General features: G+C 63.0%; 44 protein-coding genes, 1 tRNA gene and 1 pseudogene (1 of these 46 running past the window's edge). 16 read left to right on the top strand and 30 right to left on the bottom strand.

Annotation, left to right across the window (positions count from 1 at the left end):
* The 4 genes in view from ACR81A_RS01795 to ACR81A_RS01780 are tightly spaced (at most 54 nt apart) and all read left to right on the top strand, a layout consistent with a single transcriptional unit that may run on beyond the window.
* On the top strand, nt 1-252 hold the 3' end of the coding sequence (locus tag ACR81A_RS01795) for a SulP family inorganic anion transporter (protein ID WP_440312391.1). 1392 nt of this gene lie to the left of the window's left edge; the window shows 252 of its 1644 coding nt (coding positions 1393-1644); the start codon falls outside the window, past its left edge; the stop codon is at nt 250-252.
* Between the two features lie 52 nt (nt 253-304).
* Nucleotides 305-1582 (top strand): heparan-alpha-glucosaminide N-acetyltransferase domain-containing protein, encoded by a 1278-nt coding sequence (locus ACR81A_RS01790; RefSeq protein ID WP_440312390.1) that lies wholly within the window; start codon nt 305-307, stop codon nt 1580-1582.
* A gap of 54 nt (nt 1583-1636) precedes the next feature.
* Entirely contained in the window at nt 1637-2923 is a 1287-nt protein-coding gene (locus ACR81A_RS01785) for a MalY/PatB family protein (protein WP_202382376.1), read from the top strand.
* Nucleotides 2920-4335, top strand: coding sequence for an O-acetylhomoserine aminocarboxypropyltransferase/cysteine synthase family protein (locus tag ACR81A_RS01780; RefSeq protein ID WP_440312389.1), 1416 nt, complete (start codon nt 2920-2922; stop codon nt 4333-4335). The genes ACR81A_RS01785 and ACR81A_RS01780 overlap by 4 nt, the downstream gene beginning before the upstream one ends.
* A 58-nt stretch (nt 4336-4393) precedes the next feature.
* Here ACR81A_RS01780 and ACR81A_RS01775 read toward each other — a convergent pair whose 3' ends face one another.
* Nucleotides 4394-5728 carry an MFS transporter gene (locus ACR81A_RS01775; RefSeq protein ID WP_440312388.1) on the bottom strand — a complete coding sequence of 445 codons (1335 nt, stop codon included), beginning with the start codon at nt 5726-5728 and terminating at the stop codon, nt 4394-4396.
* 25 nt (nt 5729-5753) lie between these two features.
* A complete protein-coding gene (speB, locus tag ACR81A_RS01770; protein WP_202382379.1) occupies nt 5754-6719 on the bottom strand; it encodes an agmatinase in 966 nt (321 codons plus the stop codon).
* Between the two features lie 129 nt (nt 6720-6848).
* Between speB and ACR81A_RS01765 the strand changes: the two genes are divergently transcribed.
* Complete coding sequence (locus ACR81A_RS01765) at nt 6849-8198, top strand: PucR family transcriptional regulator (RefSeq protein WP_440312387.1); 1350 nt, start codon at nt 6849-6851, stop codon at nt 8196-8198.
* A gap of 94 nt (nt 8199-8292) precedes the next feature.
* Here the strand turns inward: ACR81A_RS01765 and panB are convergent, their stop codons facing one another.
* From panB to ACR81A_RS01730, 7 genes are all read right to left on the bottom strand, one after another.
* A complete protein-coding gene (gene panB, locus ACR81A_RS01760; protein ID WP_440312386.1) occupies nt 8293-9144 on the bottom strand; it encodes a 3-methyl-2-oxobutanoate hydroxymethyltransferase in 852 nt (283 codons plus the stop codon).
* A 4-nt stretch (nt 9145-9148) separates the two neighbouring features.
* A complete protein-coding gene (gene panC, locus ACR81A_RS01755; protein WP_440312385.1) occupies nt 9149-10027 on the bottom strand; it encodes a pantoate--beta-alanine ligase in 879 nt (292 codons plus the stop codon).
* Complete coding sequence (locus ACR81A_RS01750) at nt 10024-10770, bottom strand: DUF2520 domain-containing protein (protein ID WP_440312384.1); 747 nt, start codon at nt 10768-10770, stop codon at nt 10024-10026. Before ACR81A_RS01750 ends, panC begins: the two co-directional genes overlap by 4 nt.
* An 8-nt stretch (nt 10771-10778) precedes the next feature.
* Nucleotides 10779-11921 (bottom strand): UDP-N-acetylmuramate dehydrogenase, encoded by a 1143-nt coding sequence (locus ACR81A_RS01745; protein ID WP_202382606.1) that lies wholly within the window; start codon nt 11919-11921, stop codon nt 10779-10781.
* A 65-nt stretch (nt 11922-11986) separates the two neighbouring features.
* Nucleotides 11987-12415: a MaoC/PaaZ C-terminal domain-containing protein gene (locus ACR81A_RS01740; protein WP_202382384.1), complete on the bottom strand. Its 429-nt coding sequence runs from the start codon at nt 12413-12415 to the stop codon at nt 11987-11989.
* Nucleotides 12412-12894: a MaoC family dehydratase N-terminal domain-containing protein gene (locus ACR81A_RS01735; RefSeq protein ID WP_337248966.1), complete on the bottom strand. Its 483-nt coding sequence runs from the start codon at nt 12892-12894 to the stop codon at nt 12412-12414. The genes ACR81A_RS01740 and ACR81A_RS01735 overlap by 4 nt, the downstream gene beginning before the upstream one ends.
* Nucleotides 12895-12950: 56 nt before the next feature.
* Entirely contained in the window at nt 12951-13577 is a 627-nt protein-coding gene (locus ACR81A_RS01730; RefSeq protein WP_202382385.1) for a DUF937 domain-containing protein, read from the bottom strand.
* 234 nt (nt 13578-13811) lie between these two features.
* On the opposite strand from ACR81A_RS01730, the gene ACR81A_RS01725 reads away from it, so the two are divergent.
* Complete coding sequence (locus ACR81A_RS01725; protein WP_440312383.1) at nt 13812-15578, top strand: acetyl/propionyl/methylcrotonyl-CoA carboxylase subunit alpha; 1767 nt, start codon at nt 13812-13814, stop codon at nt 15576-15578.
* 194 nt (nt 15579-15772) lie between these two features.
* On the opposite strand, the gene ACR81A_RS01720 is transcribed toward ACR81A_RS01725, so the two are convergent.
* Nucleotides 15773-17041: a GNAT family N-acetyltransferase gene (locus ACR81A_RS01720; RefSeq protein ID WP_202382387.1), complete on the bottom strand. Its 1269-nt coding sequence runs from the start codon at nt 17039-17041 to the stop codon at nt 15773-15775.
* Between the two features lie 130 nt (nt 17042-17171).
* Between ACR81A_RS01720 and ACR81A_RS01715 the strand changes: the two genes are divergently transcribed.
* A complete protein-coding gene (locus tag ACR81A_RS01715) occupies nt 17172-18542 on the top strand; it encodes an MFS transporter (RefSeq protein ID WP_440312382.1) in 1371 nt (456 codons plus the stop codon).
* Between the two features lie 101 nt (nt 18543-18643).
* Nucleotides 18644-19633, top strand: a complete 990-nt coding sequence (locus ACR81A_RS01710) for an LLM class flavin-dependent oxidoreductase (RefSeq protein ID WP_202382389.1) — start codon at nt 18644-18646, stop codon at nt 19631-19633.
* 105 nt (nt 19634-19738) lie between these two features.
* Here ACR81A_RS01710 and ACR81A_RS01705 read toward each other — a convergent pair whose 3' ends face one another.
* The 7 genes from ACR81A_RS01705 to ACR81A_RS01675 form a co-directional block, all read right to left on the bottom strand.
* Complete coding sequence (locus tag ACR81A_RS01705) at nt 19739-22405, bottom strand: MucBP domain-containing protein (RefSeq protein WP_440312381.1); 2667 nt, start codon at nt 22403-22405, stop codon at nt 19739-19741.
* 1056 nt (nt 22406-23461) lie between these two features.
* On the bottom strand, nt 23462-23986 hold the full coding sequence (locus tag ACR81A_RS01700; RefSeq protein ID WP_440312380.1) for a hypothetical protein: 525 nt from the start codon (nt 23984-23986) through the stop codon (nt 23462-23464).
* 7 nt (nt 23987-23993) lie between these two features.
* Complete coding sequence (locus ACR81A_RS01695) at nt 23994-24953, bottom strand: class C sortase (RefSeq protein WP_440312379.1); 960 nt, start codon at nt 24951-24953, stop codon at nt 23994-23996.
* Nucleotides 24954-25052: 99 nt separating this feature from the next.
* Nucleotides 25053-26600 (bottom strand): SpaH/EbpB family LPXTG-anchored major pilin, encoded by a 1548-nt coding sequence (locus ACR81A_RS01690; protein ID WP_440312378.1) that lies wholly within the window; start codon nt 26598-26600, stop codon nt 25053-25055.
* Nucleotides 26601-26691: 91 nt separating this feature from the next.
* The gene (locus ACR81A_RS01685) at nt 26692-30546 is read right to left on the bottom strand and encodes an MSCRAMM family protein (protein ID WP_440312377.1); all 3855 of its coding nucleotides are present in this window, start codon (nt 30544-30546) and stop codon (nt 26692-26694) included.
* Nucleotides 30547-30633: 87 nt separating this feature from the next.
* Nucleotides 30634-32397, bottom strand: a complete 1764-nt coding sequence (locus tag ACR81A_RS01680) for a sigma factor-like helix-turn-helix DNA-binding protein (protein WP_440312376.1) — start codon at nt 32395-32397, stop codon at nt 30634-30636.
* Nucleotides 32398-32522: 125 nt separating this feature from the next.
* Nucleotides 32523-32596: transfer RNA gene (locus tag ACR81A_RS01675), tRNA-Met, on the bottom strand.
* A 441-nt stretch (nt 32597-33037) separates the two neighbouring features.
* Between ACR81A_RS01675 and ACR81A_RS01670 the strand changes: the two genes are divergently transcribed.
* The gene (locus tag ACR81A_RS01670; RefSeq protein WP_440312375.1) at nt 33038-33976 is read left to right on the top strand and encodes a 5'-nucleotidase; all 939 of its coding nucleotides are present in this window, start codon (nt 33038-33040) and stop codon (nt 33974-33976) included.
* 348 nt (nt 33977-34324) lie between these two features.
* Here ACR81A_RS01670 and ACR81A_RS01665 read toward each other — a convergent pair whose 3' ends face one another.
* From ACR81A_RS01665 to ACR81A_RS01640, 6 genes are all read right to left on the bottom strand, one after another.
* Nucleotides 34325-34816, bottom strand: a complete 492-nt coding sequence (locus ACR81A_RS01665) for a Panacea domain-containing protein (RefSeq protein WP_440312374.1) — start codon at nt 34814-34816, stop codon at nt 34325-34327.
* Between the two features lie 47 nt (nt 34817-34863).
* The gene (locus tag ACR81A_RS01660) at nt 34864-35748 is read right to left on the bottom strand and encodes a hypothetical protein (RefSeq protein WP_440312373.1); all 885 of its coding nucleotides are present in this window, start codon (nt 35746-35748) and stop codon (nt 34864-34866) included.
* A 165-nt stretch (nt 35749-35913) separates the two neighbouring features.
* On the bottom strand, nt 35914-36975 hold the full coding sequence (locus ACR81A_RS01655; RefSeq protein WP_440312372.1) for a tyrosine-type recombinase/integrase: 1062 nt from the start codon (nt 36973-36975) through the stop codon (nt 35914-35916).
* The gene (locus tag ACR81A_RS01650; RefSeq protein WP_440312371.1) at nt 36972-37202 is read right to left on the bottom strand and encodes a hypothetical protein; all 231 of its coding nucleotides are present in this window, start codon (nt 37200-37202) and stop codon (nt 36972-36974) included. Before ACR81A_RS01650 ends, ACR81A_RS01655 begins: the two co-directional genes overlap by 4 nt.
* Before the next feature lie 373 nt (nt 37203-37575).
* A complete protein-coding gene (locus ACR81A_RS01645) occupies nt 37576-38187 on the bottom strand; it encodes a recombinase family protein (RefSeq protein WP_440312370.1) in 612 nt (203 codons plus the stop codon).
* A 616-nt stretch (nt 38188-38803) separates the two neighbouring features.
* Nucleotides 38804-42697, bottom strand: coding sequence for a DUF7507 domain-containing protein (locus ACR81A_RS01640; protein ID WP_440312369.1), 3894 nt, complete (start codon nt 42695-42697; stop codon nt 38804-38806).
* Between the two features lie 840 nt (nt 42698-43537).
* Between ACR81A_RS01640 and ACR81A_RS01635 the strand changes: the two genes are divergently transcribed.
* The gene (locus tag ACR81A_RS01635; protein WP_440312368.1) at nt 43538-44800 is read left to right on the top strand and encodes a helix-turn-helix domain-containing protein; all 1263 of its coding nucleotides are present in this window, start codon (nt 43538-43540) and stop codon (nt 44798-44800) included.
* Between the two features lie 109 nt (nt 44801-44909).
* Here the strand turns inward: ACR81A_RS01635 and ACR81A_RS01630 are convergent, their stop codons facing one another.
* Entirely contained in the window at nt 44910-45530 is a 621-nt protein-coding gene (locus tag ACR81A_RS01630) for a recombinase family protein (protein WP_440312367.1), read from the bottom strand.
* A gap of 539 nt (nt 45531-46069) precedes the next feature.
* Complete coding sequence (locus ACR81A_RS01625) at nt 46070-46327, bottom strand: helix-turn-helix domain-containing protein (protein ID WP_119284855.1); 258 nt, start codon at nt 46325-46327, stop codon at nt 46070-46072.
* Between the two features lie 200 nt (nt 46328-46527).
* Between ACR81A_RS01625 and ACR81A_RS01620 the strand changes: the two genes are divergently transcribed.
* The 6 genes and pseudogenes from ACR81A_RS01620 to ACR81A_RS01595 all read left to right on the top strand — a co-directional run bounded on the left by ACR81A_RS01620 (nt 46528) and on the right by ACR81A_RS01595 (nt 50255).
* Nucleotides 46528-47400: a hypothetical protein gene (locus ACR81A_RS01620; RefSeq protein WP_440312366.1), complete on the top strand. Its 873-nt coding sequence runs from the start codon at nt 46528-46530 to the stop codon at nt 47398-47400.
* Between the two features lie 61 nt (nt 47401-47461).
* Nucleotides 47462-47572 (top strand): annotated as a pseudogene (locus ACR81A_RS01615) (DUF2510 domain-containing protein); the annotation flags it as partial.
* A gap of 126 nt (nt 47573-47698) precedes the next feature.
* Nucleotides 47699-48097: a DUF4282 domain-containing protein gene (locus ACR81A_RS01610; RefSeq protein ID WP_440313119.1), complete on the top strand. Its 399-nt coding sequence runs from the start codon at nt 47699-47701 to the stop codon at nt 48095-48097.
* Nucleotides 48094-48357 carry a DUF2510 domain-containing protein gene (locus ACR81A_RS01605; RefSeq protein ID WP_440312365.1) on the top strand — a complete coding sequence of 88 codons (264 nt, stop codon included), beginning with the start codon at nt 48094-48096 and terminating at the stop codon, nt 48355-48357. Before ACR81A_RS01610 ends, ACR81A_RS01605 begins: the two co-directional genes overlap by 4 nt.
* A 200-nt stretch (nt 48358-48557) precedes the next feature.
* Nucleotides 48558-49058: a hypothetical protein gene (locus tag ACR81A_RS01600; RefSeq protein WP_440312364.1), complete on the top strand. Its 501-nt coding sequence runs from the start codon at nt 48558-48560 to the stop codon at nt 49056-49058.
* A gap of 168 nt (nt 49059-49226) precedes the next feature.
* Complete coding sequence (locus tag ACR81A_RS01595; protein WP_440312363.1) at nt 49227-50255, top strand: hypothetical protein; 1029 nt, start codon at nt 49227-49229, stop codon at nt 50253-50255.
* Nucleotides 50256-51387: 1132 nt separating this feature from the next.
* Here ACR81A_RS01595 and ACR81A_RS01590 read toward each other — a convergent pair.
* The 5 genes from ACR81A_RS01590 to ACR81A_RS01570 all read right to left on the bottom strand — a co-directional run bounded on the left by ACR81A_RS01590 (nt 51388) and on the right by ACR81A_RS01570 (nt 57251).
* The gene (locus ACR81A_RS01590) at nt 51388-52701 is read right to left on the bottom strand and encodes a DNA methyltransferase (protein ID WP_440312362.1); all 1314 of its coding nucleotides are present in this window, start codon (nt 52699-52701) and stop codon (nt 51388-51390) included.
* The gene (locus ACR81A_RS01585; RefSeq protein ID WP_440312361.1) at nt 52686-53774 is read right to left on the bottom strand and encodes a hypothetical protein; all 1089 of its coding nucleotides are present in this window, start codon (nt 53772-53774) and stop codon (nt 52686-52688) included. The genes ACR81A_RS01590 and ACR81A_RS01585 overlap by 16 nt, the downstream gene beginning before the upstream one ends.
* An 88-nt stretch (nt 53775-53862) precedes the next feature.
* Entirely contained in the window at nt 53863-54492 is a 630-nt protein-coding gene (locus ACR81A_RS01580) for a recombinase family protein (RefSeq protein WP_440312360.1), read from the bottom strand.
* A 224-nt stretch (nt 54493-54716) separates the two neighbouring features.
* A complete protein-coding gene (locus ACR81A_RS01575) occupies nt 54717-56027 on the bottom strand; it encodes a DUF4041 domain-containing protein (RefSeq protein WP_440312359.1) in 1311 nt (436 codons plus the stop codon).
* Nucleotides 56028-56030: 3 nt separating this feature from the next.
* Nucleotides 56031-57251, bottom strand: coding sequence for a hypothetical protein (locus tag ACR81A_RS01570; protein WP_052492763.1), 1221 nt, complete (start codon nt 57249-57251; stop codon nt 56031-56033).
* Between the last annotated feature and the right edge of the window lie 420 nt (nt 57252-57671).

The raw sequence follows: 57671 nt of genomic DNA, 5'->3' as shown, positions 1-57671 counted from the left end.
GTGGTGATCCTGCGCCTGTCGGACGTGCAGATCATTGATGAGACGGGCGCACACGCGCTCGCCGAGCTCGTGTCGGCGCTCGAGCGTCGCGGCGCCACCGTGCTCATCAAGGGCATACGTCCCGAGCACCGTGTGTTGCTCGAGCGACTCGGTGTGGTCCGCTCGCTGCGCCACCCCAATCACCTGTTCCAGGAGCTCGACCCGGCACTCGCGCACGCGCGCGATCACATCCGGCGCGGCGCACCGAGCTGACGCGCCGCTGCCGCGCCGGGAGTTTCATAGGCGCAGCCGCGAGACTTGGGGCATGAGTCGCCCCGCCCTCCCCGCAGCCCGCATGATCGGCGTGGACATCGCGCGCTTCCTCGCGATCGTTGGCATGATCGCCGCGCACCTCGTGTCCATCGGCGGCATGCTCGCGGCACCCGGCAGTTTCGATGAGGTGGCCGGGGAGGTTGCCGACACGCTCACCGCGGGCATCGCGGCACCTCTCTTCGCGGTGCTGGGTGGCGTGAGCACCGTGTTTGCCACGCGAAAGCTGCTGCGCGCCGGCCGCGCGGGAGCCGCGATGGGGGCGGTCGCGGTGCGTGGTGTCCTCCTGATCCTGATCGGCCTCACACTCGGCATCATCGAAACCCCCGTCGCGATCGTGCTCGCCTACTACGGCCTCGCGATGCTGCTTATTGCTCCCCTCGTCGCCGCTCGGAGCTGGCTGCTCGGGCTCATCGCGCTCGTGCTCACCGCCGGCGGGGGCATCATGAATGCGGCCATCCGTGAAGCCAACCCCAGCTGGGGCGGCGCGGGCCAGGTGAACTTCGATTCGTTCGCGCAAGATCCATGGGCGGCGCTGCGCACTCTCCTGCTCACCGGCGAGTACCCCGCACTCACCTGGTGCGCGTATCTCCTCGTCGGCATGCTCATCGGGCGCCTGTTGACGGGCGCGGCCCAGCGCGGCGCACTCGGGCGCGCGGCAGCGCTCCTCACGACGGCCGGCGCCGCGCTCGCGGTCGTCGCACAGCTCGTCTCGAACGCCGTGGTGGCAACGCTCGGCGGCGTCTCCGATCCCGCGCTCGAAGGGTACCCCTCAGAGCTGCTCACCGAGTACGTGGCGCAATCGACCGGAGGTGCCCCGCTCTCCACGCAGCTCTGGGCGCAGTTCGTTGCGACACCCCACTCGGGATCGCTGATCGATATCCTCCGCACGGCAGGCATCGCCGCGGCGGTGATCGGCGTGCTCGTGCTCCTCTGCGATGTGCTGCGGACGCGAGGCGGCCGGGCAGCGAATGCGCCGGGACCGGTGCTCGGCACGCTCCGCGCCGCAGGGGCTGCTCCCCTCACGATCTACACGCTGCACATCATCGCCACGGGTGTGATCCTGGAACCCGCACTCATGAGCCCGGCGGCGTTCTCAGGCGAGGGTCTCGACTGGTGGGTCGCCGGTCTCAGCGGCTTTGGGCTGCAGCTCGCTGGGGTGCTGCTCATCGGTGCGGTGCTGGCGGCGCTTGGTCGACGCGGGCCGCTCGAGGCGCTCGTCTCCGGGGTCGTGAAGCTCGTCGTCCGGGAGGGCCGCACCACCCGAGTGTGACGCCGCTTTACCGCCGGGCTCGCGCTCCGCGCCCGCGCGGGGGAGCATGGGCGCATGACCGATGCCGACTGTTTCCGCTCCCCCAGCGTGGACCCCTCGGGCGTGCCCTTCACCGAGCTGACGCCCGCGCGGCTGCGCACCGAACGCACCAGCATCAAGTGGACGCGCTTCCCCGAGAATGTGTTGCCGCTCTTCGTCGCGGAGATGGACTTCGCGCTGGCGCCCGAGATCCGCGAGGCGCTCATCGCACGAGTCACCGCCTCGGACACCGGCTACCTCGACGGCCCGGGACCGCTCGCGCCCGCGTTCGCGGACTACGCCGCGCACGCGTGGGGCTGGGAGATCCCGCTCTCGCGCGTGTTCCTCGCCACGGATGTGGCGACCGGCGTGGTCGAGTCGCTGCGCGTCGAGGGCGAACTGCGCCGCAGGGCTGCCGCAGCGGGTGGGGCGTCCCCGAGCGGGCGGATCGTGGTCCCCACGCCCGTGTACCCCGGCTTCTTCGAGATGCTCGAGGAACTCCCCTACGAGATCGTCGAGGTGCCGCTCGTCGAGCACGGCGCAGCAGACGCCCACGCTCGGCCAGCGCATGAAAGCCCCGAGCTACGACTCGATCTCTCCGCGATCGAGCGAGAGTTCGTGGCGGGCGCCGATGCCTTCCTGCTGTGCAACCCGCACAACCCGCACGGGCTCGTGCATCGGGAAGAGGAGCTCGCCGAGCTCGCGCGTCTCGCCGCCGCGCACGATGTGTTCGTCGTGTCCGATGAAATTCACGCCCCGCTCACACACTCGGGCGAGATCTTCGTTCCGTTCGCCCCGCTCGCCGCGGCCGCTGGCGCCCTCTCGGTGACCGCGACGTCTGCGAGCAAGGGGTGGAACCTCGCGGGGGCGAAGTGCTCGGTCATCGTCGCTGCGGACGCGCGCGCCGAGGAGGCGCTGCAGCTCCTGCCACCCGAAACTGTCACGCGCGCGAGCATTCTCGGGCTGCACGCCGGGGTTGCCGCATTCACCTCCGGCCGCGACTGGCTCGCCCGCACGATCGCACAGGTCGAAGCGAACCAGGCGCTGCTCGCCGAGCTCGTGGCCGAGCAGTTGCCCGGCGTGCGCCTCACCCCCGGCCGGGCCGGCTACCTCGCCTGGCTCGACTTCCGCGAAACAGGGATTGGTGCCGACCCCTATGTGCGCATCCTGGGCGATGCCCGCGTCGCGCTCAACAACGGTGCCTTCTTCGGCGCGGGCGGGGCCGGGCACGTGCGCCTCAACCTTGCGTGCGCGCCAGACACCATTCGCGAAGCCATCGCGCGCATCGCGACACTGTTCCCCACGACGGAGGCATCGGCATGAGCACAACGCACGAGGCGGCCACTCCCATCACCGATTGGGACGGCTTCGATTTCGATACCCGGCAGGTGCACGCCGGGGCCTACCCGGATCGCAACTCGGGGCTGCGGGTGCCGCCCATCGCGCTCTCCGCCGGCTACGTGTTCGACAGCTTCGACGATCAGGTGGACCGCTTTGCCGGACGCGAGCTGTGGCGGGGCGGGATCGGGCTGACGCGCGGCACTGACCCCGATCCCGAGCTGTTCGATGGTCCCGGTGAGCCCGCGCCCATTTACTCCCGGCAGGGCAACCCCACGAACGCGGTGGCCGAGGATCGTCTCGCCTCGCTCGAGGGCGGCACCGCCGCGGTGGCCGTGTCAAGCGGGCAGGCGGCCATCTCCTCCGCACTCTTCGCCATCGCGCAGGCCGGCGATCACATCGTTTCGACCGCCTCGATCTACGGCGGCACCCGGATCCTGTTCGGGCGCAGCTTCAAGCGCTTCGGCATCGAGGTCGACTACGTGTGGGATGCCGCAGATGACGCCGAGTGGGATCGGGCCATCCGCCCGAACACGAAGGCGATCTACACCGAGACGATCCCCAATCCCCGCAACGACGTGACCGACCTGCGCCGCATCGCCGCAGTTGCTGCACGCCACAACTTGCCGCTCGTGGTCGACAACACGGTGGGCACGCCCGCGCTCATCCGGCCGTTCGAGCACGGCGCCAACATCGTTGTGCACTCCACAACGAAGTTCCTCACCGGGCACGGGGCCGCGGTGGGCGGCGCGATCGTTGACGGCGGCACCTTCGACTGGGAGGCCGCGGAGCGCGCCGGCCGCTCGTTTCCGCTCGTCACCGCTGCGCCGCGCGCCGGCCTGGCGTCCCTCTTCGATCGCTTCGGCGACCGCGCCTACGCGCGCGCGGTGCGCGAGGCCGTCGTGAACGATATCGGGCCCGCGCTCTCACCGTTCACTGGTTTCCTGCTGCACCAGGGAATGGAGACGCTGTCGCTGCGCATGGCGCGGCACGTCGATTCGTCGCTCGAGATCGCGGCGTGGTTGGAAGCGCAGCCCGAGGTTGAGTCGGTCGACTACGCGGGCCTGCCGTCGAATCCGCTGCACGATATTGCGCAGCGGGACTACGCCGGCCGCACGGGCTCGGTGTTTGGCGTGACGGTGCGAGACGGGCTCGCAGGTGCACGCGCGTTCGTCGATGGGCTGCGTGTGTTCTCCCGGATGACCGGTATCGGCGATACACGCTCGATGATCATCCATCCGCTGAGCTCAACGCACGCGACGTTTGCGCCCGAGCTGAACGAGCGGCTCGGGATCACCCCAGGCCTGCTCCGTCTCTCCGTCGGGCTCGAATCGGTGGCCGATCTGAAGCGCGATCTGCGCGGCGGCCTCGACCGCCTGAACTCCCTGCGCGGGTAGTCGACCGACGCGGGAGGGCATTGCGCGCTTCCGCACGCCCCGCCCTCCCGCGGGATACCTACGCTGCGGCCTGGGCCGCGCTCGACTCCGTTCTGACTTCTGGGACACGACGGGTCAGCCGCACACACGCCACCGCCGCGAGACAGAGCACTGCGGTGTACGCAACCACGAGGCCCGGATTTCCGCCACCGGCGGCGAGCAACAGCGGCACGACGATCGGCGTCAGCGCGCCTGAGGTCAACGCGGCCGCCTGATAGCTCAGGGAGACACCGGTGTAGCGAACTTGAATCGGGAAGAGCCGGTACAGAATGTGCGGCATCGGCCCGTAGTTAAAAGCCGTGCACGCCGCAACAATCACGCACATGCCAATGATGAGCACTGGAGAGCCGCTGTGGGTCGACAGGAAGAGCGGATAGGCGATCACCGCGATCCCGATCAATCCAATCGTCGCGACAAATTGTGGTGACATCTTGTCACCGAGCCAACCGGCCACTGGCATCAACAGCACCTCAGCGATCGCACCAATGGTCAGCGCATTGAGCAAGAGCTCCGTGCTCACTCCAGCCTCGTCCGCACCATAGGCCAGGAAGAATGATGAAGTGACGTAGTAGCCACCCGTCGCGACGAGCATCACCCCCGCACCGAGCAGCACGAGCTTTCGATGTTTGGTGAAGACGTCTTTCACGGGTGTCAGAGAGATCTGTCCCGTCTGCTTGGCCACTTGGAACTCCGGCGACTCCTGGACCGTGGAGCGCACGATGAGCGCGACGATCACCAATACTGCGGAGAACAGGAAGGGGAGGCGCCACCACCCCTCAAGCAACCCACCCATGCGTTCTGCGATCAGGAAGATCAGCGAGGAGAACAGTGCGCCCACAGACGAGCCCATTTGCGTGAAGGAGCCCATGAAAGTACGACGCCCCTCTGGCGCATGCTCAACAGAGAGCATTGCCGCCCCGCCCCACTCACCACCGACAGCCACGCCCTGCAGGAACCGAAGCGTCACCAGAAGCACCGGTGCGAGCGCTCCGACTGACGCGTAGGTGGGAAGCAAGCCCATGCAGAAGGTCGCAGTACCCATCAGCAGCAAGGTGACAACCAGGGTGCGCTTGCGCCCGATCTTGTCGCCCAGGCTTCCAAACAGCAGTGCCCCAACTGGGCGGCCGAGGTACCCGAACGAAGTGGTCCCGAATGCAACAACAAAGCCCACGACGGGCGGAAGTGAAGGGTCGAAAAACACCTCACGAAACACAAGAGCGGCGGCCGTTGCATAGATGAAGAAGTCGTACCACTCGATCGAGGTTCCAACGAGCGCGGCAGCCGCCGCACGCTTCGGAGTGCGCCGAAATTCGGCGGGGGCAGCCTCAGCCGAGGCCGTTCCAGATGACGTCATTGTCAGTGCTCCGTTTCCTTGTGTTTTACTGCGTGCGAGCGGCGCCGATGCGGCCGCCCATCATCGACACGAGTTCATATGCGCAGTTCGCTGCCGCAACTGCGGTGACGCTCGCGTGGTCGTACGCCGGGGCGACTTCCACAACATCTGCGCCAACGAGGTTCGCGTCTCTCAGCCCACGCAAGAGCTCAAGGAGCTCTCTGCTCGTCAAGCCACCCGCCTCAGGCGTACCGGTCCCCGGCGCATGTGCGGGATCGAGGACATCAATGTCGATCGAGACGTAGAGCGGGGCGTCTCCGACGCGAGCTCTCACCCGGTCGAGGATCTCGAGAAATGGAGTGGTCTGGAATTCTCGCGCATGCACAATGGTGAAGCCGAGCTCCTCGTCATCGCGCAGATCGTCGGCGCTGTAGAGCGACCCGCGGATCCCAACGTGCGCCGACCGCTCTTTGATAAGCAGCCCCTCCTCGATCGCCACCCGGAAGGGGGTGCCGTGGGTAATTGGGGTATCAAAGTACGGCCCCCACGTGTCAAGGTGCGCATCGAAGTGCACGAGCGCCATCGGGCCGTGCTCGCGGTGCAGCGCTCGCAGAGAGGCGAGTGCAATCGTGTGGTCGCCACCCAGCACCACAACGGGCCGTTGCCCAGCCGCGAGTTCTGAGATACCGGCTTCAATCTCGGCGAGTGCTGTCGGAATGCTAAACGGATTGCAGTCAATATCGCCTGCGTCAACAACCTGCGCATGGGTGAACGGCGCAACGTCGAGCGCTGGGTTGTATGGCTTCAGGAGACGAGATGCCTCACGGATCGCCCCTGGGCCGAACCGGGCCCCCGGACGAAAAGTCACCCCCGAGTCGAAGGGAACACCAACGACAGCCACATCATGTGTGGGGACATCGTCCACGCGCGGAAGCCGCGCGAAAGTGGTGAACCCTGCATATCGCGGCGACACCTGTCCGTCGATCGGCGGGACGGGAATGGAGTGATCCATGTGAATATTCCTCTCTGAATGTACTGGCACCCGAGCCACCAATTATGGAAGCCAACAAAGGAAATTCGCGAAAACTCAGAGATGTGACCACCTTGCCACGATTCACTTAGATGAACATACAATCGATGCATGCACGAGATCCCTGACGTGACAATTGCTGACATCGCACGCGATGAGCTGCTTCCCATCACGATCATCACGCTCGCAGGCAAGGACGCCACCTCCCCGGTCACGTGGGTGCACACCACGGAACGCGCCGACCCCCGACCCCACCTCCGCGCAAATGAACTCATCTGCACCCTCGGAAGTGCCCTGGTTCACCCAGGGGCCGCCGGGGAGTTCGTGGGCGCTCTCGCAGCAAGCAAGGTTGCTGGGGTGGTGCTCGGGCTCGGCGAAGTGCACTTGTCCACGCCACCTTCGCTGATCGCTGCGTGCGAGGAGCACGGACTCCCGTTGCTCGCGATTCCGCACGATGTGCCATTCCGCGCGGTCGACGAGGCCATCTCACGGCGACGCGGCCAGATTGAAGACGAAGCTCGAAAGCGCGAGGTCGCGGCACTCACCGCACTCACCTCACTTGCGAGAGAGGGAGCCTCGGCGCAGCAAATGCTCGCGAGTGCGGGCAATGCCCTCGGTGGAACGCTGCAGAGCTCCGAGCCAACACTGGGCTCCCCTGAGGTGCAATGGGACGGGCCCGGCCTCCCACCCTCGGCTGAGTTTCTCCAACAGTTTGCTGCACTCCTCGATCTTGCCCAGCTGGAACGAACTCGGGGACGCGCTGAGCAGCACGCACGGCTGGGGCAACTCATCGAACTTGTTTCCCGTGGCCTTGCGCATCCCGCAGCGCTCGCACCTGAACTGACTGCACGTGGCCTTTCCGAAACTGCACTCCAAGTCTCATTGTGGCCAGCGGGCAGCGCGAGCACATTGGAGTCTCGATGGGACAGTGTGCTCGTGGGAGCATTTGAGCACTCCGTGGTGATGTTGTCTGCTCCACTCGAACGTGAGGCTCTGCACGCGCTCGGACTCGTCTGCGGATTCAGCGCGACAATTGACCTCCCGAATCTGCGACGTGGCGTGAACGAAGCCAAGTCAGCCTTCACGCTCTCACGGAATCGAGGAAGCGTTGCAGGCCCCCTCGATCTCGTGTCACTCGATGCTTTGCTCGAGCAGCAACCAGCCGACGCACTCGCGCCTTTTATTGAGGCGCTCATTGCACCGCTGATTGATAGCGATGGCGAGCAGAAAGGAGACCTCGTGAAGACACTCGAGGTGTTCATCGCGAACGATCGCCGCATCCAGGAGACCGCGAATCAGCTCTTCGTTCACGTCAACACGGTTCGCCACAGGCTCACGCGGGTGAGAGACCTGACGCTGCGGGATCCACTCACATTTGCTGGGCTCGCTGACCTCAGGATCGCACTCTGGGCATACGATCGTCGTCGGCTGATCGCTCACCGGCTGACTCGACCGCTCTAGGGTTGCACACACCCCTGCGCGGAGGGGTGGGCCAGCCGGAGCACGGGCAAGAGGGCCGGGGCGGGGATGGCAGGGCCGGTGGGCCGGCGCCGGACTACGCCGTTTGGGCGAGCGCCTCCCGTGCCGCCGCCACGGCCTCCGGGGTGGCGGCGTAGCCGTGCTCGGGCCCCGGGAACACCGAACCCCGCACCTCTGCCGCATACGCCGCGATCGCAGCCGTCGTGTCCGCACCGATCGTGCCGTACGACTTCACGAACTTCGCGGTGTGCCCCTCGGTGACGCCCAGCAGGTCGTGCAGCACGAGCACCTGGCCATCAGCGGGGCCGGCTCCAATGCCGATCAGTGGAATCGACACGGCCTCCCGCAGCACCTCCGTGATCTCGGACGGCACCGCCTCCACGACCAGGCAACACGCGCCCGCCGCGGCCACGCCGATCGCCTCGCGCACGAGTCGCGCAGCGCTCTCCGTCGTGCGACCCTGCGCGCGCAGCCCGCCGAGCGCCGTCGCGGTCTGCGGCGTCAGACCGATGTGCCCCACCACGGGGATGCCGGCCGCAACGATCGCGCGAATCCTGCTCAGCCGTTCGGGGCTGCCGCCCTCCAGCTTCACGGCGTCGGCGCCAGCCTCCTTCACGAAGCGGATCGCGGTCGCCACCGCCTGCTCATCCGACAGCTCGGTCGTGCCGAACGCGACGTCGCACACCACAAACGCAGTGTCCGTGCCGCGGCGCACCGCTCCCGCGAGCACGAGCAGCTCATCGGTGGTGATCGCGACGGTCGAGTCGTGGCCGAGCACCACCTGCGCGCCCGAATCGCCAACGAGCACCATGTCGACGCCGGCCCGCTCGGCGGCGCGCGCGCCCGGGTAGTCGTACGCGGTCACCATGACGATGGGCTCGCCCGCTGCGCGCATCTGCTGCAGGCGGGGAATCGTGATCTTGGTCATGTCGTCATTCCTTCGTGTCCGGAGCCGGCCCGGCAGGCGCAAGCTCCACGTTGTCGATGAGGCGCACGTCCCCCACGCGCGCCGCGATGGCGCAGAGCACGGGCCCGGCCACCTCGCGCACGGGGGTGAGATCGTCCGGGGTCACAAACGCGAGGTACTCCGGGCGGATACCGGCCGCCTCAAGCATCGCATCGGCGTCACGCGCAAGCACCGCCACCCGGCGCTCCCCGGTGGCCACAGCAGCTTCGACCGCCGCGAGCGCGCGCGGGATCGCACGCGCCTGATCCCGCTCCGCTTCCGAGAGCCGTACGTTGCGACTCGAGCGGGCGAGCCCATCCTCGTCGCGTGAGGTGGGGCAGGCGACGATGCGCGTGGGGATACCCAGGTCGGTCACCATGCGTCGCACAACCAGCAGCTGCTGTGCATCCTTCTGACCGAAGTACGCTGCGTCCGCGCGCACGGCGAGCAGCAGTTTCGACACCACGGTTGCCACACCGTCGAAGTGCGCGGCGCCCCGCTTCGCCCCCTCGAGCGTTTCCGTGAGCGGACCCGAGAGGTGCACGGTCGTGGCGAACCCGGCCGGGTACAGCTCAGCCGCCTCAGGCGCAAAGATCAGGTCGACACCCGCCCCCTCGGCAAGTGCCGCGTCGGCGCCCTCCTGCCGCGGGTACCCGTCGAGATCGGCCGCCTCGGTGAACTGCGTGGGGTTCACAAAGATGGACAGCACCACCACGTCGTTTTCGGCGCGGCCCGCTCGCACGAGCGACAGGTGCCCCTCGTGCAGCGCGCCCATCGTGGGCACGAATCCCACGCGGCGCTCACCCGCCGCAGCGCGCGCGTCGAGTTCGGCCCGGAGCTCGGGAATGGTGCGGACGATCCTCATCGGGTCTCCTCGGTGGGGTTCGGTGCGGGATCAGCGCTGTCGCGCCGCCCCGCAAGGGCACGCGTGGTCTCCGCAAGTGCGTCAAACAGCGCGAGTTCTTTGGGCAGCCGCTCCGCGACCGCGGCACGCTGCCGGGCGACCGTCACCTCGTCGCCGCGGGCGATTGGCCCGGTCAGCGCGTCAGCAGCGCCGTGTCGCGCCCAGTTCTCAAGCGCCACGCGCGCAAGCGGCGCCAGTGCCTCGCGCGGGACGCCGGCGGTCGCCGCGAGTCGTTCCGCGGTCCACTCGAGCGCCACGAGCGCGTTCGCGGCAAGGGACGCGGCGGCGTGATAGGCGGCGCGATCCGCATCGGCCACGCGAAACGTGCGCAGTCCCAGGGCCTTCGCGAGGCGCGCGGCATGATCCCGTGCCCGCTCACTCGTGCCGTCAAGCGCCGCGTGCGCACCGGCGAACACGGTTTCCGGCCCGGTCACGCTGAGCAGCGGGTGCAGGCTCAAACCCTCGTGCGGGGCGAGCACATCGAGCCCGGTGATCCCGGAGAGGTGCGCAACAATCGGGCCGGGCAAGATCGCCGCCGCCGCATCCGCGATCGCCGAATCAGGCACTGCGAGCAGCACAACATCCGCGCCTGCGCCAGTCGCGCCCCGCCCCAGCGGGGCAGACACACTCAGATCGGGATCGGCGCTGAGCGCAGCACTCAGTGCCGCGCCCATGCGGCCAGCCCCCACGATCTGAATCCGCATGCGGTTCGCTACAGCTCGAGCCCGTACAGGTTCGGTTCGGGAACCAGGATGATGCCGAACTCCTGCTGCACGCGCTGCACGATGAAACGCCCGAGCTCAGCAACGTCGGCGGCCGTCGCCGCACCGCGGTTCGTGATGGCGAGCGTGTGCTTCGAGGAGATCGCGGCGCCGGAACCCGGCAGGCGGAAGCCCCTGGGCACCCCGGCGTGCTCGATCAGCCACGCGGCGGACAGCTTCACCATGCGCTCGGGTGCCGCCTGCTGCGGCGCGATCGACGCTCCCGCCGCGAGGTCTTCGAGGCTCACCACCGTGTCCTCGGGCTCGGCGTCGCCGACCGGGAAGCGCGGGGCGTTCTCCGGCAGCGTGCGCGCGAAGCGCTCCGTGACAATCGGGTTCGTGAAGAAGGATCCCGAGCTCCAGGAGTCGTGATCAGCCTCGTTCAGCACCATGCCCTTTGCGGCGCGCAGGCGCAGCACGGAGTCACGCAGCACGCGGATCGGCACGTGCGCGCCAAGCTCCACCCCGAGTGCCGTGGCAAGCTGCCCGTAGCGCACGGGAGCCTCGGCGGCCGCGGTGTCCGCCGGGTCGCTGGCCGCGGCACCGTGCCGGCCACGTGACGCCCCGGCGCGCGTGAGCACCAGGTCGATCGACAGGACGACGCCCTCGAGCCCCTGCTTGATCACGGAGTCCCGGTACCCCAGCTCCAGCTCGGCGGCGCTCAGCGTGCGAGGCGTCGCCGATCCCGCATCGAGAAACTCGATCGAGTGCAGTACGTCGGAAAGCTCCTGGCCGTACGCCCCGATGTTCTGCACGGGGGCGGCCCCCGCGAGTCCCGGGATGCCCGAGAGCGCTTCAATGCCGGCCCAGCCGCGCGACACGGCGGTCTCGACGAGCCCATCCCAGTCTTCGCCCGCGGCGACGCGAATGCGCAGCTGCGATGCGGGCAGATCGGGATCGGGGACTTCCGCGATGCCGCGCGTGCGCACGAGCAGCACGGGGCCGGGGAAGCCGTCGTCGTGCACCACGGTGTTCGAGCCGCCGCCGAGCAGCAGCCACGGCTCGCCCTCGCGGCGGAGCTCGCGCGCGTGCGCAATCAGCTCGTCACGAGTCGTCGCGGTGAGCAGGCGTTCGGCCGGCCCGCCCACGCGCATGGTGGTGAGCTCGGCGAGGCGGGTGCCATCGCCGAGCGTGGCGACCGGGTGCTCGCCGGCAGCGGTCACGCGAATGCCGCCACGAGCTGAGCTTTGCCCAGCACGGTTGCGCCGTCGAATACGACCTTGAGGTCAATGCGCGCGGTGCGGGCCTCGGCGTCGATCGCACCGATGGTCGCGGTGACCGTCACGGCTGCGCCGATCTCCGCGTCGACCGGAACCGGGCGGGTGAAGCGTGACTGGAAGTCCTGTACCCAGCCGGCAGCGCCGAGCCAGTCTGCGGCAACCGCGCCAGCGGAGCCCATGGTCAGCATGCCGTGGGCGAGCACGCCCGGCAGCCCCACCGACACTGCGATGTCGTCGCGATAGTGGATCGGGTTGAAGTCGCCCGAGGCGCCGGCGTAGCGCACCAGCCGGTCGCGGGTGAGTGTCAGCTCGCGCTCCGCGACGACGTCGCCGACGGTGAGCTGCTCGAACACGGGTGCGGCGCTCATGCGGCGGTCCCCTCTCCCGCGGCTGCGGCTTCGTCGGGCTCGGGCGCACGCACCACGAGCGTCGAGATCGCGGTGACGACGTGCTCGCCGGCGGCGTCGGTCATGGCGCTCGAGGCGGTGACCATTGAGTGGCCGCCGAGCTGCTTGACCGCCGCGATCGTGAGGGTGGCGGTGAGCTCATCGCCCGCAACGACGGGGCGCGAGTATGTGAAGCGCTGGTCGCCGTGCACCACGCGTGAGAAGTCGACTCCCGCTTCGGGGTCGGCGAGCAGCTGCGCAAGCGTCGCTTCCTGGACCACCACGGGGAAGGTGGGCGGTGCGACGATGTCTGCGTGCCCGGCTTCGCGAGCGGCCGCGGGGTCGAAGTGGACCGGGGACTCGCTCAGCACGGCGCGTGCGAACTCGCGGATCTTCTCGCGGCCCACGAGGTACGGCGCTGTCGGCGGGTAGACCCGCCCTTGAATTTCAGGATTCACCACCCCGCCAGTGTACCGAATCGTGTCCGGCTTGGCGGGGTGGTGTCCGATGAGGTGACTTACTTCTTGCCGCCGAGCAGGCCGCCGAGGAGATCGCCCAGGCCGCCGCCCGAGCTCTGCTGCTGACCACCGCCGAGCAGACCGCCGAGCAGATCACCCAGGCCGCCGCCCGATGCCTGCGCGTTCTGCTGCTGGCCGCCACCGACGAGGCCGCCGAGCAGGTTGCCGAGCACGCCGCCGAGTCCGCCCTGGTCGTTCGATGCCGCGACGGTGCCCTGCTGGCCGCCCACCTTGCCCGCGAGGAACTGCATCACGAGGGGCGCGAGCAAGGGGAGCAGCTGGGGCACGAGGCTCGCGATCGCATTGTCACCGGCCTGCTGGCCGAGCGCCTGCGCAACTTCGTCCTTCTTATCTCCCAGCACGTGCTTGACGATCTTCTCGCCATCGGCGGTGTCGATCGCACCGAGGTCAACGGTGCCCTCGGTCGGCTGGTGCTTCTCGAGCGCGCTCTCGAGCTTTGCTGCGCCCTCGGCGTCGGTGGCGTTGACCGCCATGCCGCCAATGAGGCCGGGAAGTGCCTGCTGCACTGCGGCACCAATGGTGTCCTGGTCGACGCCAAACTTGGCGGCCAGTTCACCGAGCGGGATGTTCTTGAGCAGGGATTCGAGATCGGCGTTCTGAGCCATGAGTGTCTCCGTCTGTTCGATGTGGGAGGGGTGCGGCGACGCAGCCGCGCCCCCACACGCCTTCAGCGTACTGGCTGTGCGTGCCGTGTGGAATACCCCAGAATCGAATGCCTCCGTGGGAGTGCCGTTCCCGACGCGCGACACGCGGCACTTATCGGCTTCAGCAACGGATCCCCGAAAGGTTTGTGTCTTATATCCAAGGAAGCGGGGGCCCACTCCAATAGGCTGGAGCCCATGTCCCGCATTCGTAAAGTGCTGATCGCCAACCGTGGCGAGATCGCCGTCCGCATCATCCGTGCCGCCGCTGACAGTGGCATCGCATCCGTCGCCGTCTACGCAGACCAGGATCGCGACGCCATGCACGCGCAGCTGGCCGACGAGGCGTACGCGCTGAACGGCGCGACGAGTGCCGAGACCTACCTGGTGATCGACAAGATCCTCGGTGTTGCTCGCCGCTCGGGCGCCGACGCCGTACACCCAGGCTACGGCTTCCTCGCCGAGAACGCTGACTTCGCGCGCGCCGTGATCGCAGCCGGCCTCACCTGGATCGGCCCGAGCCCCGACGCCATCGAGCGCCTGGGCGACAAGGTGTCCGCGCGCCACGTTGCCGAAAAGGTGGGCGCGCCGCTCGCCGCTGGCACGAGCGATCCCGTGCAGAACGCCGACGAGGTCATTGCGTTCGCCGACGAGGTGGGCCTGCCCATCGCGATCAAGGCGGCGTTTGGCGGCGGCGGCCGGGGCCTGAAGGTCGCGTACAAGCGCGAGGAGATCGCCGAGCTCTTCGAGTCCGCCACCCGCGAGGCCGTTGCCGCGTTCGGTCGCGGCGAGTGCTTCGTCGAGAAGTACCTCGAGAAGCCGCGCCACGTCGAGACGCAGTGCCTCGCCGACAGCCACGGCAACGTGGTGGTCGTGTCGACGCGCGACTGCTCGCTGCAGCGCCGCCACCAGAAACTTGTTGAGGAGGCGCCCGCGCCGTTCCTCACCGACGAGCAGAACGAGAAGCTCGTCTCCTCCTCGAAGGCCATCCTCAAGGAGGTCGGCTACGTGGGTGCGGGCACCTGCGAGTTCCTCGTCGCGAAGGATGGCACGGTGTCGTTCCTCGAGGTGAACACCCGCCTCCAGGTCGAGCACCCGGTGTCCGAAGAGGTCACGGGCATCGACCTCGTTCGCGAGCAGTTCCGCATCGCAGAGGGCGGCGAGATCGATTACGACGATCCCACCCCGCACGGCCACTCCTTCGAGTTCCGGCTGAACGGCGAGGATCCGGGCAACGGCTTCCTGCCCGCTCCCGGCCCGGTCACCCTGTTCAAGCCCGCCTCGGGTCCCGGCGTTCGCGTCGACACGGGCGTCACCTCGGGAGATGTTGTCTCTGGCGCGTTCGACTCGATGCTCGGCAAGCTCATCGTCACGGGCGCAACCCGCGAGGAGGCGCTCGAGCGTTCGCGCCGGGCGCTCGCTGAGTTCGAGGTGCAGGGGCTCCCGACCGTGCTGCCGTTCCACCGCAAGATCGTCAGCGATCCGGCGTTCACCGCACCGGACGGCAAGTTCGGCGTGTACACGCTGTGGATCGAGACCGAGTTCGAGAACGACATCGAGCCGTGGGAGGGCGAGGTTCCCCCGATCGCGCAGGATCCGAAGCGCCACACCGTGGTCGTCGAGGTGGAGGGCCGCCGCGTCGAGGTGACCATGCCTGCAACGCTGCTGCCGCTCGTGGATCAGGATGTCACGCGAGGCCCGGCCCCGAAGCGTGCGAAGGGCGCGGGCGTGGCCACTGCGGCCGGCACTGGCGTCTCCGCTCCGATGCAGGCCACCGTCGTGAAGATTGCGGTCGAGGAGGGCCAGACGGTCGCCGAGGGCGATCTCGTGGTGGTGCTCGAGGCGATGAAGATGGAGCAGTCGATCTACGCGCACCGCTCGGGCGTCGTCACCGGCGTGGATGCCCCGGTGGGGCAGACGGTGCCGAGCGGCCACATGCTGCTCTCAATCGTCGACGCCGAGTAGCCACCGGCCACCGGCCACCGGCCACCGGCCACCGGCCACCGGCCACCGGCCACCGGCCACCGGGAGGGTAGCTTCCCCACCGCAGGGCAGGTTTCCACCGGGTTTTACCTACCCCGGTGCAGGAAACCTGCCCTGCGCGCTTTTGGGCGCTGGGTGTGACGAGCGTTGGGGCGCGGGGCGCGTGTCCGCTCGGCCTAGAACACCCAGCTGGCGCCCGCCGCAACCGGCCACGCCCACGCCGCAGCCGCACGCGCAACCACCTCCGGCGCACCGGCCACGAGCCCCGCCTGCGCCAGCGCAGCGAGCGAGGTGGACCCCAGGTGGGCCGCGCCGAGCTCGCGAATGTCGAGCGTCAGCTCCGCGGCAGCATCGGTGCGGGTCACTTCGGCGTGCTCGAACGCATTCGCCACGACGCGCCACCGCCCAGCGTTTTCGGGAATGTGCCCGTCCGTCACGTCGAGCACCACGTCGATCGGCGCGGCGTAGCGCCGCTCGGCAAGCGCGCGCTGCACATCAATGATGCGCACCCACTGCAGGTCTTCCGTCGTGGGCGCTGCCGCGCGCGCATTCACGAGCAGGCTCAGCACGGGATCATCGATCGGGATCGGCCCCGCGCTCACCCGCGCCATCAGGTCGAGGTCGAGCAGCACGGACCACAGGCGGTGCGTTGCCGCCGCATCAAGCCCCACGCAGTCGCGCAGCTGAACGGTGCCGTCGGGCACGTTGCGCTGCCAGTCGCCCTTCCGCCGGAATCGTGCGTAGCCGCGCGCCTCCCCCGACGCGTCGCGCACGATCAGCAGGCGCTGCGCCTCAAGCCCGCCACGCAGCGCCGGCGCGTCCTGATCGACATACCGACGCAGCTCGGGGGTCTCCCAGGTCACCCAACCGGGCCGCCCGACCCCCGCAGGTTGCGCAGCGTAGCCCGCGTGCAGCGCCGCGACCTCCGGCCCGTCGCGATCCGGATCCCACTCGCGCAATTCGACCGTCAGCTCAGCGCTCCCCGGCACCTCGCGCAGCTGCGCGCCGCGCGGCACCGTGAGAGACACTTGCGCACTCGCCTGCCCGTAGCCGAAGCGCCCGTAGATCGCAGCTTCGGCCGCGTTGAGCCCGGAGATCGCCTCGCCGCGGGCGCGGCAGTCCGCGAAGTGATGCCGCATGAAGCCGCTGAGAATCCCGCGCCGACGCCAGCCAGGATGCACCCCTACCCAGGTGAGCCAGGCGCCCGCAACGCGCGCGCCCGGCACAGGGAACTGCGCAAGCGAGTACGCGCCATACATCGCTGCAAGCTCTCCATCGCCCGTTTCGACCGCCCAGGTCCGCCCCCACGGAATCGGTGTGGCGAGCGGAAGCAGGTCGCTCACCGCCACATCGGTGGGGAACGCCCACGCGTCAAGCCGGAGTACTTCTTCGAGCCGGTCAGGGGTCGTCAGTTCGACGAGCTGGGTACCTAGGGGAAGCCGCATACCCCTCAGTATTGCCGAAACTACGCACTTTCGAACGGGTCTGAACAGGCGCGGTTCGAAAAGCGGAACGGCGTGCCGTACACTTCTGAGCAACAGTGAAGTTTCTATAGTTGGACAAGGGCGTCAAATAATGGCACAGACCACGGCACCTCCCGTGAGCACCCCGAAGGAGCGACGCAAAGTCGTCGCCGCTTCGATCATCGGCACCACCATCGAGTGGTACGACTTCTTCATCTACGCGTTCGCGGCGAACCTCGTGCTCGCGAAGCTGTTCTTCGAGCCCGCCGGGCCGGGGATGATGCAGATCCTGTCCCTCGTGACGATCGGCCTCTCGTTCCTCTTCCGCCCGCTCGGCGCGTTCCTCGCCGGCCACTTCGGCGACCGCCTCGGCCGCCAGCCCATGCTCGTCATCACGCTGATGCTCATGGGCGTCGCGACGGTGGGCATCGGTCTGCTTCCCACGTACCAGTCGATTGGGATCGCGGCTCCCATCCTGCTCATCCTCTTCCGCATCCTGCAGGGCCTTTCCGCGGGCGGCGAGTGGGGCGGCGCCGTGCTCATGTCCGTTGAGCACGCCCCGAGGGGCAAGCGCGGCCTGTTCGGCATCTTCCCGCAGCTCGGCGTGCCCTTCGGCATGCTGCTCGCATCCGCCGTGCTCGCGCTCATGCGCGTGATCGCACCCGGCGACGCGTTTGAGGCGTGGGGCTGGCGTGTGCCGTTCCTGTTCTCCGTGGTGCTTATCATCGTGGGCTTTGTCATCCGTCGCACCGTCGACGAGTCGCCCGTTTTCGCCGAGATCGCCGAGTCGAAGCAGCAGGAGTCTGCCCCGATCGTGCAGATCTTCAAGCAGCACTTCCCCCTCGTCATTCTGAGCGCGCTGCTCTTCGCCGGCAACAACGCCGTGGGCTACATGCTCACCGGCGGCTACGTGCAGGGCCTTGCCTCGCGCCCGGAGGCGGACGGCGGCCTCGGCTACGACCCGGTACAGGTGCAGCTCGCGGTGCTGACCGCAGCAATCGTGTGGGCTATCTTCACGTACCTCTCCGGCCCGCTCTCCGACCGCTTCGGCCGCAAGCCGATCATGGCGATCGGCTGGGTGGTGCAGGCCGCGGGCGTGATCCCACTCTTCCAGTTCGTGTTCAACGGCGGCGTCGGCGGCGTGCTCCTCGGCACGTGCCTGCTCGCGGTGGGCCTGGGCCTCACCTACGGCCCGGCAGCGGTGTGGTTCGCTGAGACGTTCCCCGCATCCATTCGCTACTCGGGCATCTCGATCAGCTACGCGCTCGGCGGCGTGATCGGTGGCGCGTTTGCGCCCACCATCGCGCAGCTGCTGCTCCAGTCGTTCGGCAGCACCTGGGCAATCGTCGTGTACCTCCTGATCATGACGAGCCTCGGCATGCTCGCAACGATCCTGCTTCGCGACCGCAGCAACATTCCGCTCGACCTCGAGTTCGAGCGAAGCGGTCAGTGGAAGACCTGGACCCCGGCGGGCCGAAAGTAGAGAACCCGCGCACGCGGCGGCGACCGGTTCCTCACGGTGAGGAACCGGTCGCCGTGGCATTTCACCGGAATACCCCGACCGCACGAAACGTTGCACTCGGTATGACTTCATCGCCGCTGCTTTCAATTCTGGATCTCGCAACGGTTGAGGCGGACGGCAGCATTGCTGACGCGTTCGCGCACTCCGCAGATGTCGCACGGCTTGCTGAGGCGAGTGGCTACGAGCGCATCTGGTACGCCGAGCACCACAACATGCCGTCCATCGCATCCAGCGCAACCGCGGTGCTCATCGCGCACATCGCGGCGCAGACGAGCACCATCGGGCTCGGCGCGGGTGGCGTCATGCTGCCCAACCATTCGCCGCTCGTCGTGGCGGAGCAGTTCGGCACGCTTGCCGAGCTGCACCCCGGCCGCATTCACCTCGGGCTCGGCCGCGCTCCCGGCACCGACGGGGCAACCTTCCGCGCGCTCCGCCGCACGCACGCCGCGGCCGAGAGCTTCCCCGCGGATGTGGTCGAGCTGCAGCGCTACCTCTCCGACGAGCTGCCGCGCACCGCGGTCAACGCGTACCCCGGCCGAGGAACCAACGTGCCGCTCACGATCCTTGGCTCGTCGCTCTTCGGCGCCCAGCTCGCCGCCCAGCTCGGACTCCCCTACTCCTTCGCATCGCACTTTGCGCCGCAGCTCCTCACCACCGCCGTGCAGCACTATCGCGCGAACTACACGCCGAGCGCGGCTCACCCCGAGCCGTATGTCAGCGCAGGCATCAACGTGGTAGCGGCGGAGAGCGACGCGGAAGCCGAGGCGCTCTTCGCCCGAACCGAGCTGCACCGGGTCCGCACCTTCCTGTCGCGCGGCCGAGAGGTTCCGCTCACGCTCGACGAGGCCGGACAGCTCATCGATACTCCCGCTGGACGCGAGATCCGCGGGATGCTCCAGTACACCGCGGTGGGCGGCGCCGAACGCGTACGCGAGGAGCTCGCGCAATTCGCGAAGTTCGCCGACGTCGACGAGCTCGTCACCGTGCACGCTGCCCCGACACGGGCCGAACAGCTTGCCTCGGTGCGCATCGCTGCGCCAACCGCCGCGTAGCGTTCCTCCAGGGCCGCGCCGCATCTGCCGCATCTGCCGCGCGGCGCGAAAACGCCGCGGCGGGGATCCCAAGCTGCTGCTGAGATCCCCGCCGCCGGCGCCTGACTATTCGCTCAGCGAGCCGCCAAATTCGCTCTCCGCCGCACGGCGTCGCCCGTAGATGAGCACCCCGCCCGCGATGAGCAGCGCGCCGCCGGCCGCGCCGATCATTGGCCAGCCAAGCCCGAAACCCGTCTCCGCGAGCGAGCCGCCCGGCTTCGGGCTCACCGGAGGCTTCGGATCCTTCGGGTCAACCGGAGGCTTCGGGTCTACTCCGCCCGTCGCGCGGTAGGTGTAGGTGACCACGGTCGGGTCCTTCGCAACAACGCCCTGCGGAGAGCCGTCCACCTTCACAAATTCGTACCCGTCGAAGGCGAGTTGCTTGGTGACGTACGCGCTTCCCACCGCTCCCGACTGCACGATCGGGCTGCGCAGCTCGACGCCCGTGTCGGTGACGTACTTCGCAACCACAGTTCCTGTCTCAGCGGGCGGGGCCCCCTTCTTCGCGTAGTGGTACGTGACCGTCTGCGGATCCGATGCGTACTCACCCGTCGGCGCACCGTCGACACGGACGAAATCGTAGCCGTCAAAGCTCTTCTGCTCCGTCTCGTACGCGCTACCGACGGGCCCGGTGAGGGGCACGTCCTCGATCAGCGGGTTGCCCTTCGCGTCGAGGTAGCGAACCGTCACCGTCCCATCTGGGACCGGTACGTCCTTCCACTGCGCGTAGAGGCGCAAGTTTCCGGTAGGGATGGTCACATCGCCTGAGGCGTATGCGTCCCCACTCCCATCGGCTTCCGTGTTCCATCCGTCGAAGATCTTGCCCGTGGGCACGGTCGTCGGCGCCGCCTCGAGCGGGATCTCGGTGCCGACAGGGCCCAACTGCCAGATGCGCGTCACATCGTCCCGCTGCACGATGCGCTGCTTGCACTGCGCTGGGTCAAAGGCCGCTTCCGTTTCGTCAGGCCAATCGCCACCGTTCGGATCGAAGCGAACGAAGGCCTGCTGGAGCGCCCCGGCATCCTCATCAACGTCAAAGCCGCGCTGATCGGTGGTGATTCCTGCAGCCGCCGCGCCAACGTTGTCCGCGAGCCCCACGAGGTACGTATCGTCAGCTGGGCGGATCATGATCGTGCCGGGAACCTGCGCGAAGTCACCGTTCGGATCGCCGGCCTGAACACTGCTCCCGTTCGCACCGGCAGTCGGCGTGTCCGTTCCGAGGATGGCCTCACGGTTGATGACGGTCAGGTCGATGGCCATGCCGTTGTCCACGCCAATATTGGTCTCTGTGCTCAGCGCCAGGAAGTCTTCGCCGTCGTCCGCAGGATTCGCGGCTCGGGGCGGATACTCGAGTTCAAGGTCATCTTGCGTCAGTTCCGGGAGCTCGGGGTGCTCCCCAACAGTGTCCGGCGCTTCAGTACCCTGCAACGTCTCGATGCCCGCTCGCGCCGAGACCTGACGATACGAGTTTGTTGCCGGCGAGCTCCCGTTCTTGGCGAGCACGTCGTTCCCAACAAACAGGTTGTGCGACATCACGATGGGCTGCGTCGGGAGGTAATTTGTGTCGCCGTAGGCGGAGACGGCGCCTCCGCGCTGTAGCCCGAGCAGCACGTTTCCGGCCTCAGCGATGTTGTTCACAAACGTGTTGTGGAGCAGCGTGAGCGGCGTACCGAACGCTTCGATCGCTCCGCCACCACTCGTGTCGTCATAGTTGGTCTGGAGACCCTGGGATCGGTTCCCCAGGAACGTGCTGTTCTCGATGTGCGCGGAGGAACCGTTTCCTGACTGGAGCAGCAGCGCGCCGCCTTCGTCACCCGCGACGTTGTTCGTGAACGTCGAACCGGAGATGACCGTCTTGCCCGTCTGGGGGCCGGTGATTGGTCGTTCCGACACCGCGATGGCGCCGCCATCGTTCAGGCTGTTGTTGTTGGCTGCGATCGGCACGGTGTTCGACTCGAACACGCTGTCACGAACGGTAAGCACACCGTCCATCTGGTGGAAGGCAATCGCGCCTCCGCGCGTGGTTGAGAGGTTCTCCGAGAACACCGACCGTTCGACCGTGAGGTCCGTCTTGCCGGTCAGACGAAGTGCACCGCCCGCGTAGCCCAGACCAGTGCCGGAATTCTTGTGAAACGTTGACTGGGAGATTGTCGCTACGACTCCGCTGGGCATACCAATCGCTGCGCTTGATCCCGCTCTGTTTCCGAGAAAGCTACTCGTGCTCACGTCGAGGCGAGTCACCCCGCTCAGGGCCAAGCCGTTCGAACCATCGATCCCCGCGAAGGTGGCGTTCGTCACCGTCACGTCACTCACATTGGAGATGCCGAGCCCACCACCAGTGACACCACCTGGATCACCCGCAGGCTCTGCGTCGTTCGGACCTTGGAAGGTGAGTCCCTCGACCGCAACGGTGACTCCCGCTGCCCCCGTGAAGTTCATGTGGCGCCCGGCGGCGCCATCCGCCATCGTGACGGTGGTGTCTGCTCCCGCTAGCGTGAGCTGCACGCCCGCAGGGATCGCCGTTGTGAGCGTGGTCGCAACCGGCGCAAAGTCAGGCGCAAGGGTGACTGTGGCAGGTCCGGCGCTCAAACCCTGTACCGCTGTCTGCAGCTCCCCCGCTGAATGTACCGTCATATCCGCCGCGAACGCGGGCGGTGCGAGGGCGAATGACCCCAAGATCACCGCAGCACCAAGCCCCCCAGCAAGTCCAGACTTCCATCGTGTGTGCTTCACTGCGCCCTCGTCATTTCGCCCCGATTTCCGCTCCGAACCCCTCGCAGCGACCCCGCCATCTCAGGCGTACCGGATGGCTGGCCATCTCGGCCAACTCTCGCCGCTCAGATATGACTTCGTCAAGTGTTTTCCGAAAAGCACCCTTGACAGTCCTGAGAGAGGGAACTTGAATGTGGGGAACTTGTTGTGATGGTGGGGCAGCGTGGGAGGGCGTGTGGCTGAGGAGACACCGGCGCAGAGGAGCGCAGCGCCGCTGCAGCATGCTGCCGAACTGTTGATCTGCGCCTACCGCGCACTCTGCCGTCATCCACAGGGATGCGGCTCAGAAGAGCAATCTCTCGGAGGATGCCCCGCGTGCAGCGCCATCGCGGAAGTGCGCGACATGGTCCGCGTCTTCGCGTCTTCCGTGTACGAGTCTACGGCGCTCTGCGCACACTTCGAACGAGAGCTCATCGAGCTCCGGAACGCGTACCCACCCCGCACCGCCGCATAGCGGTTTTGGACGTGCAGGGCCTCCCGGCTTCGCGACGGAATCCGTGGAGACCCAGCCCGGCACCTACATATATGCAGATCACGCCGGGGGGGAAATTGGGGATCACGGCGCGGCTTCGGTGTCAGGCCTTGCACTGGCAAACTAACTCCGGCAGGACTCAAAGTCAACCCACAGGCGGCGAGCCCTGAGATGCACTCACAAGGCACACCGCTGTGGCCAACCGGGGATGGGGGATGGGGGTTCGGTTGACCACAACAGCGTGCCAGTTTTGCCTACTCCGTCGATTCGAAGACTCCACCAGCAGTGAGAAGCCACAAAAGACAGGACTGCCGTCTTGTCTCTCCCTTTCATCAGCCACTGAGTCCGAGGACGGGTCTCCTTGGCACGACGTGTAGCTCTCAGCATCAACAGTAAGACGCCCGCACGGGCCTTTCTAGCGACTAGGTGCTGCTCCGACCAGAGTGGAGTGGTTGCGGCCCAGAGGTGAGTGCTTTCGGCAGTCGGTCAAGTGCGCAGAACGAGCAGCATGACACGTCACGTATGAAAATCATTGGATGGCAGATTCAGTCTTCCCCACCCCTGGGCTCGGTCACGCGGCCGGAAACTGACTTTGCACTCACCGCACGCTCCCGAAGATCGGCGAGAGATCGAGGTTCCTCGGTGGGTCGCAGCACCCCTGAACGCAGGTCACGCGGGACGTAACTGAACTCACCGCCGCCACGCCCGCCCCAGCGAACCGTGGCGTGCGCTGTGCCGCCCGTGCCACCCTTCGGCGCAGCAAAACGCACCTCGGAGATCTCAGAGATCGGAATCCGCCTCTGGCGCCAGCCGACGAGCAACGCATCACCGTCGTCACGCACCACCGGGGTGTAGCCGAGCGGCTGGATCCCAATCCCGAAAGCGGCGACGAGGCAAATGAGCGCGAGGAGGACCGGGCCTGAGGCAAGACCGGTGATGGCACCACGCGCGAACCCACTGATCATCGCCGTGCCTGCGCCGAGCACACAGAGCAACGCCAAGACTCGGGGCACAAGCACAAACGCCATCCGCGAGATGCGTTGGTGCGAAGACTGTGTCGTTGTGTCCATTTGTCCCCTAAGCTGCCGCTGGCCGTCGACCCCCACGCGTCGTCCATCCAATGTATCCGCCTGCAAGAACAACAGCCCCACCAAGCGCGAGGCTCCACCACGGGAACCCAGGCACATCAGAAGCCGATCCCGCTGCAATTCGATCCGGATCCGGAGTGGGCAGTACGCGTTCTCCTGTCACCAGGATCCGATGAGTATTCACACCGAGCGGTGTGCAAGTGATGAGCGTCACCAGGTCCTCCCCCGCTTCCTGATGCAACGTCTCAGTCTGGTCGGGCTCGACGACGAGCACATCACGCACGCGGTAGGTGGCAACCTCGCCGAAGGTCTCCAGCGTGAACGTATCCCCAGCCTTCACACGGTCGAGATCGGTAAACATCCGCGAGCTCGCCAACCCCCGGTGGCCTGTGATGACCGACCGAGTGCTCTCGCCGCCAACGGGCAACGAGGTGCCCTCAAGGTGCCCGAGTCCGCGAAGCAGCGTCTCTTCATCAGTGCCATGGAAGATCGGAAGGTCGAGGTCGATTGTTGGGATGCGCAGGCGCGCCATCACCCCGCTCGGGGTGACGAGCTGTTGCCGGTAGGCGCCACCTTCGCCTGTTGTCTCACCCGCACCAACGGCTACATTTGCTCCCGCCGCGACGAGGGCGCCGGAAGAAAGTGCCTCGTTGTATCGCTGAGCATCTCGCACCTGTGTTGCCGCATCGGGGTTGGCGTCTGCGACTTCTCGGTCGTACACGCCAATCAGCGACGACTGATTCTTCTGCGAGAACCAGGCCGCTGTGCTCGGGTACAGCATGACGCTGACGCCAAGCAGCCAACATGCTACGGTGACCCAGGTCATCGCGCCCGGCCGGCGCCGCCGCAATGCGGTGTCGGCCGGGCGGCGGTCCTCTTTTCGCGGAGCGCTGCGCGCGCCGTCGAACCCAGCAGGGGAATCCGGACTCGGTGCGGCGTGTCGACTCATGTGCACTCCTTCGAGAAGAGGTGAGGTCGAAGCGCGAGGGGCGTGGGGGACGCTTGCCTCGCGCTTCAACCAGGGAAGGCGCGAACGCGCCGCTTTGTGTTACGCCTCGCTGCGCTGGCGGCGGCGTGCGATCAGCACGGAGCCCACCGCGACGCCGGCGAGCGCCAGCCCGCCCGCGATCATCAGGGTCTGGCCGGCCGCGCCCGTCAGGGGCAGCTCGGGCACGCCCTGCTGGCGGTTGGGGATCTCATTGCTGACGGGAACGGTGGTGACCTCACCCGGGGCAACAATGACCTGGGTCTTGGCGTCGTCTCCCTTCGGAAGGACGAACCCATTGGGCGCAGCGATCTCCTCGAGCACATAGCAGCGCTCAGTGAGACCGTTGTTCATCGTGCCACCCTTCAGCTCGTCATCACCAATCCAGAGGCCAGGGATCACAATCGAACCGTCAGCGCCCGAAGTTGCAACCAGTTCGCTGCCATCGGTGCCGTTGACAGCGACAAGATCAGTATCGAGGCGGCAGTCCGAGGCTTTCTGGCTCATCCACACACGGAATTTCGCGCCGGCGAGGCCGGTACCGGTGGCGTCGGCGTCGACCTTCTTCATCTTTACCTGACCCCAGCGGGTCCAAACCTGCTCGGTGGGGGTACCGGGGTTGCCGTCGCCATCCAGGTCCAGGTCGTTCACGTTGACGAGCCCCTGGTTGGCGATCTCACCGTTTCCCAGTGCCGTCACGGTGGCGTTGAAATCGACCTGCACAATGTCTCCCGCGACAAGCGTCGCCAGGGCGCCAGTCAGCTGAACGGTCAGCGTCGACTGAACGGGCGAACCTGAGGTGGTCCACTCAGTGGTGTAGTCGCCCGCCGCGAGCGGGGTGCCGTTCACGGAAACAATAGGCGCCTTCGAACCGGTCAGACGTGCGTCGAGCGTATCCGTGATGGTGAATTTCGTGTACGTGTCACCCGTCACCGCAGGAGCCTGCTGCGAAATCGAGTAGCTGACCTCCGAGCCGAGCACGTAGCCGTTGACCGGCTGGTCCTGGATCGTCTTGTGCGGCTTGTCGCCCACATCGTTCTTCGGGTACAGATTGACGTCGTACACCCAGGTGCCGTCGCCCTCGCCCTGATTAATACCAGGGGTCGGGATGGTCACGATGAACGGCTCGGACTTCTTCGTCACGCTCGCGGGAGCAGACTTCTCACGCACGACATATGCACCGAGAGGCATGCGCCCACTCTGCGCAATACCGCCGACGGTTGCGGGCAGTTCGGTGCACCCCGAGAGCGTGTGCGAGCCGAGCGAGGTTCCCGTGCGGGCCCCAACCAGCTGCGCCTCGGTAACCGCGCGGACGGTGTCCCAGCCCACATTGGTGCCGTCGAAGAGGTCGATGCCTGTGATCGTGCAGTACTCGAAGACGACGCCATCGATGGGGGCGGACGAGGGGGCGGTGCCCGTGCCGTCCGGATTCATCGTGCCGCCGCCTGGATTCTCGAACTTATGCACGGTGAGCGAGCCGTCGGCGGTGGTGTCGATGTTCTCCGCGTACGCGGCCGAACCACCGGCGAACAACCCCAGCGCACCCACGGCGAGTGCCGCTGTGGCTGCGAGCCCGCGGCGCAGGGCCCGGGGAGCAGTGTTCTGAGACATGGGTATTCCTTTCTGAGCTACCGATGTTCGGCAGGTTGGGATCGCGCTGCCACGGAAGTGCGGGGCGCGAAAGTGTATGAGTCTGGCTGAGTCAGTGCGCGTTCCGGGTGCGCACGGATCGCGCGACCAGAACTGCGGTGAGCGCGAGGAAGGCGCCGCCGCCGAGGAGGAAGAGGAATGACCCGAGACCGCCGGTGAGCGGAAGCGCGGGAACCGCGACCTGGTGGTTGGTGATCGGCCCGACGGAGACCGGGCCGTCGCTGCCGACAGTCACGGCGACCGGATCGGTGAGCTTCACGAAGCCCGCTGGCGCTTGAGTCTCGACAAGGTGATAAGTCCCCGGCGGGATGTTCGTTAGCCGGAACTTTCCCGCGACCGGGTCCGTGTCGTGCCCCGCGCAGTCTTCCGCGATCTCCGCGACGCAGTCCGTCACGGGGATCGTCGTGCCGCCCGGGATCGCGACGCCGGCCTCGTCGACAGGGATGAGCTCCCACGCGGAGCCCGCGAGCCGATCGCCCTCGGGGTCGACCTTCTCCCAGCTCACGTCGACGCCGGGGAGGAAGTTCACCACGTCGCCGAGCTCGTAGGTCCAGGTGGCGGGGTCAAGCTTGCCCGGGCCGATCACGACGCGGATCGGATCCTTCGCGATGACGTAGCCGTTCGGCGCCTTCGTCTCCGCGAGGTCGTAGCTCCCCCACGGGATGCCAGCCAGGGTGAAGCGCCCGGGCGCGGCGTCGCGGTCTTCGCCAGAACACGTGCCGGAGGTGCAGTCGGCGATCGTGCGGGGCCAGACGCCCGCGGGCATCGTGCCACCCGCGGGAACCACGGGGGTAAGGGTCCACTCGGAGCCCGCGAGCAGGTGCTGCGTGTTGGCGCCATCGACCTTGCGCCAGCTGAGGTCCGGGGCGAGCTGCAGCCCAACCTTCGCAGCCTCAGTCGGGAGAACCGGCGAACCATCGGAGTTGCGGTTCGCTGCGATCGCGACGTTGTTCCAAGCGATCCCAGTGAGGTCTCCGCCGTCTGCCTGCGCGGGGAACACTCCGGTGAAGGCGTCCCCCGGCTTCCAGACGCGGTCGCCGAAGTCGATCCGGATCCCGGTGACCTTCGACCAGTCGCTCGGCAGAGCCGCGTTCCAGTCGTTCGTGCACCCCGCGGGAGCGCTCGAGAGCGCGCCGCCGCCGTTGCCAGCCAGCTCACCCCGGCACGGGTTGTCCGAGGTCGAGTACTGCACCACCGCGTCAGCGGGGAGCCCCGTCACAGGACCGGTCGCATACACGTTGAACTCCGAGCCACGGGCGTCCGCCCCGGGACGCACTCCGTGATCGCCCACGCGGGGCAGGAGATCGTAGGCAACGAAGTTCCGCATGTCAACGTTGCCGCTGTTCCGAATTGCAATCCGGTAGTCCGCTGCACCGCCGAGGTCAGTTGAGCCGATGCCTGGCGCGGGCACGAAGTCCGTGTCGTTCGCGCCCTGAACGCTCTTCAGCGCTGACATACTCGGGCCCTCGAGCACGGAGTACATTTTCTCCGCACGACACCCGCTCGTCGCATCGGGGCCTTGCACTCCGGTGGTGAAGTTCACATCGCCCCAGGTGTTTGCGCCACCGAGGTTCGTGGAGTCCGCGTAACGGCTGGGCGACGCGCAGACGAGGAAACCATCAGCCGACTCGGCTGCCTGCACGAGGATGTTGTTCTTCGTCGTGGCCATGGGGCTGCTGTCCCGCACCCGAGCGTCGAAGCCCACGGTGATCTGCTCACCAATTGCGAGAGCGCCACCTTCAGGGACATTCGGGAAGTCGATGACGACCTTCGTACGGGTGACGCCGTCAACAACGACATCGCTCACGGTGAATCGCGGCTGGCCGAGCTTCGCGATGACCTGCGCTTCTGACCCCGGTTGCCCGGTGAAGCTCAGGTATACGGGGTGTGCGGGATCCTTCGTATCGAGCTCGAGGTTGGCAGGCAAGACCTCAGTCACGGTTGGGGTGAAGGTGTACCGCTTCCCGCTCCACCGCTGGCCGTCCCAGTCGTCGCGCTCCGTGAGAACCTCCACCCGGGCAGGATCGCCGGGGCGCAGCGCAGCCTGAGCGCTCTTCTGGCCCTCCGTAAGGGCGACTTCGGGGTTGTAGACGCGCTTCTCCGCGTAAACGTTGACGATGTCGCGGGCGATGCGGGTGTAGCCGCATCGGCCTTCGCGGTCGCTATCGACAAGCGCACCGTTCGTGGTCATCTGACCACCATTCCAACGCACCGTGTTGTTGCTCGTGCAGTTCTCAATAGTCACCCAGAGGGGATGCTCCGACGCCGGGGTCACGCCGACCATGGGGGTCGTCGCGCCCGTGCTCGTGTTCGTAAAGAAGTGAGGCTGGTACTCGCCGTTGGCGACCGCCTGCGAGTTGTCGAGCGGAATATCCGTGCTCACCGTGCCGAACAGGAAGAGCTTGCCCTTGGTGCCCGCCTTCATCGGGTTCTCGTCGAGCGTGAACTTCGTGATCCACTCGCCCGAACCCATCGGGATCGCTTCGTAGTTTTCAAGGCCCTCGCAAGTGCGCACGGTGGTGTCGCCCGCGGTGAACCCCTCGGGGATCGTGCAGACGCCGGTGCGTCCCTTATTGGTAGTCCAGTGAACTTTCAGCTCTGACATACTGCCGTTCGCGCCGAACGCGATGTCCGTGTACGCCGGGGTCGCGCAGTCAGTGCGGTTCGGATCGCTCGGCGAAGTCCATCCGCAAGGCAGCGTATCCGCGAGTGACCACGTGCCCGTCGCATTGCCCGTGCCTTCAATACTGAACGTGTGAAGGTATCCGCGTACCCAATCGCCCCACGCTGACTGAGCGCCGCGCCAGAACTGGCGACTGTTGCCGTTCGACGCGGTGTAGGAGATGCCCTTCTGCACCGTGAACTCGCCGTCGGCACCGACCCGGAGCTGGACTGCAACGTCATCGCTCGCCCGCAGCAGCGTGTCGCGCAACCAGGGCTTCGTTGTCGTCGTGGCGTCGTTCGTAAACCACTCGTCCCGGTTCGCACCGTCGGTAAAGGTGTCCTCAGGGTAGTTGACGGTGACCAGCAGCTCCTTCGCGAACGTTGAAGCGTCGCACTTCGGCTGGCCATTGTCCATCTTGACGGAGTCGCCAAGTTGCCAGGTCACAGTGTGGTTCGCTGGGTCGTACACGCCGCCAGCGTTCGCGCTGCGGAACACAGTGCCCGGCGGGAGGGTATCAACCACAGTCTGGCCCTGGAACGCCCAGAGTCCATTGACGTTGCACACGTTGCCGTAGTAGTCATAGCCGCCCGCTGCGTTCCACTGCGAGGCGTAGCCCGTGCGAATGAGATAGGTAATGTCGCTGCCAACATACGGGCGCACATCCGACGGGGCGTACTTTGTCTTGACGAGTTTCAGGTCCTGCTGAGACGTGATCGTCACCGGCACTGAGGTCGCAGTAGCGTTTCGCTGACCCGCGAAGAATGTCGCAACCGGGGTGACCGTTGTGCCGTTCGGCGTGATGTAGTTCTGGGTCTTCAAGACAACTGACGCTGTACCCGACTGCCCGCTGGTCATCGTCGCGGGAAGGTCCCAGACGATCTTCCGGTCTGCACCGGTACCCTCGATGCGCGCGGGCGAGTCCACACCGTCGATCTTTGCCGCTGTGTAGCTCGAGACCTCGAACTCCAGCTGATCCGGCTGACCCAGCGGGATCGACATCTCCACGCGCCCGTTGTCACAGCTCGCGTTGTTCGTACTGCCGCACTGGAAGGAGACCTCAAACGAGACGGTCTCACCCGACAGGATCGTCGTGCGATCCGGCCGAATAGACACCGAGATATCGTCGGCCGCCGCCATCGCTGGAGTCCCCACCCCGGTGATCAGCACCAACGCGCACATGACCGCGGCAACGATGCCCGTCAGCACACTCTTGCGCCCTGTGGCGCGCCGCTTTGCGGCCATGTTCATTCCCCCAAGAAAACTGATGAAAAACCCCAGTGCAATCATTTCGGTGATTGCCTCTCACGGGAAGAGAGCAGAAAGAGAAACTTATGTGACGCGGTTCGTGAAAAATTCTTTTTCGGTTGTGAAAGCAGCGTTTGACACACGATTCCGACGCCGTTGACGCATCATCACGATGGATCCTGCCCCGGCGCCCGCGAGAGCTAGTCCCCCGCCTACGAGGACGGCCCAGCTTCCACCGGTCTGAGCAAGCCAGCCCCCTGCGAGTTTCGTGTTCGGCACCATCACGGGGCCTGACTCCTCGGGATCTGGAACGGACCTGGCGATCACCTCGGTGCGCGCCGAGGCGGAATCTGGGAGCGCATAGCCCGCGGGCGCCTCGATTTCCTCAAGCACGTAACAGCGCTGGCTCAGTCCATTGGACATCGTGCCGCCACCGTTTTCGTCGTCTCCGACCCACACACCGGGCACCCGGATGAGCCCTCCGGACCCCGACTCAACCTCGTACGGTCCCCCGTCGGGTGCCGTGACCTCGATGAGGTCGGGCGCGTCAACGCAGTTGCTCGGCAGCTCACTCACCCACAAACGGAAGCGCGCACCGGCGAGCCCAAGCTCAGGGGCCGCTGCGTCGGTCTTCACCGCGAGGAGTTCACCCCAACGCGACCACACCTCCTGAGTGAGCGCACCCGGGGTCCCGTCGCCATCGAGATCGAGATCGTTGACGTTCACGTGAGCCTGGTTCGCGAACTCCGCCCCCTGGGGTACCAGCCCGGTGACCCGCGAAGCTTCCGCGTGTGCCCCGGAGTCGGCGGTCTCCCCGCCGGGCCTGATCACGCCAGATCCGGGGGCACCCGGCAGCTCCGGTGCGCCTTTCCCCGCCGCCGCTCCGGCACTCTCTCCCCGCTCGGAACCAGTGCTGTACGGCTCAGTTGGTGCGGCCTCGGCTGTGACCGGCAGCGGTGCGGGCGCATGCGCCGGCGCTGCCAACAACATGGGCGCCGCGACCCCAGCAGTCACCGCAACGAGGCCGATTGACGCGGCCGCGACCGCCGTGGTGGCCGTCGCGTGCCGCCGCCAGCTCGGACTGCTCGCTATCACCCCCGCACTGACCATGCCGATCACAGCGGCCTGCTCAGTAAAGCGCTTCCATCGGGACCGACAAGCCTGGCAACCTTCAAGGTGTTTCTCGGCTTGGCCTCGGCTGCGGCCATTGCGCTTCCCCCACCGGATCTCGCTGAACTGGGCGACGCACGCTGCGCACTCTCCCGAGAGATCGCGGGTGGGGTGCATGCGCTTGAGCCACGATTTCTTCAGCCCCTCACGCGCACGTTTCAGAAGCACCGAGGTCGAGTTTGGAGAGAGGTCGAGCTCCGCAGCAACCTCCTGCACCGAGCGTCCTCCCACGTCGACCTCGAGAATCACCTGCTTCCAACGCAACGGTAAGTCTTCGAGTGCGGCCGCGGCGGCGGCCTGCTCCTCACGTTCGGCGATCAATTGCCCAACCGCGGGAATCGCCCCGTCAACCACTTCATCGAAATCATCGACGCCGAGCGTTCTGCTGGAATCAGTCCAGCCCCGGGAAAGTTGCCGGGAAACAGTTCGGAAGAGGTACGCGCGAAATGCATCAGTTGGCCCGCCCCCGGAGAGCAGCTGACGGTACACAGCGTCAAACGCCTCTGAGACCGCGTCTTCTGCCTGGTCTGGGTCTTTCCCTCGAGCCCAGGCCAGAGCGACGCTGTGATGCCTCTCCCACAACACGGCAAGAGGCCAAGCCTCACCCTCGCGAATCGCATCACAGAGCACGGCGTCGGAGATCGTCCCCTCGCCCTCGTCATCGCGAGTGCTGTTCACAGCTGCGGAGCTTAGCATTTGACGGCCCCATGTGAGCAGAGAGACGCCGACTCCGCCGCACGCGGGGCACCGTCCCGAAACAACAAAACCCCCGGGCGAACCGGGGGTTTTACTGTGACTCTCTGTAGCTGAGGCGGGGCTCGATCCCGCGACCTCACGATTATGAGTCGTGCGCTCTAACCAGCTGAGCTACTCAGCCAAACTGGCCCGCACAAGGTGCGAGCCAGAGAGTCAGAGCCCCGACCCAGGATTGAACTGGGGACCCCTTCCTTACCATGGAAGTTGTCTTATCTCTCATCAGGCGTTTTGCTTAATTGTGGTTTGCACATTTTGCACATCGTTCTCGGCTCCTTTCAGGTGCTCTAGATCGACTCGAAGGCAATTCAACCGGCCAACACCGGCGCAACGTGTCCACGTCGTGTCCATCCACCGCAAAATACGTTCCTGAATGCACACCCTGCGCACTAGGAACAAACCCCACAGCGTCGGCACGGCTATAGAGCTTGATGCGCGTCTCCGTGGTTCTCTGGTCAGACCGCCTCCTGGACACACGTCGACTCCAACATCGAATACTCATGCCAAAGACTAGGGTCTGTCTAAGAGTTGAATTTCAAAACCTAGCGTTAGGGCGAGCGAGACAATGGCGTACGATCTGGAACAAATGCTTGTAGTCGGCGTTGCGTCGAGCGCGCTCTTTGATCTGGCCGAAGCAGACAAAGTGTTTCAAGAATCCGGGGAGAGCAAATACAGAGAGTACCAAGAAGAGCACACTGCTACACCACTCGACCCTGGTGTAGCCTTCCCTTTTATCAAGAGGCTTCTATCGCTCAACGGCCTTTCCGCCGAGGCAGATAGCCCGTTGGTAGAGGTGATAGTGCTCTCCAAGAACGACCCAGAGACAGGCCTAAGGGTCATGCGCTCTATTTCTCATCACAATCTCCCAATTACCCGCGCAATCTTCATGCAAGGCCGCTCCCCCTACCAGTACATGGACGCGCTGAACATGTCACTCTTCCTTTCGCAGAACGAGAAAGATGTACGCGTTGCCATTGAGAGAGGATTTGCGGCAGGTCAGGTTCTGGGATCACCCGCGGCAGATCAATCCGGCACTGACCTAAGGATCGCATTCGACTTCGATGGAGTGCTCGCGGATGATTCTTCCGAAATGGTCATGCAAGCTAAAGGACTCGCAGCTTTTCACGACAACGAGTCCACCCGGATTAATGAGCCGCTGCCCGAAGGTAAACTCTCAGAATTTCTCCGAGGTATTAACCGGATTCAGGACCTCGAAGAAGCACTTGTGGAACATGACAAAACATACAACCGCCGCGTACACGTCTCCATTGTGACTGCACGCAATGCTCCCTCCCACGAGAGAGTGGTCAGAACTCTCCAATCTTGGGGAGTTCGGGTTAACGACGCCTTCTTCTTGGGCGGAATCGAAAAAGCTCGAGTACTCCGAGTCCTTCGGCCTCACATATTCTTTGACGACCAAAGGAAGCATCTTGAAATCTCTGCGGACGAGGTACCCAGCGTCCACGTTCCGTTCGGCGTCGTAAACAATGGGGCACCAAAATAGTCTCGGAGTACGAAAGAACTCGACTCTGTAAAGTCAAAATGTGTGCTGCAAAGAGTTCAACGAGTAAGCAGGGTTCGCCACCCTGCTCGCACTTCCCCCTAAACGCGCACCGGGCCCCAACGCCGGTTGGGTCAAACTTTGCGTGCATGCTTCAGGAAAGCCGCTAAATAGTTGTTACCTCTCTAGCGAGCAGCGCTCCCACAGAAAGCGTTGCCCCCACACATCTAATGCTAACCTCTCGGACACTCTCGAAGTGAACGGCTCGCATTACATGAGTGACCCGGAAACCGTTCGATGATTTGACTCAAACGCTAGGCCTCCAGGTCTAACTCCGCATAGGTAACACCATTACTTATAAACCTCTAGCGAAGCAGGCACAGATGCATCAGAGTAGAAGCTGCGCATGGAATCAACATCAATTATGACGCCCTTAATAGACCCCTGTTTGGAGTCCCTCCAAGCAGAAATCCAAGGGTCTTCCTGATGGGTCCTGTTTCGCAAAGCCCATCCGGACATGTCTCCGTATGCGTCAATCACATGATTCACGAAATCACGATCACGGTGACTAAGCCGTTTCTCGTTTCCACCAGGAATCGAGTTCTCCATCACGATCGCACCTCGATGATACGCGTACAGCGAAGCCACGACTGGGCCATGCTTCCACGCCTGTATGTCGTCAGGAAACAGTTCGCTTCCACGCAACGCAAGACTCCAAGCCTTGCTGTAGTAAAGAAGCTTCTGCAGCTTTAAGGACTCCACCGAATGGCCGAGATTCTCCAGTCGGTTAAAAATCAAGTCGGCTACATCTCGAACGGCTTGCGTTCCGTCACTGTATGACATCTTCACTCACCTTCCTACTTTTCCTAGAATAACTGCAATTCTCACTCTTATCCACCACTGGAATACGCCCCGCTGAGCTTTTGCTTGGTGGTTCGGTTTATCAAGAGAATGAGTTCCACCGCAAGAATCAGAATGTCATCGGCTTGAGCAGGGAATGGAGAGCTCTCAGTAGAGTCGGCCGTCAACAGCCCTTGCGGCTCAAAACCATTGCTCTTGACCCCAAGCTGTCTTGCCGCCTTCCAGCCCGCCACGTTCTCACGCATGGGAGGCGATGAGGGCGCAGCCGAAGACATCGCTTCAAACATGTGCTTCGTTCGTTCCTCATATAGGTGAACCTCTTTGGGCTTATGCCGCCCTGGTGAACATGAGGCATGGCCTAAGGAAAGCGCAGTGTATCCATTCTCTGGGTTTTGGTCAGACTCTGGGTCTTCTTCGCTTGCGCTTGGTGTGTAGAAAGAAACACGGACGTTCTTCACGCCAATCGCTTCCAAAAACTCCCTTGCCAGTTCGACGGCCTCTGCCCGCAAGAGCTCACCAACCTCTGGGTTCCAATTAGGCAGATGCTTGTGGTGCTTCTCAAGTTGAGATTTCATGCGAGAAGCCGCAGCTTGGTAACCATCAGACTTAGCCTGGGATTTCTCTTCTTTTAACAAGCGGGCTGCTCCCTGAACCTCCCCCTCAAGCTCTGCTACACGCTCTTCGAGACCTTTATCCTTGTGCGCAGCAATTGCCAACCATATGGAAGACACGAGCGCCAGGACCAATCCGCCAAAGGTGCCGTAGGTCTTAAAAAACGCCTCGCCTGGAAAACTCAACCCAGAGAGGATGGCAGCACCTAATCCAGTGGCCGCGGTTCCCACCGCAGAAGAAATACCTAGGAACACCCGTGTTCCACGGCGCTTCCACCACGGCACTGTATTCTTCCTGCTCACTCGGGCCCAGTCTGCTCAATTCCAGTTTTGGCCGAGGCCACTGCTTTCCAATGAATGTACCACGCCGTTTCTTGGAATATCTTGCCAGACCGAAAGGTGGGCGGCGGGTCTGATGCACGTTTAGGTGGCTGATCTGCTATCTGAACGTGCATCAGACCTCTCTGCCTATTTGTGAGTGATTCCGAGACGCTGGTTCTGCGCGTTAAGCATTGCGATACCCGCAGCGCTTGCTTTGTCTCCCACCAGGTGCACATACTTCATCGTGGTCTCAACCCGAGCATGTCCAGCCCAGCGCTGCATTAGCGGCACAGGCACCCCGGCTTCTGCCCACGCCGTGATACCTCCATGCCTTAGCGAGTGCAGATTCTTTCCCTGCCCGGTCTCGTCCCAACACAGTCGCCACTTGAAACGTGTGCGGGTTAATTCAGGAAAGAGTCGTTCTCGTTTTCCTCGGCCTTCCACCATCCGTTGAAGGATCGGCAGAATCACGTTAGCGATCGGAACCCAACGAACCTTGTTCGTCTTCGTGCTCTTCGGAACAGTTTTCCCTTCTGACAGCGACCGCTGAACGAGCACGCGCGGCTGACCATCAAGCACCACATCACCGACTTCCAGCGCACGAGCTTCCCCCCAGCGAAGGGCGAGGAAGTAGATCACCAACGCGACCTCCGCCATCCCCATATCCTTCTTCTTCCAAACCAAGAAGCGCTCATGGATCTCAGTGCTCAGCCACGGGATCTTCTCCGGTGACAATTGCGTGCCAGGGATCGCCGCAGCTCGCGCAGGGTTCCGTGTGATGATCTGCCGCGTGTTCATCAAGTAAGTAAAGAACGCAGATAGAGTCGTCCGATACCGGATGATGCTTCCTTCTTTCCGCGCATGCTCTCGCGCGTCCTCGGCTAACACTTTCTCGACGTGGTGAGTCTTCACGTCCTTCACCCGGAGGCTCAGAAACCATGTCGGAACTCGTTTGAACATATGCTTATCGGTTTCCCGTGTTGCCTCAGAAACTCGGTTCATGAGTTCCCGATACTCATGGAAATCAGCTACATACTCAGAAACCTGACGGCTGCCCTGACGCACATCTATACCGCCAGCACATTCCTCCAAGAGCTTCCGCTCGTATGCCTCCGCGTCACGCTTCAGATCAAACACCCTCGATCCGAGGTACTCGCCGTTTTTGCGTACCATCGCCCGCCAACGGTTGCCGTGCTTCTTGACGGTCATTTGGCTGCCCCCTGCCCACTTACATATGCGTCAATGAGTTCGCGCGAGTACACCCGCTTGTTCTCGGTGATCGTGAGACACGCCTTTGCGATGGGATGGTCGGGCTTCGTGAGCGCGACTCGTCGCACCGAAGTGCGGTCAACACCGATGCGCGTTGCGGTCTCGGTCTCCGTGTACGTGCCGACCGTGACTTCTGGGGATGTCTGATCTGGAATCTCGTTAATCATTGGTGATTGTCTTTCTGGAATCTCGAATAGGTGCGGCTGCTGGCACCTGCCCCGGCGTGGGGTGGTGCGGGCGGCCACCTACGAGAAGCGGCTCAGGCACATGCGTCACAACGAGCACTGGTTCACACGCTGAGCACAATGACTGCGCTCGGGATGTCGAGCAAAGTGGGATACACCAAAGCCTTCTTCCAGCTCGGACCTTCTTCTTGGTGTCCTTCTGTAACTGATCTGGTTTGCTCGTTTCCGACGTTGGGCGAGGTATCGCTGTCTTTGGATGACGTTTGTGCGCCTACCTGAAAGTGATCACGTAGGCGCACAACCCCGTCCGCCTTGATGGCCTCAGGCCGTACTATGCCCGTGGTGTTCCCACCGATTAGGGGTAGTTGGAATACTCTCCATGGCGGTGGAGTGCGAGGAAGAGCGTCGCGGGCGATACCCCGAGGCCCTCCGCTACCTTCTTGCGTGGGATATGCGCCTCGATCTGCCGCTCGGCAACCTCAACGTCTTCGATAGAGAGCGCAGGCTTCGCAGCTTCGCCGCCGCTATTCCCGAACATGTGGTTGTGCCAGATAGTTCCGGCGGTGCGGAGTGCTTGGTCTGCGTCGCGGATGTGGCTGAGCACGAGCCAGTCGCGTTCCTCTGCCGTTGAGCGTTCGAGCGTCACGGGCTGGCAGATCAGCTTCTGATCACCGAACTGCACTTCCAGTCCCATCCCAGTGAGGAGCGTCAGCATGTCGATTGCGTCAGCGAGGGTGGTGCCGAGGCGGTCGATAGTGGCGACTCTGATCACGTCGCCCCGCCTTGCGACAGTCAGCATTGCGTTGAGCTGTGGTTGCGAGCCGTTGATTCCTGAGGTGGCGTCGATGAATAGGGCCTCGACGGTGCCGAGGAGCGCTTCCTGTGCTTCTGGTTCGGTGTCGGTGTCGTGGATACGGAGGTATCCGATCACGCGGGTCTCACGCTCCGGCGCGTAGGTGCGGGGCATGAGTTTTGAGGCTTTAAGCGCCATTGGTTGTGGTTCCTTGATCGTTTGCCCTTGGCAGCCATGGGTTGGCTGCTTCCCAAGGGGTCTCGATCATGCCCTCGTAGCTACGTGCCCGCGACCGATCTGCAGAACGACTTTCATCCATCTGAAATTGCAAGAGTTTCATCACCCATGAGCATTTCCCACTCCTGGCCGCTCGGCGCTCGCTTCTGCACGTCTATGTGCTCGCGTCGGCGCTCGTTTGCGGGGCAACTCGCATGCACTTGGCTAACCTGTCGTCGAGGCGATTGCGGCAGGCCAAAATCCGACCAGCCGTGCTTCGGCTGGTCCGGCTCCCAGCTCAGGCTTTAACAGGACATCAACTGCTCCCAAAAGGTGTGTGCCCCGTATCGGACCTTTAGTCCGATACGGGGCACACAAACGCCGCCTAGGCTCGCAGGGGGGGATGAGTCAGGCGGCGTTGGACGCCACAACCAGCACTTAAGAAGCTCCGCTGAACGGCGGTGCCCTTCGGCTTGCGTGGCGGGTCTTAGCGCTGCTGCAAGTCACGGAGCACCGTCTCAAGCCCTTACGGGGGAACCCGAGGGCTTGAGACAGTGCCCCAATGAACTCGTTGCTAGCTCAGCTGAGTGAGCTCGCCAGCTGCACGGCGCTTGCGCACCATCAGTAGCAGGAGCGCTCCGCCGCCGAGCAGCAGACCTGCGGCGAGGATCCCCGCACCGAGGTAGTCGGAACCGGTGATCGCGAGCGTCCCAACGACGACCTTCACGTCGTCTTCGTCGGTCACCGACTGTCCCGAGGGCGGGTTTCCGGTGACTGAGGCATGGTTATCCACTCGTCCACGGTCTCGATCGGCATCGGTGACCTTGTACTCTGCGGAAGCGGTGACCTGCTCACCCGGAGCGAGTACACCCGCTTCGGTCGGCCATCCGCCGTAGGTGATCTCCGACAAGCCCGCGAGCTTGTCAGTGATCTCTACGCCCGTGAGCGTGACGTTGCCGGTATTGGTCACGGTGAAGCTGTAAGCGATCTTGTCACCGTTCAGCTTCCCGGCCTTCACCAGCTCGATGGAGGGGGACTGCGGCAACGGCGTCTTCTCGTCGTCGTCATCATCCACTGGATCACCGGTCGGCGGGGTGCCGGTCGTGATCGCGTGGTTGTCCACGTTTCCAGCGTCTACATCAGCTTGGGTGAGCGTGTAGGTCGCCGTCGCGGTCACCTGCTCACCTGGAGCGAGTACCCCTGCTTCGCCGGGCCAGGTGTAGCTCAGCTCAGACAGACCTTCCATCTCATCGACGATCGTCACGCCTGTAAGTGTCACGTTGCCGGTGTTGGTGGCGGTGAAACGGTAGTTGACAGTATCGCCCGCAACTGAGCCGGCTCCCTGTTCGAGGCTGCTCGACTTCCGCAGATCGATCCCGGGGCCAGGGGCGACAGGTACGGTCACGTCGTCCGTGTCCGTCACGTCCTCACCCTTCGGCGGGGTACCAGTCGCAGTTGCAGTGTTGTCTACGCTGCCTGCATCCACGTCAGCCTGGGTAAGCGTGTAGGCGGCACTGGCTGTGACGCTCTCACCCGGGGCAAGAACCCCAGCCGTTCCGGGCCACGTGCCGAACACGATGTCTGACAGGCCCTCCAGCTCGTCGACAACCGTGACATCAGCAAGTGTTACGTTGCCCGTGTTGGTGACAGTGAAACCGTAGTTGACCGTATCGCCTGCGAATCCTTCACCGTCGAGCTGACCGGTCTTCACCAGATCAATTACGGGCAGCTGCGTGAGCGGCACGTCATGCTCGTCTTCGTCCTCGACTGGCTCACCAGTGGGCGGGTTGCCGGTCGAGATAGCGGAGTTGTGGACAATACCCGCGTCGATATCGGCCTGGGTGATGGCGTATGTCGCGGTTGCAGTCACCTGCTCACCGGGAGCAAGGACGCCTGCTTCACCGGGCCACGTGTAGGTCAGCTCCGACAGGCCTTCCAGCTCGTCAGCGATTGTCACGTCAGTGAGCGTTACATTGCCCGTGTTCTGCGCGGTGAACGAGTACTCGATGAGATCGCCCGGGACGACGGTTGCACCGTCTTCCAAGCCGCCGGCTTTCACGAGAGTGATCGCAGGTGAGGGCTCAACGGGAACAATCACGATGTCGTCATCCTCCACCGGATCACCCGTTGGCGGGTTGCCAGTAGCGGTTGCGGTGTTCTCCACACGCCCGCTATCTACATCGCTTTGCGTGAGGACATACGATGCGGTCGCAGTCACACTCTCTCCGGGTGCAAGCACACCAGCGTCACCAGGCCACGCGCCGTACGCGATCTCTGACAGCCCGTCGAGCTCGTCCGAGATCGTGACACCCGTAAGTGTCACATTGCCGGTATTCGTTGCGGTGAACGAGTACTGGACGGTGTCGCCAGCCTCACCGGTTGCGCCGTCTTCGAGACCGCCTGTCTTCACAAGGTCGATCGCCGGGTTTGAATCTACAGGAACAGTCACGTCGTCCTGGTCTTCGACAGGTTCACCAGTTGGCGGGTTGCCGGTGGCGGTGACAGAGTTGTCCACGCCGCCTGCATTCACATCGTTCTGAGTAAGAACGTAGGTAGCCGTAGCCGTGACGCTCTCCCCGGGTTCGAGGACGCCAGCAGCAGCGGGCCATGCACCGTACGTGATGTCAGACAGGCCGAGAAGCGGATCGTCGAGCTCGACATTAGTGAGGGTGACTGAGCCTGTGTTGGTGACAGTGAAGCCAAACTCCACAGTGTCACCCGCCTGACCAGTCGCATCCTGTGCAAGCGCACCCGTCTTCTCAACAGCGATGCGCGCATCCTGTGGCAGCGGGACGGTGGCATCGTCGGTGTCGGTGACATCGTCCCCAGCGGGCGGGGTGCCAACGGTCGTAGCGGTGTTATCGACTACTCCTGCGTTCACGTCCGACTGCTTCACCGTGTAGTTTGCGGTGGCAGTGATGTTCTGACCGGGCGCAAGGACACCTGTTTCGCTGGGCCATTCGCCGTACACAATGTCGGAGAGGCCGGGCATTTGATCGGCGATCGACACATCGGTCAGGGTCACGTTCCCGGTGTTGGTTGCCGTGAACTTGTACTCGACGGTGTCACCGGGCTTGCCGGTCTGCCCCTCAGCGATAGCACCGGTCTTCACAAGGGTGATTGCCGGGTTGGACGCCAGCGGCACATTGTTGTCATCAGTGTCAGTCACACTGTCGCCGGTCGGCGGGGTGCCGGTAGCGGTTGCGACGTTGTGGATGTTGCCAGCGTTCACGTCCGACTGCTTCACCGTGTACGTGGCGTTCGCGGTAATGCTCTGGCCGGGCTCGAGAACGCCAGGCGCACCTGGCCATTCAACATAGGTGAGGTCCGAGAGCCCAGGGAGCGGATCAGTGATTTCAACACCGGTGAGGGTCACTCCTCCGGTGTTCGTTGCAGTGAACGAGTACTCAACGATATCTCCGGCGACGCCAGTCGCGCCGTCAGAGAGGCCACCAATCTTCACAAGCTCGATAGCCGGATCGTTCGGAAGGAGTACCTCCGCGTCGTCTTCATCGGTCACCGGAGGGCCTGTCGGCGGGTTACCGGTGACGCTTGCGGAGTTCTGGACAACCTTGTTGTCCCGATCCGACTCAATGATCGTGTACGTTGCTGTCGCTGTGACTTGCTGACCAGGCTCAAGCACTCCTGGCTCACCGGGCCAGCTGTACACCAAGTCCGAAAGCCCTGGCTTTGGATCTGAGATCTCAACGCCAGTCAGCGTGACGTTGCCAGTGTTCGTCGCAGCGAACGAGTACTCAACCGTGTCTCCGGCAAGCCCGACAGAACCGTCAGCGAGTGCTGCGGTCTTTACGAGCTCGATCGCTGGATTCGATGCTGCAGCGCAGTTGTCTGAAATGAGGGCGAGGAGAATGTCCGAGAGCCCCTCGAAGTTCGTTGACAGGTAGTCGCTGCCTTCAACGGGACCCGAGATCTGTGACATGTGCTCGCGGAACTCGTCCATGTCAGTGATGTTGTCCGTCAGGCCAACACCGACAACACGGGCGCCCTGAGCCTTAACGGCGTTCGCGCTCGTCACTGCGGCGTTAATCGTGGCAGTGTTCGTGGAGTTGCCGGGCCCCTGTGCGGGGTTGCCGTACTGAGTCGGGTTTCCATCAGTGACGAACAGAAGCGCGTCGTAGGTGTCACTGCTGCTACCCACTGCAGCGAAGGCTCGGTCCCAGTTCGTTCCACCCTGCTGGCTGGAGGGGCGCTGGATCCCGTTGACCCAACTTGTCACCGCTTGCACGCCTGCGTTGTCGAGCGCTGTGATCGGCAACGGAGCGTTGCTGCCGGCGCTTGTTGCCGGTGCATTCGAGGCGAAGTTGTGCAGCGACAACCGCACGGGATATTCGCTCAGTGACTCAGCGAGTTCTGCCACGCCGTCGCGCATCTGCTGCAACTGCGCATCATCGACGCTGTTCGAAAGGTCGAGGCTCATGACGAGGTCGAGTTCGCACTGGGCTGGCATGGGTGGGTTGTCAGCGGGCGGTACCTGTGCTTGAACTGCCTGCGCAGCTCCTGCGCCACCGAAAGTCAGAAGGGAAGCTGCAAGCGCAGTTGCGAGCACTTTCTTGATTCCACGCCCAAACCCGCTGTAGGAATGGTCGGACCCCATAGTCACCTCCTCTGCCGTAAAGGGCACTTCTTGGCCCCGCAAAGTTTTCCGTTGCACGTTATTCCTTTCCACTTTCAGTGGAGGCCTTGGTTCTGGTTTCGTCGATGGTCCTCGATTCGTATGATTCGGAATCCAGAAACGACGAACCCTCTTTGAATCTCGGTCCTGACCAGTGGGAACGCACGCAAGGCGCGCCTACGCGCATGCGAGGGAACTGGGTCTAGAGATAGAGCCTCCAGCTCCCCAGTATTCTTAGTTTTTTCGTTGCTGAGCAGGGATTTCACCCATTCTGCGAGAACTTCACCCTTACTTCACCCCGGGCGTTTCTCGCCCCCACCCTTGGGTCGTGTGAGCATGAACTTCAGGTTCAGCATGCAGAGAGGTACGTGAGAAATGTCTGTCGAAGGCAGTGGGCCGGCTTCCCTGGCTAACGGTCATGGCCTTGCCTGGGCACTAGAGCCAGCCTTGCATTCTTGTGATTGGGACAAGGTAGCGGAGCTGCTGGTGGATGCCCCCTTGTCGCTCGTACACGACTCTGGGGGCTTGTCCCTGATGCAACGCACCTTGGAACAAATGCCAAGAGACTTTCGCGATGCTCGACCAGACCTGCGATTTCATTTGGAGCTCACTGGCCTAGCACCAATATCGGACTTTCAGTTCGAGGCCGCTAAGTACTCTGCGGCAAGGACTCCTATGTCACGCGCTGCGCTCGTGCGTAGCGTAACTCTTGCTGTAATTGCGCGCAGGTTGGATGGACTCGTAGGTGAAGCACTCGAGGTTGTTGGCGATTCAGAAGCCTGGGTTCTTGCTGAGGCCAGCAGGATCGGCTCCGCTGCAGAGAAGGCCGCGTCCGCATATTTTGCCCAAGCGGCCAAGACACATCTGCTGGCAGGAAACCTTGCGAAAGCGCTCGAAGCGTATCTGCAGGCATGGCGCTGGAGACATCAAGATGAATTAGGGTTCATAGCGCACGAGGCAGCCGGGAACATTGGGCTGATCCATGCTCTCATGGGCCGACTCGAACAAGGAAAAGAATGGCTTGCCCGGTCGCGCGCCTGGCCCTCATCGATTAGCCCGGACTACTCTCCAGTGGTGCAGTTTGCCGCTCCGCTTGCTGAATTCATCATTGCCACCGAGGAGCTGGATCTCTTGAGGGCTAGAACCTTGCTTCAGGATCTGGCGCAACCGACACACGGATTCGAGTTCTATCATCTGATTGTTGAAGCACGAGTGAAGTTCTTGCTCCTGTCGGGACAACCGCTACAGGCTCAACAGCAAATTGCCGAAGCGTCTAGCTGGCTGCCACAGGACGTCTCGAAACGGTTGAACGTCGAAGCTCTCATCAGTCTTGGAGACATCGAAGAAGCTTCAGCGCAGCTGGACTCAATCCATGACACTGCATTTGTGCAGCTATTTCGGGCGCGGATCGCGTCATTGAGCGGCGATTATCAACACGCACTTGATGAGCTAGCCGCAGGTGCAATCAATGCTGAAGACCGCGCGAAGCTGGACTATCTGACCCTCGAAGCAAGTTGTCAACTGGTGTTAGGCAAGAGAATCGAAGCCAAGGAAACATTTGAGGAACTGTTAAAGCGCTTTAACGGCTGCATCTCGGTGTTCGCCTCAGCCCCATCGGACGCCGCTCGGGCTCTATTTGACCTCGTTCCAAAATCTCCCTGTTCTGACGCTATCTACGAGAAATGGCGGTCCAGTGGCGTCGGCCCCCAATTTAACTTTCCGCAGGGAGCTGACAGGGCACCATTAGTTGGCCTCACGTCTCGCGAACTCGTAATCCTCAAGCAGCTACTGAGAGGTTCTTCGAGGAAGGAAGTCGCTGCTCGTGAATCAGTATCTCTAAATACGGTAAAGTCCCAGAGCCGTTCGGCGTTCCGGAAGCTCAGCGTTTCAAGCATCCAAGAGGCACGTACTAAGAGTATTGCACTGGGAATTATCTAACCCCGACCGCATGCAGAGACACGCGTGGAGCACCTTATAGCAATAGACCCTGGCGGGGTGGTGAAGTCTAATCCACAAAGGCGTATCTCAGTACTTTGCGCCCGATACGTTAGAGATCAAGAGCTGCGCTGGCCTGTGCGTGCTCGACTTCCACCTCACTGTGCCTACCAGCACCCTTCAATGCTTGGTACAACGTCGAGCGCGATACCCCGAGACGTTCGGCAATCCGCGTCTTCGGTACGCCTTCGGCAATCAGAGACTGTGCTTCCGCGATCTGTTCCGGTGAGAGTTTTGGTGCGCGGTCGTACACTCCGCGCTTCCTCGCAGCCCGGATACCTTCTGCCTGTCGTTCCCGGATCAGTGCGCGTTCGAACTGAGCGATAGCGCCGAGCATCGCGAGCATAAGTTGATCCATCGGCGACGCATCTGCGCCAGGCTCAAACTTCAGTCCTTCTTTCACGAACTCCACACCGATACCCTCGCCGGTGAAAAAGTGGATCAGCTCGTGCAAGTCATGGGTGGAGCGTGCGAGGCGGTCGATGCTCGCAACACGGATCCGGTCACCAGCTCTCGCGTATCCAATAAGTTCGCGCAGTTCTGGCCGGTCGGTACTACCGCCGGATGCGTAATCGGTGAAGTTCCGGTCAGTCAAGCCAATGCTCTCGATCTGCCGTTCAGGGTTTTGGTCAGTGCTGCTGACGCGTAGGTATCCAATGAGTTGACCAGCCATGTCTAGACCTCCATGCAAAAGTGTGTTTTGTGGCGGGACGCCACCCTGAACAACACACTTTCAGGCAGCACGCTCACTGCCCGGCGAGGTGTACCCCACCGCACACATCACATCCCACGGCGGCTACCAATCCGCGCCCGAAAGCTAAGCACACGGAGCGAGGGCGCTCAGCTATCGGGCTGGCACCTGTAACGCTGTCCGAACCGCCGAAGCCCGCGCGCGGCGCGGAGGCGAACTAACAAGCGCGATGCGGCCCTGAGAGCCCCGCGAGCCCGAAAAGCGCGCCACGGGGCCGTCTGGGGCGGGAAACAGGGACCCGGAAAGGTTTATTGTGAGCGCGGAGCTAACAAGAAAAACTAACTACGCAAAGGCCCATGAAGGGCCGTACTAACTCTTTCGCGCCTCAGCGCTTACTCGCGCGCGGATCACAATCATCTATGGCGCAGGAGCGAGAACTGTGCGCGGATCAGCCGGCGAGTTTCGAATTGTGGTTTCTAATACTGCCATTCACGTTTCTAATGCTGACACCTTTGGGGCAGTTAGAGGTCAGCAGCTTCCATGAGTTCAGCAAGAGACATGCCGAGCGCATCCGCAAGCCCCATCAGCGATGTGATTCTCGGATTTGAAGGCCGATCAACGCCCTGATTCCCAGAAGCTTTTCCCGATTCAAGGAGCTGAATCTGGTTCTTGGTCGTCCCAGCATGCCAAGCCAACGACTCTTGCGTGAAGCCCTTCGCTCCTCGGAGGTCCTTCAGCGTTTCCCCGAACCGCTCAGCTTTCTGTTTGTCCCATGCCACTAATTAATCATCTGCACGGGGACAGCAATAGAACACCCTTTATTGAGGTCATGCTATAAAGTGTCAAGTTGAGGCGCGCATAGCCGATACCTAGACGCGTGCATCTATAGCAATCAAGGCAGTAGCGATTGCCTGAGACACCGAGAGGGAACTACAACATGCAGCGTTCGAGTTTTTTGCGGAACAAGAAGAAGAAAGCCATGGCCACAGTCATGGCGACCGGGGTTGTGGCGGTGGGGCTTCTGAGCCCTACAGCCGCATTCGCAGTTGACACCGTCGACACAGCTCCAACTGTTGACGTCGAGGGAGCCTCCGGCGAAGCGCAGCCGGTCAGCGTAGCCGCCGGATCGGGTATTGACTGGGGCTTTGACCCCGCCGATCATCCCCGCCCGGGCGATGCCGACAACTCGTGGGGTAACTACGGCGAGTATGTCGGTTCGACCTACTGGAGCTTCCAGTGGTTCATGAACTACACCGACCAGGACCAACTCATCACCGGCTACGACCTGATCAAGACCGGGGCATATGGCAACGTCGACATGTCGACCTGCCCACTCCCTATCCCGATCCCGGCTGGCGGCTCAGCTTCATGCGAGTTCTCCTATGAGATGGACTACCGCGACGCTGATCGCGTAACCATCGACCTTTCATGGGTTGGTGACGACAACCTAGAACTCGACTCGACCATAAAGATCCGCACCGAAGGCAGCAAACCGACTGAGCCGACCAAGCCCGTGGATCCGGTTGACCCCAAGCCGGTCGATCCGGTAGATCCCATAGACCCGGTCGATCCCGTAGACCCCGTTAATCCTGTGGACCCAGTCGATCCCGTTCCCCCTGTTGACCCGAAGCCTGTTCCTCCGGTCAACCCAACGGTTCCTGACGGCCCCCAAGGCGAGAGCGGCGCGACTCCTGTTGGAGTGAAGACCGATACCCAGGTTCCAGCGACGCTTGCTGAGACCGGCAGCACACCGTTTGGAGTACTCGCAGGAGCCGCTGCCACAATCCTTGCCGCTGGAGCAGGCCTCCTCGGGTTCGCGGCGAAGCGCCGTCAGGCATACAGCAGCATCTAACAAATATTGAGGTGGTCTCCCAGTGCCTGCTGGGAGACCACCTCAATGACGTAGGAGAGTCATGACTGAGCTTCCAAACAATTTGCCTCCTGCTGGATGGCATCCCGATCCCACTAACAGTGAGCAGCTCCGCTACTGGGACGGCTCATCTTGGACCGAGCAAACCCGCCCCTCGCAGACCCCACGGGTAGGCGATACCCCGGCGAGCAACACAGCATCCAGACGTTCTGAGACGGGCTTTCCGCCTTCGTTACCCGAGTCCGCTGTTCCGGGTCGCGGTTCGATCCCACCAGCTTCGATGCGCCCACCGGTTGCGCCACAGCGTCCGATCCGTGAGGCAGGGTTCTTCCGCAGCCTGTTCGATCTGAGCTTTGCATCTGACCGTGTGGTCACGGTCTCGTTTGCCCGGCTGATCTATCTGCTCGTGTCGATCTTCTCAGTGCTCTGGTGGCTCGTGAGCACGATCATCCTGTTTGCCATCGGCAGTCAGAGCTCAGATCTTGAGTTCTTGCAAGGCGTCGGAGTGCTGCAACTCGTTCTCGGCCCCGTCGGCGTTCTCTCAACCGTGCTGTTCTGCCGGGTCACGCTCGAAGTGACCATCGCGCTCATCCGCACCTCGCAGAACACCGCGAGACTCGTTCATCTGACGCAGACTTCAGGAGGTGCCAGATGCTCCACACAGGAGGTGAAGGCATGACCGGCGGCGGCTCGGGCTTCAACGCGCTCCCGTGGCTCATTATCATCGTGCCGATCCTCGTGATCGCCGTGATCGTGTTCGCTATCGTTTTCCTTTCCATCAGAGGCAAAGCGAAACAGCGTCAAGCCGAACGAGCTGAGACAGCCGCAGGCTGGTATCTCGACCCTACGAATACGAGCATCGAACGCTACTGGCATGGCGGAGAATGGACGACGCACGAGCGTTCAGCAATACCCGACCGCCCCACGAGTACCTCATGAGCGCTCCCGAGACCCCCGGCCCTGATCTGTCACAGCTGCCACCGCCTCTGCTACCAGGCACTGAGCCTTTGCCAGCGCAGAGCTTGCCTGAACTAGCTCCACCCTCGTTCAACACCGACATTCAGAGCGCCGCTCGAAAGCCCAGGCACCTCGGACTCGTAGTTGCTGCGGCTGCGGTAGCCGTCGTACTAGTCGGGGCAGTGGTCGCCGTGCTCGTCTTCACGCCGTTCTCATCCTCACCAGGGGTAGCTGAACAGTCGGCGTCTCCGCCCACAGCATCTACCGACACCGAAGTTCCAGAGGTGATGCCGGTCACGCCCACACCAGGCGAATCCGCACCGCAGACGGCCCCCGATTCATCACCGAAGCTTGATGTTCCTGGTAGCGGGGCGGCACCGATACCCCGGGACGCCACAAAGCTCTGCGTGTACGGCACCACCAAAGAGGTCGAGGTGTATCTGTTTGAGAACAGCAATAGTTCTTCTAGTGATTGGATCTACGTCGGCGGGAACGCCGAACTTGGCTACCTCACCCTCCCGGCCAAAGCCGTCTATTTCCCGGGTGGCGGAGTATCCGGGCACCGCATGACCAACGCTGACGGCACGGAGTACTACCTCACCGGGCACGAACTCACTGTCACCCCGGCAAATGGTGAAGGTTTCTATCAGATCGTCCGCAGCTGGGAACAATACGGCTGCTAACCCTCGAACGGATCAACGATGAACACCCCCGATACCCCGCTCACGCCTGACCCTTCACAGCTTCCACCGCCTTCACTGGCTAACGGGTCGCTGCCGTCAATGCCTGCACCGGAGGCTCAAGAGACTGCGCCACCGCCGCCTCCGAGCGATACCCAGACATCTATAGGCATGCCGAAGAAGAAGCCACGCAAGTGGGTGTGGATCATCGTGGCCGCGGTACTCGTTCTCAGTGGTGGGGCGGCGACTACGGTCCCACTCGTCAATCAGGCAACCCAAGCCGCCGAGCACGATGCCGCGCTCACGAAGCACGCCGATGCGATCACCGCATACGAGGCGGCTTGGGCGGAGTTTGGTCGTCAGAACACCGATACCCGAGACGATCAGGGGCAGTTGTCGATGACCTCGCTCGACAACATCGAAGAGGTCAACGAGGCGTTCCTCTCGGCCATTACTGCGGCTGACGAACTCGAGCATCAGGGATTCGAGAAGGCCGGCTCGGACGCAAGCAACGAGCAGCTCGGGAGCGATACCCGGCGCATCGAGGCCGCGACCAGTGAGGTTCAGGCGGTCACGAAACAGCTTGCCGATGCATCGGTGTTGTTCCTCGACAGCCACCGGCAAACGATGGTGAAGTCCCTCACCAACGAGATCGAGAACGCCCAGCAGACATTCGATGCTTCCCGAGATGCGGGTGATGCTGAACTCGTGGCTCAGCTAGAGCAGGCGATCAGCGATGCCCGAGCCCTGGCAGACGATCCGAAGGCTCACCCCACCGATCTGCGCTCCGCTATTGAGAATCTGAACACCCTCGCCGGGAAGGTGAAGGGCTCAGCAGGGCCACGAGTAGAGGACATCACGGACGGCGAGTGGAGCATCCTCCCCGGCGAATCTCTTGGCACCGGAGGCGCAATCGGGCTCTTCGTCGACGGTACCCAGATCAGCATGATCGATGTTCCGAGCGGCGCATACACTGGCCCGCCCATCTTCGTGCACGATACCCCGACCTGGACAGTGCAAGATGGATGCCTCCGCGCAAACGGGAAAGTGCATCGCCACAGCCAACTTTGGTTCTGCCCGGCTGGAACTCCGGTCCCGGCAGAGGCTCACCCGGACATCCGCACGCTGAAGTTCGGTGATCAGGCCGAGGACGTGTCTCAGGATCGACTGATCGGGAACTGGTTCATGTATCTCAAATAGAGCATCCAGCCGCCCGGGTTCTTTCAGCGATACCCGATCAAGTGCCGGGGACAGGCTGCCTCTGACTCAGCAGTTCTCATTGAACAGCGGAACTCATCTTGGGGTTACCCCAGGTGCATTCATTATTGTGGCTCAGCGATACCCAAGGCCCAAGGCAGTGGATTGGTGCAGGCCGTCACCGTAGCGCCCCAGGACCAGCACCGCAGCCCCGAGTGGCTTTGAGCGCGAACTCCACAGGTTCACCGCGCTCCCGGGATGATGCGTACCTGCGTCGCCACGGTTCTCTCGGGGACGGTCGGCCCGGCCACCGGTTTTCGTACAGTTCATGGGAGGTCATCGTGCCTCTTGTGAGCGATACCCTGGGCGGCATCCACACCGGCCATCAACGCAGGCGGTCTGACCCAAAATCTCTGACCCCGACCGCTGCCGCAACCGGGGGATTCAGTGCGACTCGAAGGACGATCTTTCCTGACCGAGCCTGGCCTTCTTTTCAGGTTTTTCTGTTGCCGGAGTCTCTATTGCCAGTAATAGCGCGTATCAATGGGTTGCGTCATGTGCCGATTCGGCCCCTCGCCGGTGAGGTTTGTACGGTAGCGAGATAACCCGGGTATTCACCCCAGGCGAGAGCGCGTGTGCGGCTCCCCAGGCGGGAGCAGCATGCCGGCTTGCAGCGGAATGGCCAGTGATCATAGGCGTGGCGCGGGCTTTCTGACTTTCTTGGGCACATCAGCTTTCACTTGGGTCGAGCAAGTGCTGCCTGTCACGCCGCTGGACGCAACGAAACCGGCCGGGGTAGGGGTGAAGCTTGGCCGAGCCGCAGTTAGGCCCACAGCGGGCCGTGTAGCGCGTGCGGTGAAGCGCGGCGGGACCAATGGCGGCCAGCGGCGCATGGCGACCCGCCCCTGGCCCGGTAGGGCGAGTGACTTGCTACCCCGGGCTAGGAGACAAGCGCCGGTGGTGCTGGCCCGGCGCTCGCCACAGGACCGGCTGCAGCGTCAACCCTGCAGGTCTGTTGTGTTTGCAAATTTCCGCATTGGTGATTTCGTGCTCTGAGCGCACATGAGGTGTCACGGTTTTCACCTGGAAGAAGATTCTTGTCCACATCACTTGACAACTCATCGGGGTATGTGAGTTAGGATTTCCGGAACACGAGGATGGGTTCGAGTTCCACGTTGGGTTTTGCGTCGGTGAGTTTGACGCGTTTGCGGTGGTTTTGTAGATCGCCGGGGCGGGCTCGGGGCGCAAGATAGTGGAGGTTGACGAGTTCGAAGCCGTCGCCCTCGGTGTGCTCGACCCACCGATCCACGATCTGCATGACTTCCTGACGTCCAGTTACAGGGTCCTTTTTGCCTGTTCGATAGTCAGTAATGTTGACCAGGAACAGTCCGCCGGGCTTCAAAGCTTCCCGGACGCGCTCCGATGTTGGGCGTACATATCTGGTCAGCCAAGCGTCGACGTTACTAAACGACGTCACTGACTGTGACGGCCTACCCGGCTCAGCGCCTTTCTCGTCGTAGATCTCTAGGTCGAAGTACGGCGGAGACGTGAAAGCAAAGTCAACACTGTTGGACGCCAATTCAAGGTCCTGGGACCCTCGGCAGTGAAGGTCATACGAGTCTGTGCGTCCAGTGACGGACTCAATGAGTTGCCCGAGACGGTCCAGGTTGTAGATGGTCTCGTCATTCGGGTCGCATCCGATGTATCGCAAGTTGCCGGGTGCGGTGAGTGCACCGAGGAGTCTGCCTCCATACCCGGCGCTCGGATCGAGCACCGTGCCCCCGTTCGGGAGGTAGGTCTGGTAGATCGCCCGCGCAGTCATCGGGCTGAAGTTTCTCGGGTAGTAGCCCTTCGACCGCAGTTTTGACTGAGTCAGGCGGTCGGGCCCCCTACCTTCTCGCAGAATGCTTCGCACGCTCTTTGCCAGATGCTCTGGGTCCATGAAATCGGTACGTAACGATCTGCCAGTGACGGCTCGCGCATCAAATAAGTTCGGGAACATCCAGTTGCACAGATCAACACCCTTGCGTGACGCGCTCCCTGGCACAAAGTAAAGGGTCTCCGGTGAGTACCAAACTTGATGTGTCGCCTTCGCGTTCGTCTTTGCGCCCAATTTCAGACTGGATGCAATCTCTTTTCGAGCGGCCGCATCAGAGTAGTAAACGATGGGGAAGGCGTCGGCTTCTTGATACGCCCGCACCACACGATCAATAATTGCGCTCTGCTCTTCTACGGTTGCGCTGGCATACGTTTCCGCGCCGGAGTCTTTGAATAGGTCAGGAAGTATCTGCTCGAAGGTTTTCAGGGCACCAAGTTTCGGGGACCCTTCAGGCAGGGTGATTCCCCATGAACGGTACCGCCCTGCCAGGCCCCTCTCTCGCACCTCTTCAATTGAGAGGGAATCGCCTGGCGACGCGGCATCAGATCCTGCACTCACTTGATCCAACACGCTCCACACTCCCAAGGTTCGCGATTAGGGTCTGGCTTCTCGGGCGGGGTGCAGAGGCCTGGTTCCCTGAGATAGTTGCGGACTGTACGAGGATCGCAGCCCAGTGCGCGGGCGCATGCGGTCTGCGTAAGCTCCCGGTCGTTATGGCGAAGCTCACAGAGCTTCCTCATTCGCGTTTCGACAAGCTGCGCGCGGACGGTGTTCGCGCGTTCAAGATTTGCCACGCTCGACGAACGTTTGGGGGATTCACCCCGACGCCTCTGCGCCTCATACCGGGCTGTCACCTGACCTCCTGGGTGCTGCGCTGCCTCCGTCACTAGCGTTGCGAAACGGCTTCGCGACCTCGCCGGCGAGATAGTGTTCAGAAGTAGGAGATCTGCGTGCGGTGATAGCGGGTAGGTGTACGTGTTCTCCAGCCCTGCACGGCGAGCTGAGTATTCCATCGGTTCGGCGCCGATCACTTCCCTCAGCTGAGCTTTCCAGCCTCTAGCTTCTGCCAGCAGCGCTGCTTCGTCTTCGAACACGACTGCGCGTCCTGTCTTCTGCTGAGCACCTTTGGACTCTGCCCTGCTTTTGGGATCAAAGATTGTGATGAGGGAATTCGGGCGAAATACGAACCAACCCGCTTCAATCTCTCCCCACCTGTTCTTCAGCATCCACGCTGGCATTGGCAGTCCGCCCTCAATCGCGGCTAGCAGGGGCCTCGGAGATTTCACCCGTTCTACAACGAGTTCGACCTCGCTCCACTCTCGTGCAAAAGGCAGCGCGTCACGGACGACAATGTTTTCAGGGTTCGCCATTAGCCCATTGGAGGTTTCCCTTCCGAGCGCGTCGTACCCGTTCACGTAACGCACCTCTGCAAGAGACTCTACGAGCGTCATGATCGTGTTTGTCGGTTGTGTCGCGCGACACATCCACCTCTGCAACTGCCCCCAAGCAACGGAGAACATGTCAGACTCGGGCCTCGCTTCGAGCTGAGCGACATCGATTGAGTCAGCGACGTACACGATGCCCGTTCTGTCACGGCGGGTACTGGAGCCTCTGGCCCGGACAGCTAGCTCAATGATGTTCACCCCGCCATCCTCTCAGGAACAGTAAAAGGTCCGCCCATTCAGCACATCACTGCACCAAACTGGCGGACCTCTCACGTTGCTTCTGAGGTTATATCTTCAGATACGAGGCATACTCGTTATCTCGGCGTATCGCTTTAAACAGCTCCACCGCAGTCACTCGCAACGCGGTGGCAATCCGACTGAGCGGCACTCCGGCAGCGAGCTGCTGCTCAGCGCCCAGCACCCGTTCCAGCGTCAGCAGCGGGTCGGTCTCGTGCATCGTGGCGAAGTCGAACGCGAAACCTCGCGGACCCTTCATTGTCTTTGCCCGCTCAAGCGCAGCCATACGGCCAATCAGTTCCAGCGATTCGTCTGGCGCTTGGGTAGGCCGCGAATCCTTCTGCGTAGATGGGCTGCCGTCTGCGTGAAAGTCCACGCCTGTCGTGGGCTTCAAGATGAACGCATCTTCCAACGCCTCGAACCCGACCCCACGCTCCTTCAAGAACAGCAGGAGATTATGGAAGTCGGATACCGAGTCAGCGATCCGGTCGATACGTTCCACGAAGATGAAATCGCCCGTCTGGGTTGCTGCGAGCATCCGGTTCAGGTTCACCCTCGCCGTGTCATACCGTGGCCCGTAATCACAGAAGAGCGCCACCGATCCGAGCGCTTCCGCGCGCTGCTCGGGGTGTTCGTCGCTGTAGTCGAGGTGCATATATCCGTAAACCTGGGATGCCATTGTGGCCTGCCTTCCGTCTCATCGATGAGCGGCACTGTGCCGCCGATGATGAAGCCACGCTCACTGCTCGCACTCCGCAGCGATACAGCATCAAAAGCATGAATAGAAGCGCAGAGGTTAGCTACGAGTCTCTTCTCAGCGACGAAGCCCGGAATTCAGGCGCGGCCAAGGACGTTCGAGCACTAGTTGCTTGGAACACCGCAGGCTCATCAGGCCACACGCATCTACTGAGGCCAGGAGCCGACTGATTGCCTGTATTCAGTAGCTTCCGCGTCTTCCGTGAACTCGAGAATATTTCCAACTCGTTGCAGCAAAACTTCTCGCACTTCGCTAGGTGTGGCAAAGAAGAATTCCTTCCGCGAATTTGCCTGATTGAGCGCCCGCGTGGCGAAATGCTTATGCAAGTCATTTTCCAGCGTCACGGCATCCTCTGAGAAGAAGAGTGCGTGTACGTCAAATCTGAATGGCACGGAAGCACCGCTGAGTTCAGAGATACGTTCCAAAGGCTGAAGACGCCGGGTCAGCCCAATCTTGACCACGCCCGCGCCAAAAGCTCCCTCGTTCGAAATTACATAAATGTAGCCCGCCCGAATATTGGCTGCGCGATAATCGTTCTGCTCGATGGCCTGATCTACAGCTGCAAGCCGCGCGATCAGATCCGAGTCTTCTCGACCTTGCAGCCGGAGCGCTGCAAGGGTATTTGTAAGGTGAGTTCGTTCCTTGTCCAACCGTGCGCGCTCTTCTTCAAGTTCGCGTTGCACGCGGGCTTCCTCCCGAAGCCGCGCTCGTTCTTCCTTGGCCTCTTCACGCTCTTCTTGCTTCTTCATCAGCCAATCAGCCGTAAGCTCAATTTCGGCTATGCGAAGCTGGTGGAAAGCCTCGTCGATCCGCATTTCCATGAGAGCGCCAAGTTTTGCAATCGCCGAACGTGAAGCTTCAAGACGCCGCTTCGCAGTCTCTATGTTTCCCGCCCGGAGCGAGCGGATCACATTGTCTGCTTCAGCGTTATAGGCACGAAGCATCAACTTGCCAAGGTCAGCGGTCATCCGTCGCCCTTGGGCGAGCGAGTTGTTCAATGTGAACAACTCAGACTTTGCAATTGCCCGTCCGCTTCGCACCGAGTCGGCAATATCTGATTCAAGAGATTTCAGGCGATCTTTGTATGCTGCCGCCGACTCAAGTGGATGGTGATAGCGATAGATTCCTACATCCTGAAGGACACGTGCGTCATCCAGTTCGATAAGCCCTTGCCCTGATGATTCCTCAAGTCGAAGTCTCAGCTCCGCGTTCTCTGCTTCAAGAAACTCGACTCTTGCATTTTCGCTAGTCCCGAGAGCGCTTGTCTCAGCTGCCTTAGCTGTCTCGTTCTCGGCATCGCCAGTTGTATTTACGACAGGTGTCCCGTCATCAGATACCCAGAGTTGCCACCCTGCAGGCGGTTCCGGCCAGTTTGGGTCTCGGGTCCACCCCGCGGGCGGTTGCCATCCTGCCGGGGGTTTAGGCCAGCCCGGTGGTGGATTGAAAACAACGCTCATTGCCTACGACACTCGCTTTATGCCCGAAGAATCAATTTCTACAAGCCCCATCGGGTTCTTGGAGACCGTAGCTCCAAGGTGATCAAGCGTTGCCGAGGGAACTACAGAAGAAAGATCCAAACCAGCAAAGGCGCTTCGCTCTACTGCAACAGCAACGAAAGGAACATATGTTTCTCGTCCAGTCGCTGGGCTGATCGTCTTCGCCCCCAGTTCCAGGGAGATGCTACGCACAATTTCGCGACGATCTGCCTCAAAGACTTCGTGGAGGCTCCTTAAGGCGACCTGGTGCACGATACCGGCGTATCGATCTTTCATATCCTTTTGCGAGAGCTGCGTTTCAGTGATCTGATCCGTCGACTTCGTGTACTTAAACGCTTTGGTCTTTGGGACAGCCTCAGGCCCCGGAATTGTGAGTCGCAGCGTAAGCTCCGCCGCTGTCGGGTCAAAACTCGACTCGTGCTTCACCGGGAAATGCTCGGGATACACCGAGTTCATGAGCACAATGCTGACGTATTCTTGGACAGCATCGACGGTCCCGTACCCAAGACCTGCGATGAGCTGGTCAAGCTCCTCGTTTTGTTCGGCCGCGTCTCGCTCGCGCGCTTCGCACTCAGCCGCGTAACGCTGCTCGGCTTCTTCCAAAGACACAAGTCTGGCCCGCTCAGCCTCATCGTACTCGGCAGCTTGTGCTGCCCGGCGACCAGGCAACGCTTCCGTAGCGGCTTGCCAGGCATAGTAGTCAGTCGCATACTGTTGCTCCACGGCTGCATGTGCCGCTTCAAGCTTCTTTTTCTTACCAAAGAGCCCTGTCGGCGCTGGTACTTCACCGCGTACCGGCAAAGGTGGATCAGCAATTGGGGTAGGCGAAGGAGTCGGTCGTCTCAATTGTTCAGCAGGAAATGGTGGATGTTCCGCTACGACCCGCAGCGTTTCGAGGTCAACGAAATCATCGACACCAAGTGTTGCTTCAAGAAGTCCATCAAGCTCTGCATAATGCTCAGACAGTCCAAGGTTCAAAGACTCAACTTCTGCCTGCATCGCGGCAACGTGAGCGGCGAGCGCCTCACGTTCGAGTCGCTTTCTGTCCGCTTCAGCCGCGCGGGTAGCCGCTGCTTGAGCCCGTTCCGCAGCTTTCTGAGCCTGCTCCGCACGCCTTGCAGCGGCAAGCTGTTGCCTCGCAGCCGCACGCTGCCTTTGCTCGGCAAGCCGAGCCTGATGCTGCATTTCTGCCAAGAATCCTCTACGACGAGCCACTCAAACCTCCGAATGAACCGAGCCCATCCTAAATTTGAGTCAGGGCACAACTGAATATCTGGCAACACAGGCTTCCCTATGCGCATGGATCACCAGTTGTCATCTTATCTAGTGGCCCGAATGTGGCGTCGCCATCCCAGGCTGAACATTGGGATGCAGCTAACACGCTTGGCAGGCTCACCAAGCGTGTACATGAAATGTGCACACATTGGACTTTGGGCAGCATTTGAGGCACTCCCAGCCCTGGCGACAACGCCAGGCAGATTTGGACGCGTCTGCGGCGATGACGACTGAGCGAAGCCCTCAGATGGAGTCCTCTTGAAGGGCAGCACCGACACCTGCGCGATCCCCCAACCAACCCCAGGTACAACAAAACCCCCGGCGTGACCA

The sequence above is a fragment of the Leucobacter chromiireducens genome (assembly GCF_051993095.1).
Lineage (GTDB): Bacteria > Actinomycetota > Actinomycetes > Actinomycetales > Microbacteriaceae > Leucobacter > Leucobacter chromiireducens.
This window is presented reverse-complemented; position numbering and strand designations above follow the sequence as displayed.

Excerpts from the sequence above, each read along its gene's own strand:
- ACR81A_RS01790 (WP_440312390.1), top strand. The coding sequence starts at position 305 with ATGAGTCGCCCCGCCCTCCCCGCAGCCCGCATGATCGGCGTGGACATC.
- ACR81A_RS01785 (WP_202382376.1), top strand. The coding sequence starts at position 1,637 with ATGACCGATGCCGACTGTTTCCGCTCCCCCAGCGTGGACCCCTCGGGC.
- ACR81A_RS01780 (WP_440312389.1), top strand. The coding sequence starts at position 2,920 with ATGAGCACAACGCACGAGGCGGCCACTCCCATCACCGATTGGGACGGC.
- ACR81A_RS01775 (WP_440312388.1), bottom strand. The coding sequence starts at position 5,728 with ATGACGTCATCTGGAACGGCCTCGGCTGAGGCTGCCCCCGCCGAATTT.
- speB (WP_202382379.1), bottom strand. The coding sequence starts at position 6,719 with ATGGATCACTCCATTCCCGTCCCGCCGATCGACGGACAGGTGTCGCCG.
- ACR81A_RS01765 (WP_440312387.1), top strand. The coding sequence starts at position 6,849 with ATGCACGAGATCCCTGACGTGACAATTGCTGACATCGCACGCGATGAG.
- panB (WP_440312386.1), bottom strand. The coding sequence starts at position 9,144 with ATGACCAAGATCACGATTCCCCGCCTGCAGCAGATGCGCGCAGCGGGC.
- panC (WP_440312385.1), bottom strand. The coding sequence starts at position 10,027 with ATGAGGATCGTCCGCACCATTCCCGAGCTCCGGGCCGAACTCGACGCG.
- ACR81A_RS01750 (WP_440312384.1), bottom strand. The coding sequence starts at position 10,770 with ATGCGGATTCAGATCGTGGGGGCTGGCCGCATGGGCGCGGCACTGAGT.
- ACR81A_RS01745 (WP_202382606.1), bottom strand. The coding sequence starts at position 11,921 with ATGCGCGTGGGCGGGCCGGCCGAACGCCTGCTCACCGCGACGACTCGT.
- ACR81A_RS01740 (WP_202382384.1), bottom strand. The coding sequence starts at position 12,415 with ATGAGCGCCGCACCCGTGTTCGAGCAGCTCACCGTCGGCGACGTCGTC.
- ACR81A_RS01730 (WP_202382385.1), bottom strand. The coding sequence starts at position 13,577 with ATGGCTCAGAACGCCGATCTCGAATCCCTGCTCAAGAACATCCCGCTC.
- ACR81A_RS01725 (WP_440312383.1), top strand. The coding sequence starts at position 13,812 with ATGTCCCGCATTCGTAAAGTGCTGATCGCCAACCGTGGCGAGATCGCC.
- ACR81A_RS01720 (WP_202382387.1), bottom strand. The coding sequence starts at position 17,041 with ATGCGGCTTCCCCTAGGTACCCAGCTCGTCGAACTGACGACCCCTGAC.
- ACR81A_RS01715 (WP_440312382.1), top strand. The coding sequence starts at position 17,172 with ATGGCACAGACCACGGCACCTCCCGTGAGCACCCCGAAGGAGCGACGC.
- ACR81A_RS01710 (WP_202382389.1), top strand. The coding sequence starts at position 18,644 with ATGACTTCATCGCCGCTGCTTTCAATTCTGGATCTCGCAACGGTTGAG.
- ACR81A_RS01700 (WP_440312380.1), bottom strand. The coding sequence starts at position 23,986 with ATGGACACAACGACACAGTCTTCGCACCAACGCATCTCGCGGATGGCG.
- ACR81A_RS01695 (WP_440312379.1), bottom strand. The coding sequence starts at position 24,953 with ATGAGTCGACACGCCGCACCGAGTCCGGATTCCCCTGCTGGGTTCGAC.
- ACR81A_RS01690 (WP_440312378.1), bottom strand. The coding sequence starts at position 26,600 with ATGTCTCAGAACACTGCTCCCCGGGCCCTGCGCCGCGGGCTCGCAGCC.
- ACR81A_RS01685 (WP_440312377.1), bottom strand. The coding sequence starts at position 30,546 with ATGGCCGCAAAGCGGCGCGCCACAGGGCGCAAGAGTGTGCTGACGGGC.
- ACR81A_RS01670 (WP_440312375.1), top strand. The coding sequence starts at position 33,038 with ATGGCGTACGATCTGGAACAAATGCTTGTAGTCGGCGTTGCGTCGAGC.
- ACR81A_RS01665 (WP_440312374.1), bottom strand. The coding sequence starts at position 34,816 with ATGTCATACAGTGACGGAACGCAAGCCGTTCGAGATGTAGCCGACTTG.
- ACR81A_RS01655 (WP_440312372.1), bottom strand. The coding sequence starts at position 36,975 with ATGACCGTCAAGAAGCACGGCAACCGTTGGCGGGCGATGGTACGCAAA.
- ACR81A_RS01650 (WP_440312371.1), bottom strand. The coding sequence starts at position 37,202 with ATGATTAACGAGATTCCAGATCAGACATCCCCAGAAGTCACGGTCGGC.
- ACR81A_RS01645 (WP_440312370.1), bottom strand. The coding sequence starts at position 38,187 with ATGCCCCGCACCTACGCGCCGGAGCGTGAGACCCGCGTGATCGGATAC.
- ACR81A_RS01640 (WP_440312369.1), bottom strand. The coding sequence starts at position 42,697 with ATGCCAGCCCAGTGCGAACTCGACCTCGTCATGAGCCTCGACCTTTCG.
- ACR81A_RS01635 (WP_440312368.1), top strand. The coding sequence starts at position 43,538 with ATGTCACGCGCTGCGCTCGTGCGTAGCGTAACTCTTGCTGTAATTGCG.
- ACR81A_RS01630 (WP_440312367.1), bottom strand. The coding sequence starts at position 45,530 with ATGGCTGGTCAACTCATTGGATACCTACGCGTCAGCAGCACTGACCAA.
- ACR81A_RS01620 (WP_440312366.1), top strand. The coding sequence starts at position 46,528 with ATGGCCACAGTCATGGCGACCGGGGTTGTGGCGGTGGGGCTTCTGAGC.
- ACR81A_RS01610 (WP_440313119.1), top strand. The coding sequence starts at position 47,699 with ATGCGCCCACCGGTTGCGCCACAGCGTCCGATCCGTGAGGCAGGGTTC.
- ACR81A_RS01605 (WP_440312365.1), top strand. The coding sequence starts at position 48,094 with ATGACCGGCGGCGGCTCGGGCTTCAACGCGCTCCCGTGGCTCATTATC.
- ACR81A_RS01595 (WP_440312363.1), top strand. The coding sequence starts at position 49,227 with ATGCCGAAGAAGAAGCCACGCAAGTGGGTGTGGATCATCGTGGCCGCG.
- ACR81A_RS01580 (WP_440312360.1), bottom strand. The coding sequence starts at position 54,492 with ATGGCATCCCAGGTTTACGGATATATGCACCTCGACTACAGCGACGAA.
- ACR81A_RS01575 (WP_440312359.1), bottom strand. The coding sequence starts at position 56,027 with ATGAGCGTTGTTTTCAATCCACCACCGGGCTGGCCTAAACCCCCGGCA.
- ACR81A_RS01570 (WP_052492763.1), bottom strand. The coding sequence starts at position 57,251 with ATGCAGCATCAGGCTCGGCTTGCCGAGCAAAGGCAGCGTGCGGCTGCG.